Below are 55,604 nucleotides of genomic sequence, written 5' to 3'. Positions count from 1 at the left end.
GGTGAGCAGGGTGTCCGGATCATTCTCGACATAGAACAGGGTGCGGTTGTCATCGGCCCAGACCACGTTGGGCGAGACGTTCTCGATGCGATCCGGCAGCACCTCACCGGTACGCAGGTCCTTGAAACGGATCACGTACTGGCGGCGGCCGACATCGTCTTCGGCCCAGGCCAGCAGGTGGTTGTCCTGGCTGACATCGGCATCGCCCACGTTGAAGTAGCCCTTGCCCTCGGCCATCGTGTTGATGTCGAGCAGGATCTCTTCCGGCGCCTCCATGCTGCCCTTGCGGCGCGCCTGGATCGGGTAGTCCTTGCCGGTTTCGAAACGGGTGTAATACCAGTAGCCGCGGTCACGCGAGGGCACGCTGGCATCGTCCTGTTTGATGCGGGCGACGATCTCCTTGTACAGGGTGTCTTCCAGCGGCTTGAGCGGGGCCACCACCTGATCGGTATAGGCGTTCTCCGCATTCAGATAGGCCAGCATCTTCGCGTCTTCGCGCTTGTCGTCGCGCAGCCAGTAGTAATCGTCGCTGCGGGTCGCGCCAAAGGGGGCCTTCACCGTGTGCGGGTGCTTCTCGGCGTCGGGCGGGGTCAGCGCGGGGGCGGCGTGCACGTTGGAGGTCATGAGGCTGGCAACCAGTAAACAAAGGGCGGGTTTCACGAGATAAGGCTCCTGGCGGGGGAATGCAATGGCGTCCGTGTCCGTGCAGTCTGTGCTGGCGGGTAGGCCAGCAGCAAGCCTGTCGTTGGTCACTGCGCCTATCATCAGGCCATGGATACTTCCCGCACGCCCCCGACCGGCACCGGCTACAGCCGCCGCAGCCAGGACATCGAACCCTTCCACGTCATGTCGCTGCTGGCCCGCGCGCAGGCGCTGGAGCAGGCTGGTCACGATGTGATCCACCTGGAGATCGGCGAGCCGGACTTCACCACCGCCGCGCCGATCGTGCGCGCCGGCCAGGCCGCGCTCGCCGCCGGCCACACCCGCTACACCGCGGCCCGCGGCCTGCCCGCGCTGCGCGAGGCGATTGCGGGCTTCTACCAGGATCGCTACCAGGTACACATCGACCCCGAGCGGATCCTGGTCACGCCCGGTGGCTCGGGCGCGCTGTTGCTGGCCAGCAGTCTGCTGGTCGATCCCGGCAAGCACTGGTTGTTGGCCGATCCCGGCTACCCGTGCAACCGGCATTTCCTGCGGTTGGTGGAAGGGGCCGCACAGCTGGTGCCGGTCGGGCCGGAGACGGCCTACCAGCTGACGCCGGAGCTGGTGGCACGGCAGTGGAACGCGGACAGCGTCGGTGCGCTGGTCGCCTCCCCGGCCAATCCGACCGGCACCGTGCTCTCGGCGGCGCAGCTCGCGGCGCTGTCGCAGTCCCTGAAGGCACGCGGCGGGCATCTGGTGGTGGATGAGATCTACCACGGCCTCACCTACGGCATGGACGCTGCCAGCGTGCTGCAGGTCGATGATGAAGCGTTCGTCCTCAACAGTTTCTCGAAGTACTACGGGATGACCGGCTGGCGCCTGGGCTGGCTGGTGGCGCCGCCGCAGGCGGTGCGTGAGCTGGAGAAGCTCGCGCAGAATCTGTACATCAGCGCCTCGAGCATCGCCCAGCATGCGGCGCTGGCGTGTTTCGAGCCGGACGCGATCGCGATCTTCGAGCAGCGGCGCGCGGCGTTCCGCGAGCGTCGCGATTACCTGCTGCCGGCGCTGCGTGCGCTGGGCTTCCGCATCGAAGTGGAGCCGGAAGGCGCGTTCTATCTCTACGCCGACGTAAGCGCCTTCACCGATGATGCGCAGGCGTTCTGCGCGCATTTCCTGGAAACGGAGCATGTGGCGTTCACGCCGGGCCTGGACTTTGGCCACCACCGCGCCAACGCGCATGTGCGGCTGGCCTACACGCAGGACGTGCCGCGCCTGGAAGAGGCGGTGCGCCGGATCGCGCGCGGGCTGGAGACATGGGTGCGGTGAGCGGCCCATAAAAAAACGCCACGCATCGCTGCGTGGCGCTGAAAATGGGGTGGAGCCAACCTGACGCCCCACCACCCGGAGTCTACCCCAGGGGGCTACAACGTCCGCGGCAGGCTCACTCCCTGCCGGCTGCTCGACCGCCCCTGGCCGTCGAGCACCCCGAGCTTACTTGGAGAGTTGCTCCCACAGGAAGCTATAGGCCAACGCCGACATATGCGCGGCCTGCGCATTGTTCGCCGCACCGCCGTGACCGCCTTCGATGTTCTCGTAGTAAGTCACGTCCTTGCCGGCGTCGATCATCTTGGCCGCCATCTTGCGAGCATGCGCCGGATGCACACGGTCATCGCGGGTGGAGGTGGTGAACAGCACCGGCGGGTAGGTCTTGCTGGCATCGAACAGGTGGTACGGCGAGAAGGTCTTGATGAACGCCCAATCGGCCGTATCCGGATTGCCGTATTCGGCCATCCACGACGCGCCGGCCAGCAGGTGGCTGTAACGCTTCATGTCCAGCAGCGGCACCTGCACCACGACCGCACCGAACAGCTCCGGGTACTGGGTCAGCATATTGCCGGTGAGCAGGCCACCGTTGCTGCCACCCTGCACGCCCAGGTGCTTGGCCGAGGTGATCTTGCGGCTGACCAGATCGCGGGCGACCGCGGCCATGTCTTCATAGGCTTTGTGACGGTTCTGCTTGAGTGCCGCCTGGTGCCAGCGCGGACCATACTCGCCACCGCCGCGGATGTTGGCGACCACGTACACGCCGCCCTTCTCCAGCCACGCGCGACCCATGCCACCGGAGTAGGACGGGGTCAGCGAAATCTCGAAGCCACCGTAGCCGTACAGCAGCGTCGGGTTGGAGCCGTCCAGCTTCATGTCCTTGCGGTGCACCACGAAGTACGGCACGCGGGTGCCATCCTTGCTGGTGGCGAAGTGCTGCTCGATCACCTTGCCATCGGCATTGAAGAACGCCGGCATGGTCTTGAGCACTTCAGGCTGCTTGCCGATCTCGGCAATGGCCAGGGTGGTCGGGGTCAGGTAATCGGTGACGGTCATCCACACCGCATCGCTGTCATCGGCATCCACCGCGCCGACGGCCACGGTGCCGAACGACGGCGCGCCGGTGAAGGCCGTCGTCTTCCAGCCGCTGTCGCCCGGCGTCAGCACGCTCAGGCGGCTTTTGACGTCGTCCAGCACGTTCAGGACCAGGTGGTTCTTGGTCCAGCTGGTGCCGGCCAGCGAGGTGGTGTCGGTCGGCGCGAACAGCACGTCGAAGTCACGCTTGCCGGCAAGGTAATCGTCCAGCTTGGTAGCCAGCAGCGAGCCGGCGGCGTAGGTCTTGCCGCCCACGGTCCACGGCTCGCGCAGTTCCAGGGTCAGCCACTGCTTGCGCAGGCCCTTTTCGGCCGAGTTGGGCGCATCGATCTTGGTCAGCTTGCCGTCGTCGGCACGCAGGTAGAGCTCGTTGTTGTAGAAGGCCAGCGTGCGGCTGACCAGGTTGCGCTCGTAGCCGGGGGTATCGTCGTGCATGGCCGCGATGTACATGTCATCGGGCTTGCCCTCGTAGACCACCGAGGCCGAGGTCAGCGGGGTGCCGCGCTTCCACAGCTTGGCCACGCGCGGATAGCCGGACGTGGTCATCGTGCCGGTACCGAAATCGGTATAGACGAACACGGTGTCGCGGTCGATCCAGTTCAGGCCCCCCTTGGATTCAGGGCGGAAGAAGCCGTCCTTGATCCAGGTCTTGTTGGCCAGGTCGAACTCGCGGGTGACATCGGCATCGGCGCCGCCGCGCGACAGCGCGATCAGGCAGCGCGAATAGTCCGGGCGCAGGCAGTCGGCGCCGTGCCAGACCCAGTTCTCGCCCTCGACCTTGTTCAGTGCATCCAGGTCCAGCACGGTTTCCCACTGCGGCGAGGCCTTGCGGTACTCGGCCAGCGTGGTGCGGCGCCACAGGCCGCGCTCGTGCTGCTTGTCCTTCCAGAAGTTGTAGTAGTAGTCACCGATCTTCTGCACGCCGGGAATCTTGGCGTCGGAATCGAGCACCTCGCGGATGCTGGTCTCCATCTGCTTGAAGGCCGGCGTCGAGGCCAGACGGCCTTCGGACTTGGCGTTCTGTTCCTTGACCCACGCCAGCGGTTTGTCGCCGGTGACGTCTTCAAGCCAGGCGTACTTATCCGCGGGGGCGTCAGCGGCCATGGCGGTTCCTGCCGCACCGGCGGAGATCAGACCTGCCACGAGGCAGGCGGAAGCGAATCGTGACATTGCAGCTCCAGGCGTTCATAGCCTTGGGACGCTATCACACCGGCTGGCCGCGGCTCACGTGTCGAAGGTCAGGCCGCGCCGGGCGTGCCGGCGGGCGGCTGCGGCGCCGCGCCTGCGGCCCCCGGCGGCGGCGGGCGGTGCGGCTGAGCAGGCCGGCCAGCGGCAGGCGGAAGCGCAGAAGGCTCCACCAGGCCATCAGCGGCATGCCGACCAGCCACATCGGCAGCCAGCCAATCCACTCGCTGTGCCCTCGGGCGGCAGGCCACACCAGGGTCAGGGCCAGCCCGGCGAGGGCAGCCTGCCTGACGCAACGCAGCACGCGCGGATCGGGACGGTCGGACGAACGCGGGGAAGACGACAGGGTCATGACACAGCTCCGTGCGAAAGTGATGCGTCACCTTGCCGCGCCGCCATCTCAAGGGCTGCGACCTTGCACGGGACGGTGCAGGAACGACGCCAGGCGTCACGCTTGTGTGAATCGGTCACGCAACCGATGCGCCGCCATTGACGTTCTCCGCTGTCCCACCCACCATGCCTCTGCCAGCCACTGGAGCCACCCGCCGCATGTCCTCGAACCGCCCGCTTCGCGCTGTCCTGTTGGTCTCCTCGATGGCACTGCTGTCTGCCTGTGCGTTCCGCCATGAGACCAAGCCGGAACCCGCGCCGACCCCGGTCGCCGTCGACAGCGCCGGTGCGCCGATCGACCTGCAGCGTTTCATGGGCACCTGGTATGTGATCGGCCGCGTGCCGAATCCGATCGAGCGCGGCCACGTCGCCAGCGTCAACGAATTCCGCCTGCGTGGCGACCAGAAAGTGTCCATCACCTACCGCTACCGCAACGGCTTCTCCGAACCGCTGCAGGAGCTGACGGTGCGCGCTTCGGTGGACGAAAAGAGCGGCAACCACAACTGGCGCACCTGGTTCTACAAGGTCGTGCCGACCCACACCCGCGTGCTGGAAGTCGCGCCGGATTATTCGTGGGCGATGCTCGGCTACCCGGGCCGCGAGATGGCCTGGGTGTTCGCGCGCCAGCCGGACATGGACAAGGAGCTCTACAAGGAGCTCGCCACCCGGTTGCGGGACGATTACGGGGTCAACACCGACAAGCTCAAGCGCGTGCCGCAGCACCCCGAGCAGGTGGACCGGCTGGGCTTTGAAGTGCCGAACGTCCGCTAACGGCGGCGGTCAGGCCGCCTCGCGCGGCTGCACCCTGCGCTCGATTTCCTGCCGGGTCGGCAGCGTCTTCAGATCGTACTCGGCCTGGAGGGCCAGCCACGACGCGGCGTCGAGGATGGCGTACCGACCAACGGTCGGTACCGACCGGTTATTTCCGGCTGTAGTGCGAGACCAAACGGTCGCCGATCATCTGCAGGATCTGTACCAGCACCAGCAGCAGCACCACGGTGACCAGGGCCACGTCGGTATGCGAACGCTGATAGCCGTCGCGGAACGCCAGGTCGCCCAGGCCGCCCGAGCCGATCGCACCGCCCATCGCGGTGAAGCCGATCAGGGCGATCACGGTGACGGTGGCGCCAGCGATGAGGCCAGGCCGCGCTTCAGGCAGCAGCACCCGGGTGACCAGTTGCCAGGTGGTGGCGCCCATCGCCTGGGTGGCTTCAATCACGCCACGGTCCACTTCGCGCAGCGCGGTTTCGACCAGGCGCGCATAGAACGGCGCCGCACCGATCACCAGCGGAACGATCGCGCCGCGGACGCCCAGCGAGGTACCCATCATCCACAGCGTGAGCGGGATCAGCACGATCATCAGAATGATGAAGGGCACCGAACGCAGGAGGTTCACCAGCAGCGCAAGCGCGCCATACAGCACCGGCTTGCGGTGCAGCTGCGGCGAGCCGGTCAGGAACAGCAGCACGCCCAGCGGCAGCCCGATCAGCAGCGTCAGCGGCAGCGAGCCGCCGAGCATCAGCAGGGTATCCAGCGTGGCCTGGCCGATATCAGCCCATTTGCCGGCGTCAAGATGGCGGAAGAAACCGCCTGCAGTGGCCAGGATCATCGGCGCAGCTCCTCAAGGTGGACACCGGCGGCGACGAAGCCGGCCTGTGCGGCCTGCACGTCGCCCCCGACCAGCGACACGGTCAGCTGGCCATACGGGGTGTCCTTGATCCGGTCGATACGGCCGGACAGGATGTTGTAGTCCACGCCGGTCTCGCGCGCGATGCGCCCCAGCAGCGGTTCGTAGGTGTCGGCGCCGAGGAAGGTCAGGCGCACGATGCGCCCGGCGACGGCCTCGAAATCCTTGTGCAGCTCGCCCTCGTCCACCTGTTCGGACTCGCTCACGAAGCGGCGGGTGGTCGGGTGCTGCGGGTGCAGGAACACCTCGGTGACCGGGCCGGTCTCGACCAGGTGGCCGGCATCGAGTACCGCAACGCGGTCGCAGACCCGGCGGATCACGTCCATCTCGTGGGTGATCAGCACGATGGTCAGGCCCAGCTCGCGGTTGATCTTGCCGAGCAGTTTGAGCACCGAGGCGGTGGTCTGCGGGTCCAGTGCGCTGGTAGCCTCATCGCACAGCAGGATCTGCGGGCGGGTAGCCAGGGCGCGGGCGATGCCGACTCGCTGCTTCTGGCCACCGGACAGCTGCGCCGGATACTTGTTGGCGTGTGCTTCCAGGCCGACGGTATGCAGCAGTTCGTTGACGCGCGCATCGATCTCCGCCCGCGGCGTCCCGGCCAGCTCCAGCGGGAAGGCGACATTGGAGGCCACCGTGCGCGATGAGAGCAGGTTGAAGTGCTGGAAGATCATGCCGATCTTCCGGCGCAGCACGCGCAGGCCCTCGGCATCGAGCGCGGTGACATCCTCGCCGTTGATCAGCAGGCGGCCGCCGGTGGGCTCCTCCAGCCGGTTGATCAGCCGGATCAGGGTCGATTTGCCCGCGCCGGAATGGCCGATGATGCCGAACACTTCGCCGGCCTCGATGGTCAGGTCCAGCGGCTGCAGCGCGGCAATCGCGCGGCCGCCGACGGCATAGGATTTGTGCAGGCGCTGGAACTCGATCACTTCGCGGTCAACCGGGGCATCGACGGGAGGGGGCGTGCAGCCTACCAGCGCGGGACGGCCCTGGCCCGCGCGGCAGGATCGAATCATATTCCGTTTGATTATAAGGCGGCGTCATGGCCCACCCGGGCCGGCTCAGGGGTGGTCCAGGGGCCTGGGCGGCTGCACCTGGCGGACCCGCTCCCGGTGCAGCAGATACAGGCCGGAGGCCACGATGATCGCCGCGCCCAGCCAGGTAACCGAGTCGGGCAGCGCGCCCCAGAACAGCAGATCCCAGCCGATCACCCAGACCAGCCCGGTGTACTCGAGGGGGGCGATCATGGAGGCTTCGCCCAGCTGGAAGGCGCGGGTCAGGGCAACCTGCCCCCCTGCCCCGGCCAGGCCCATGCCGGCGATCAGCGCGGCATGGCCCATCTGCAGTGGCCGCCAGTCGGGGATCGCCAGCAGACCCGCGCCGACGGCCATGATCACCAGGAACCACACCACCATCGACTGGGGGGTATCGGTGCGGGTCAGCATGCTGACCGTGATCGCGGCCAGTGCGTAGGCGGTCGCAGCCAGCAGGACCATCAGCCCGGGCAGCGAGATGAAGCCGCCGACGCCAGGCCGCAGCACGACCAGCACGCCGACGAGGCCGATGCCGATGGCGATCCAGCGGCGCGGGCCGACCTTCTCCCCGAGCAGGGGCACCGACAGCGCGGCGATCAGCAACGGGGCAACGAAATAGATGGTGTAGGCCGTGGACAGCGGCAGGCTGCGCAGGGCAAACACGAAGCAGCCGATCATCGCCATGCCGAGCACGCCGCGCAGCAGGTGCAGGACCCAGCGCTTGGGCACCAGCGAACGCGGGCCGGCGGTGGCCAGTACCCAGACCAGCACGAACGGCAGCGAGGCCGCGCCGCGCAGGAAGGTGACCTGCAGGGTGGGATAGCTGCTGGCCAGCTGCTTCATGCCGGCATCCATCAGCGAGAAGCAGGCCACGGCCATCAGCATCCAGGCGACGGCGCGGGAGGGGGAGCGTTGGGTGTTCATGGCCCATTATCGCCGCCGGGGACGGGCCGTCCATGGCGGGTTGGTTAGAATGGGGCATTCACCCGTTGGAGTTCTCCCCATGCCCTCTTTTGACGTCGTTTCCGAAGTCGACACCCACGAGCTGACCAATGCGGTCGACCAGGCCAACCGCGAGCTGTCCACGCGCTTCGATTTCAAGGGGGTGGACGCCAAGTACGTGCTGGAAGACAGCGTGATCAGTCAGTCCGCGCCGAGCGATTTCCAGTTGCAGCAGATGACGGACATCCTGCGTCAGCGCCTGACGGCACGGAAGATCGATGCGGCGTGCCTGGAGTTTGGTGATATCGAATCGAATCTGGCCGGTGCGCGGCAGAAGATCACGGTCAAGCAGGGGATCGAGCAGAAGGTGGCCAAGAAGATCGCGGCGAAGATCAAGGAGGCCAAGTTGAAGGTGGACAGTCAGATCAATGGCGACAAGCTGCGGGTGACGGGCAAGAAGCGCGATGATCTGCAGGATGCGATGGCGCTGTTGCGGAAGGAGACGTTCGAGGTGCCGCTGCAGTTTGATAATTTCCGCGATTGATCTTGGCCGGACGGCTGTAGCGAGGAGCGCCAGCGAAGGGCGCCGGTGTTTGTTGCTGATGGGCTTTCGTTGTCTTTGGCGCTGGCAGCTCATCGCTAAAGGCTGGCGATTCACTGGCGAGGGCTGCGTCGGGTAGGGCCAGGCCTTGCCCGGCCCCGCCGTGAACCCATCCATGGGGGCTCATGTCGCGGCATCCATGCCGCTCATGGTCCGGGCAAGGCCTGGCCCTACCCGCCGCCCCGACGCTTTCTCGGCGGACGGGCGAGCAAAGCGGTAGTGCCGGCCGGTGGCCGGCAACCTCGTTGCGCAGATCGAAAAGATGCGGCTTCCGGCGTGTGTACCGCCGGGCGCTGGCCGCTACGCGCGAATCAGCTTGTACAGGGTGGTGCGTGAGATGCCGAGCTGACGTGCGGCGGCGCTGACGTTGCCCTGGTGGGCAGCCACGGTCTCGCGGACGTGCTGTGTGTTCTGCGCGCGCAGTGATGCGTTCGTGGCGTTGGCGTGCTGCACATCGAGCTTCACGCTGGCATGCGGTGCGAGTGGTCCGCGCAGGTAGTGGACGTGCACGGCGGTGTCGTCATCCAGGCGGACGCGGTGGGCGGGGCCGGTCTGCAGCAGGCGGCGGCGCTGGTGGATGCTGGCGCCGGCGAACAGGCCGCCCAGGGTGAGGACGGGCAAGGGGCCGCGTCGCGGCAGTCCGAACAGGCGCCGGGCCACACGGTTGGCGGCGCGCACGCGTCCGTCTTCTTCGATGGCCAGCAGGCCCTGCAGCGGTGAGTGCAGCCAGCGGGTGTCGTGTTGTACGGCCAGCAGGTGGCAGGGGCGGTGATCCTGCATGAGGCGGTTCTCGGCCGACAGCGCGGCCTGGCGGAAGTAGCCATGCAACAGCTCTGCGTCGCGCTCGCCGGTGCCGGTGATGTCCAATGCGCCCAGTACTTCGCCATCCAGCCCATGCAGCGGGACGCTCAGGCAGAACACCGAGGCGAAGCGGTCCAGGTAGTGCTCGTTGCCGCGCACCAGGGCAGGCGCGTCTTCGGCCAGGCTGCAGGCCGGTGCGGTGGTGCCGATGTCGATTTCGCGCAGGCGGCGGCCGATCTGGATCGGGCGCAGCACCGGCACGTCGGCCAGGCCATGTTCGCGCTGGGCGACGACCAGGCCGTCGGCGTTGACGCAGAACAGGGTCCATTGGCGGCCACCGAAGGCGGCCCAGAGGTGGTCCATGTCCTCGCGCACACAGCGTGCGAGGCGGCGGTCGGCAGGGTCGTCGAGGCGCGTGGCAGCCGCGGGAAGGGGCGCATAGTACGGCTCCTGCCGCGGCTGCACGCCGGCTTGGCGCGAACGCTCCCAGGAGCGCTGCACCGGCGGGCTGACCACGCTGTCCATCAACGCGCCGCCCTCGGCAAAACGCTGACGGGCGGCGGCCAATACCTGCTGCTGTTCCAGAACCATCGCGGCCATCGGTCGATCTCCACCTCGGACCGACAGCCTACTCCCGCAAAGCTGACTGGTACGTCGTCGCAGGCATGCATGCCTGCGACGGACCGTTTCACCCGCCGATGGTCAGGATGGGCTTGAGGGTGACACCGCGGGTGCTGTCCTCGGCGGCCTGGTTGATCTGGTCCAGTGGGTAGAACTTGACCAGCTTGTCGAACGGGAAGCGGCCCTGCTGATACAGCTGCACCAGCTGCGGAATGAACACCTTGGGCACGCTGTCGCCTTCGACGATGCCACGGATGCTGCGTCCGCCGAGCAGCAGGTTGTTGACGTCGAACTCGGCCTTGGTGCCCAGCTTCGGCGCGCCGACCACGCCAATCACCCCCAACCCGCCGAGTGCCTCGATGCCCTGCGCGAGCACCTCCGGACGACCGGTGGATTCCAGGGCGAAGTTCGCGCCGCCGCCGGTGATCGCGCGCACTGCTTCAACCACATCGACCTCGCGGCTGTTGATCACGTGCGTGGCGCCCAGCTCCTTGGCCAGCGCCAGGCGCGAAGGCACCACATCGATGGCGATGATGGTCGTCGCACCGGCCACGCGTGCGGCCATTACCGCGCTCAGCCCGACCGCGCCGGCACCGAAGCTGGCGAAGCTGCTGCCGGCGGTCACCTTGAGCGAGTTGATCACCGCACCGGCACCGGTCTGGATGCCGCAGCCAAGCGGGCCAAGCAGCTCGATCGGCGCATCATCGGGCACCCTGATCGCGTTGTTTTCGCGGCTCAGTGCGTAGGTGGCGAAGGAGGACTGCGCGAAGAAGTGATCGTGCAGCGGGTGGCCGTCCGGATCCTGGATCGCGGTGGAGCCGTCCAGCGCACCGCCACCGAAGTTCAGGCCGAAGAAATCCTTGCAGTAGGCACCGTGGCCGCCGCTGCAGGGGTTGCAGTGGCCGCAGGCGCCGTAGGTCAGCACGACATGGTCGCCAACCTTGAGGTCCTTCACGCCCGGGCCGAGTGCTTCGACGATGCCCGCGCCTTCATGGCCGAGCACCGCCGGCAGCGGCACGGGGTAGTACTGGTCACGCACGATCAGATCGGTATGGCACAGGCCGGTGGCGACCACGCGAACCAGCACTTCATCGTCCTGCGGGCCACGGATGCGCGCCTTCTCGATCGTGAAGGGCTGTTCTTTTTCGCGCACCACGGCCACGGTGATGTCGCGCAGTTCTGCTGTTGCGGTCATGAGAATCTCCTGGATCAGATCGGGTACGCGGGCGCTTCGCCCTTGACGGTCATCCACTGCCACTGCGTGAACTCGTCGATGTTGGACGGGCCACCGATGCTGGTGCCGTTGCCGGAGGCGCCGACGCCACCGAAGGGATTGATCACCTCATCGTTCACGGTCTGGTCGTTGATATGCAGCAGGCCGGTGCGCAGCCGTTCGCCCAGCTTCAGCGCGCGGCCCACGTTGCTGGACACGATCGCCATCGACAGGCCGTACTCGCTGTCGTTGGCCAGCTCCACCGCCTCGTCATCGGTATCGAACGGCACCACGACCGCGACCGGCGCGAAGATTTCTTCGTGGAAGGCCGGGTTGTCGCGGCTCACATCGCTGAGCACGGTCGGCTCGAAGTACAGATCCTTGTAGCCACCACCGGTGGCCAGGGTGGCACCGGCGGCCTGCGCCTCGGCGACGATGCGCGCGGCGTGGTCGCGCTGCTGGGCATTGATCAACGGCCCGATCGCCACCGCGCCGTCGGCCGGATTGCCGACCTTGAGCGATTTGGCTTTGGCCACCAGCTTTTCCAGGAAGCGCGCATGGATGCTGCGCTGGACCAGCACGCGTCCGGTGGCCATGCAGATCTGGCCCTGGTGCAGGTAGACGCCCCACGCCGTGTTGGCGATGGCCAGATCCATGTCCGCATCGTCGAGCACGATCAGCGAGTTCTTGCCGCCCAGTTCCAGCGACACTTTCTTCAGGTGTCTGCCCGCCGCTTCACCCACCTTGCGCCCGGCACCGGTGGACCCGGTGAACTGGATCATCGCGATGTTCGGGTCACTGGTCAGCGCCGCACCGGCCGCACCATCGCCCGGCAACACATGGAGCAGGCCAGCAGGCAGACCAGCCAGTTCGAACAGGCGTGCGATCACGAACCCACCGCACACGGCGGTACGCGGATCGGGCTTGAGCACCACCGCATTGCCCAGCGCCAGTGCCGGGGCCACCGCACGCATGGCCAGATACAGCGGGAAATTGAACGGCGCAATCACACCGACCACGCCGAGCGGGCGGCGGCGCGCCAGATTCAGACGGCCCGGTTCGGACGGCAGCACTTCGCCGATGCTGCGCGAGGGCAGTGCCGCCGCTTCATGCAGCGCTTTGGTGTTCACCTTGGCCTCGAAGCCGGCCTTGAGCTGGGTGGAGCCACTTTCGCGGACCAGCCACTGCACGATCTCGTCGTTGTGCTCTTCGGCCAGCTGCGCGGCACGGCGCAGGACCTGCGCGCGGGTGTCATACGGGGCACTGGCCCAGTCGCGCTGTGCGTTGGCGGCAGTGGCGGCCGCGCGTGCGATCTGCGCGGGGTCGGCCATCGCGATCTCACCGAGCCGCTCGCCGGTGGCGGGTTCGACCACGTCCTGGGTGCCTGCACCCGGGCTCCACTGACCCTCGAACAGCTTGCCGGACCACGTGGCCGTCGGCAGGAATGCATGTATTGCCATCACGGAAAACTCCTTGCGTCGTGTACCCGGCCATTGGATACCTGCGGCGGGCCACTGCCTATTGGCCGTTGGCTCGATCACTGCAAGTGATTGCCGGATAAGGATTTATCAGGATGACGGGTGTCCAGTTAATGGACAGTGGAGCCGATCACCCGCCCGCTTCACCGCCGCGCCGTACAATCAACAGCCCCAGCCAGCGACACCGCCCGCCATGAACGATGCGTCCCTCACTGCCACCCACGATCCCATCGCCGAGACCCGGAAATGGCTGGAGCAGATCGTCATCGGCCTGAACCTGTGCCCGTTCGCCAAAGCGGTGTACGTGAAGGACCAGGTGCGCTTCGTGCTCAGCGATGCGACCACCCCGGAAGCGCTGGTGGAGGAACTGGCCGAAGAGCTGATCCTGCTGCGCGATACGCCGGCCGAACAGATCGACACCACGTTGATCGTGCATCCGGACGTGCTGACCGATTTCCTGGATTACAACGATTTCCTCGACAACGCCGATGCGGCGATCGAAGCACTGGATCTGCAGGGCATCCTGCAGGTGGCCAGCTTCCATCCGCAGTATCAGTTCGCCGGCGCGGCGCCGGATGACGTGAGCAACTACACCAACCGCGCGCCCTACCCGACCCTGCACCTGCTGCGCGAAGACAGCGTCGAGCGTGCGGTCGCCGCGTTCCCGGATCCGGACGTGATCGTGGAGCGCAACATCGACACGCTGGACAAGCTCGGCATCGAAGGCTGGACGCGCCTGCTGGGCCGCAACGACATGCCGCCGTGCCACTGACCCCGGCCATTCTCGACTGGCCGGCACAGCCGCTGCGCGATCGCGTGGTGGTCATCACCGGCGGTGCGCAGGGGGTGGGCCGCGGCATCGCGCAGTCGGTGCTGGGCGCTGGCGGAAGCGTGATGATCGCCGACCTGGATGCCGATGCCGGCAAGGCCTGTTTGACCGAATGGGCGCTACCGGAGCGCGCGGCGTTCCAGCGCGCGGACGTGGCCAGCGAGCGCAGTGTGCAGGCGCTGATGAAGGCGACGCTGAAGCGCTTTGGCCGCATGGATGGCCTGGTCAACAATGCCGGCATCGCCAGTGCCCATGGCACGCCGTTGGCGGAGATGCCGCTGGCTGAGTGGCAACGCCGCCTTTCCAGCCTGCATGGCGCCTTCCTGTGCAGCCAACACGCCCTGCCCGCATTGCGCGAGCACGCCGGGGCCATCGTCAACATCGCCTCGACGCGTGCATGGCAGTCCGAACCGGACAGTGAAGCCTATGCCGCAGCCAAGGGCGGGCTGGTCGCCTTCACCCATGCACTCGCGTTGAGCGAAGGGTCGGCGGTGCGGGTCAACAGCATCAGCCCCGGCTGGATCACCACCGATGCCTGGCAGGCACCCTCACGCCGGCGCACGCCCAAGCTCTCGCGCCGCGATCAGGCGCAGCATCCGGTCGGCCGGGTTGGCCAGCCGCCGGACATCGGTGCGCTGGCGGTGTTCCTGCTCTCGGACCTGGCCGGGTTCATCACCGGCCAGGACCACATCGTCGACGGCGGCATGACCCGCAAGATGATCTACGCCGAATGAGCCACGTCCAGTCCGATCACGCTGCGGGGTAGTGTCGGGTCACACCATCCCGTTGTGGCGCAGCAGCGCGTCCACGGTCGGCGCGCGCCCACGGAACGCAGCGAAGTTCTCTGCCGCACTCCGGCTGCCGCCCCGCGAGAGCACTTCATCGCGGAACCGCTGACCGGTCTCGGTCACCTTGTCCGGGGCTTCCTCGAACGCGGCATAGGCATCGGCGCTGAGCACTTCGGCCCACTTGTAGCTGTAGTAGCCCGCCGCATAGCCACCGGCAAAAATGTGACTGAACTGATTGGGGAAGCGATTCCAGGCCGGCGGCCGGTTGACCGCCACCTCATCGCGCACGCGCTCCAGCAGGGCCTGCACGCTGTCCTGGGTCGGGTCGAAATCACTGTGCAGCTGCATGTCGAACAGGGCGAACTCGAGCTGGCGCACGGTGAACATGCCGCTCTGGAAATTGCGTGCGGCCAGCATGCGGTCAAACAGCGCGCGCGGCAGCGGCTCGCCGGTGCTCACGTGCGCGGTCATGGCCTGCACACGGTCCCATTCCCAACAGAAGTTCTCCATGAACTGGCTCGGCAGTTCCACCGCGTCCCACTCCACACCGTTGATCCCGGCCACGCCGAGCTCGCCGATGCGGGTCAGCAACTGATGCAGGCCATGCCCCATTTCATGGAACAGGGTGGTCACATCGCTGTGGCTGAAGGTCGCCGGTTGCCCCGCGGCCCCCTTGCCGAAGTTGCAGACCAGGTACACCAGCGGCGTCTGCACACCGGCAGCGGTCTCGCGGCGGTTGCGGCAATCGTCCATCCACGCGCCACCGCGCTTGCCTTCGCGCGCGTACAGGTCGAGATAGAACTGACCCACCAGCGCGCCCTGCGCATCGACCACCCGGAAGAAGCGCACATCCGGATGCCACACCGGCGCGCTGTCCGGCTGCACCTCCAGCCCGTAGAGGCTGCGGATCACACTGAACAGGCCGTCCAACACCTTCGGCTCGGTGAAGTACTGCTTCACGTCCTGCTCGGAATAGCTGTAGCGCGCCTGCTTCAGCTTCTCCGCCGCGAAGGCCAGATCCCATGCCTCCAGCGCGGCCAGACCCAGTTCGTCGCGCGCGAAGGCCTCCAGCTCGGCACGGTCGCGCTGTGCATACGGTTTGGCACGCGCCGCCAGATCGCGCAGGAAACCCAGCACCTGCGGTGCATCTTCGGCCATCTTGGTGGCGATCGAATACTCGGCGTAGTTGGCAAAGCCCAGCAGCGCGGCCAGCTCCGCACGCAGCGCCAGCACGCGATCGATGTTGCCGCTGTTGTCCAGCGCGGCATCGCCGAATTCGGAGGCGCGGACCGCGTTGGCGCGGTACAGCGCCTCACGCAACGGGCGATCTTCGGCGTACGTCTGCACCGGGATATAGCACGGCATCTGCAGGGTCAGCTTCCAGCCGGGCAGGCCATCCTTCTCTGCGGCAGCGCGGGCAGCGGCGATCACATCGTCCGGCAGGCCAGCCAGTTCGGCGCGGTCTTCCACGTGCAGCGACCAGGCATCGGTCGCATCGAGCACATTCTGCGAGAACGTCGCCGAGAGCGCGGACAGTTCCTCGCGGATCGCGCTGTAGCGCGCCTTGCCGGCGTCATCGAGTTCAGCACCGCCCAGGCGGAAATCACGCAGGGCGTTCTCCAGCACCTTGCGGCGTGCCGGATCGTACTGCGCCGCTTCCGGCGCAGCGGCCAGGGCGCGGTACTGCTGGTAGAGCGCCAGGTTCTGGCCCAGTGCGCTGCCGAAGCGCGTCACCTTGGGCAGGTTGGCGTTGTAGGCCTCGCGCAGCGCCGGGGTATTCACCACAGCCTGCAGGTGGCCCACCTGCCCCCACGCACGCCACAGGCGCTCAGTGGCATCGTCCAGCGGATCGGCGAAGGTCGCCCAGGTCACCGGGGTGACGGTCTCGGCGGTCGTTACCGCCGCCTCGGCCTCGGCCAGCAGGGCGTCGATCGCCGGGGCGATGTGCTGAGGCTGGATCGCATCGAAACGCGGCAGGCCGGAAAAATCGAGCAGGGGGTTGGTGGGGGTCACAGGCATCTCCAGACAACGGGGCCGCTGCAGCGGCATCACCCCACGATATGGCATTGCCCCCTGCCCCGCACAAGGCCCCGGCGTGCACCGATGGGCCAGGTTCACGCCACGCCCGGTGTCCCGCTCAGTACAACGCTTCCAGCGAAACGCAGGGCAGCACCGGCAGGCCCTGCCCCGCCACCGCCGCGGCGAGCTGGGCATCGGCGCCCTCCACGTCGATGCCCTGCTTCGGGTACCACTCGGGGTTGTAGTAGCTGTGCGCGTAGCGCTCGCCGCTGTCGCACAGGATGGTGACGATCGAGCCGCTGCGTCCGGCATCGCGCATCAGGTGCGCGGCCTGCAGCACGCCGATGAAATTGGTGCCGGTGGAACCGCCGACGCGACGGCCCAGCTGGCGGCTGACATGGCGCATCGCGGCCAGGCTCAGCGCATCGGGCACCTTGACCATCGCATCGACGCTGGTCGGAATGAAGCTGGATTCCACCCGCGGCCGGCCGATGCCTTCCACGCGCGAGCCGCCACTGCAGGTCAACTCGCGCCAGGGCTGCCCGGCCAGCGCGGCGCAGTAGCCGTCGTAGAACACCGACACTTCCGGGTCCGCACACAGGATGCGCGTGTCATGCCGGCGGTAGCTCACGTAGCGACCCAGCGTGGCCGCGGTGCCGCCGGTGCCCGGGCTGCACACGATCCACTCGGGCACCGGGTGCGGCTCCTCGGCCATCTGCTTGAAGATCGATTCGGCGATGTTGTTGTTCGCGCGCCAGTCGGTGGCGCGCTCGGCGTAGGTGAACTGGTCCATGAAGTGCCCACCGGTTTCGCGGGCCAACGCTTCGGAATCGCAGTTGAGGTCGCAGGCGCGCTCCACCAGATGGCAGCGGCCGCCGTGGAACTCGATCGCCGCGATTTTCTCGGGGGACGTGGTGGCCGGCATCACGGCGATGAACGGCAGGCCCAGCAGCCGTGCGAAATACGCCTCGGATACGGCCGTGGAGCCGCTGGACGCTTCGATCACCGGGCGCCCTTCACGCAGCCAGCCGTTGGTCAGCGCGTACAGGAACAGCGACCGGGCCAGGCGATGCTTCAGGCTGCCGGTGGGATGGCTGGATTCGTCCTTGAAATACAGGTCGATGCCATCGAACCCCGGCAGGTCCATCGGGATCAGGTGGGTATCGGCCGAACGGTTGAAATCGGCTTCGATCTTGCGGATGGCGGACGCCACCCATTCACGCTGAGACATGATGAACGCTGGTCAGGGAGACACACCATTCTACCCGCCACCCCGCCCGGCCGGGACCGGTAACATGACGTATCCGCCGCGCCGATGCGGCCCTGCCCCCAGGATCCCCATGTCCCTTGCCGCTTTCCAGACCCAGCCGGGTGTCGCCGCCCAGCCGCCGGCCGAAACCACCGGTTTCGTGTTCAACCACACCATGCTCCGCGTGAAGGATGCTGCCGCCTCGCTGGCGTTCTACACCGGCGTGCTCGGCTTCCGCCTGATCGATCTGCGCCACTTCCCCGACGCCGACTTCAGCCTGTACTTCCTGGCCCTGCTGCCGGCCGGCACGCAGATCCCCGAGGGCGACGACGCCCGCCGCGTCTGGATGGCCGGGATTCCGGGCGTGCTGGAGCTGACCCACAACCACGGCACCGAAACCCAGGCCGGCGCGGTGTATCACGACGGCAACAGCGACCCGCGCGGCTTCGGCCATATCTGCGTGTCCGTGCCGGACATCCAGGCCGCCTGCAAGCGCTTCGACGCGTTGCAGGTGCCCTACCAGAAGCGCCTGGAAGATGGCCGCATGAAGCACCTGGCCTTCATCAAGGACCCGGACGGCTACTGGGTGGAGATCATCTCCAACACCCCGATCGCCTGATCCCGGCCGCTCCGCGATGCGCCGGCAGGTACCGGCGCGTCGTGGGCGTCATGGCTGGACCTGGAACTCGAAGGCCGCATGGAACGGCGCCTTCGGTGGTACGAACAGGGTTTTCCCGGCAAACCCCGCATCGACACAGCGTGCGACCGCTTCATCGCCTTCGCGCCACGTCCGCACCACCTTGCCCTGCGCATCCAGCTGCAGCACCACGGTGAACGGTGCCAGCGTCTCCGGCGCGGGGGTCGGCATGCAGCGCGTGAAACTCGCGCCGCCCACCCGGCTCATGCTGTCCAGCATTTCCGTGTACGCCGCCGGTGCCAAGCTGGCTTCATCACGCTGCGCCAGTGCGCGTACCTGTTCATAGCCGGCGTCGCCTGCGACCGCCTGGGCCATCATCACCATCCACAGCATCGTTCCCTCCTCCGTCTGCGCGTTCATGACGTCAGCGCGCAGCGTAGGTCAGCGCGTGGGCTGGCGAAAGGGCCGCGGCCGACAGGTCCCCGCGCGTGGTCAGCAAGGTCGAGACGGCGACACTGTGTCCAACCGCGTCCAGTGGTATACCTGCGGACCGTCCACCCACCCAACGGAGTCGGTATGGAAACGATGGAACTGCACCGCGGCCGCCTGATCGATCACCTGCAGCTGGTGGTCAAGAATCTCGCCGCCAGCCGCCGCTTCTACCAGGCCGTGTTGGACACGATCGGCATCCCGATTGCCGGTGAAGGCGACACCTATTTCTGGGCCGATGAGCTGTTCATTTCCACGGCGGACAGTGACGCCGCGCTGGGCCAACTCACCGGCCGCCATCATCTCGCCTTCCAGGCCCGCGACCGCGCGACCGTGGACGCCTTCCACCAGGCTGCATTGGCCAACGGCGGCAAGGACAATGGTGCGCCGGGCGAACGCCCTTACCATCCCGGTTACTACGCGGCATTCGCGCTGGATCCGGATGGCAACAACATCGAGGTGGTGTTCCATGGGCCGGCGACGTACAGCGCGGAATCAGTGAAGGTGAGCTTCGACGGCTGAGCTGAAATCTGAATTCTTCAGGCGCGGGCTGGCCCGTCTCAATGGATGAGACCGCGCCCCGGTACGGTCGCTCCATGGAGACGATCCGCAAACTGGCCATCCTTGCCGATGCCGCGAAGTACGATGCGTCCTGCGCCTCCAGCGGCGCGGGCAAGCGTGATTCGCGCGCGTCCGGTGGCATCGGCAGCACCGAGGGCATGGGCATCTGCCACAGCTACACGCCGGACGGCCGGTGTGTGTCGCTGCTGAAAATCCTGCTGACCAACTTCTGCATCTACGACTGCGCGTACTGCGTCAACCGCGTGTCGAGCAACGTGCAGCGGGCCCGCTTCAGCGTGGACGAAGTGGTCGCGCTGACGATGGATTTCTACAAGCGCAACTACATCGAAGGCCTGTTCCTCTCCAGTGGGATCATCCGCAACGCCGACTACACCATGGAGCGGATGGTGGAAGTGGCGCGGGTGCTGCGCGAGGAACACCGGTTCGCCGGGTACATCCACCTCAAGACCATTCCCGAAGCATCACCGGAGCTGCTCGCCGCCGCCGGACGCCATGCCGATCGGTTGTCGATCAACATCGAGCTGCCCACCGAAGCCGGGCTGGCCAGTTTCGCACCGGAGAAGTCACTGCCGTCGATCCGGGGCGCCATGGGTGAGCTGCGCTGGCAGATCGAGGAAGCCAAAGAGGCGCGCAAGTCCGATCCTCCAGGCGGCAATGCGGTCGCTGCACCGTCACCGGCCCCGCGCGGGCGGCGCGCGCGGGCGCCCCGCTTCGCCCCTGCCGGGCAGAGCACCCAGATGATCGTCGGTGCGGACGGTGCCAGCGACAATCAGATCCTCAGCGCGGCCGATAATCTGTACGGTAATTATCGGATGCGCCGCGTCTACTACTCCGCCTTCAGCCCTATTCCCGATGCCAGCAAGGCCCTGCCCCTGCAGGCGCCACCGCTGGCACGCGAGCATCGCCTCTACCAGGCCGACTGGCTGCTGCGCTTCTACGGGTACGGTGTGGAGGAAATCACCGATACCACCCAGGGCGGCATGCTGGACCTGGACATCGACCCTAAGATGGCCTGGGCGATCCGCCACCCCGAGCGCTTCCCGGTCGATCTCAATATCGCGCCCAAGGAGCTGCTGCTGCGCGTACCCGGGCTTGGCGTGCGCAACGTCAAGCGGGTGCTGATGGCGCGGCGACATGGACGCCTGCGCGTGGCCGATGTGGCCCGCCTGCGTGCACCGATGAGCAAGCTGCTGCCGTTCGTGCAGTTGGCCGACCATCATCCGCGGCGTGCACTGGATGACCCGGCGGCGCTGCGGGCGCGGCTGGCGCCACCGCCGCGACAGGGCGCATTGTTCCCCGACGCTGCTGCCCACTGACATGTCACGCTGGAGTGTGCGTGTCGAACCGGCGTGGTCGTTGGATGCATGGCGCGCGGCCGCGCGCCTGGCCTTGCGCCACGCGGTGCCACCGGATCAGCTGGACTGGCTGCAGGATCAGGGGGCGTCATTGCTCGATGCGCCGTCGCTGACCGCGCTGGACAACGGCAGCGCAGCACGCGACGAGCCGCAGAGGTATGTCTCCAAAGCGTTTGTCGAGCTGGCTGCCATCTGCCTGTGCCATCGCGATCCGCAACGGATGTCGCTGCTCTACCGCATGCTCTGGCGCATCACGCATGGCGAACGCAGCCTGCTGTCCAACCCCGCCGATCCCGACGTGCTGCGCGCCATGGCCCTGAGCCAGGCAGTCCGCCGCGACACGCATAAAATGAAAGCGTTCGTCCGCTTCCGCGAAGTGCCCGGCGAGCAGGATGCCTTCATTGCCTGGTTCGAACCGGATCACCCTATCGTGGATCGCGTGGCGCCATTTTTCGCGCGTCGCTTCGCCGGCATGCGCTGGGCGATCCTGACACCGTACCGCAGCGTGCACTGGGATGGGCAGGCGCTGTCGTTCGGTCCGGGTGGCCACCAGAGCGATGCGCCCGTTGAGGATGCGCGCGAAGAACTGTGGCGCACCTACTACGCCAACATCTTCAATCCGGCACGGCTCAACACGCGGATGATGCAGCAGGAGATGCCGGCCAGATACTGGAAACACCTGCCCGAGGCGTCGTTGCTGCCGCAGCTGGTCCGCGATGCCGGTGACCGGGTGCAGGAGATGCACGACCGTGAGGCACAGGCCCCGCGACGGCGTATCCCCGAGGCCATCGCCTCACCCACGCCGGTAGCGGATGCCCCACCTGCCACACTCGATGCCCTGCGCGATGCGGCCGCCGCGTGCCGACGCTGCCCACTCTGGGAGCCGGCCACGCAGACCGTGTTCGGCGAAGGCCCACAGGACGCACGGATCATGCTGGTGGGCGAGCAGCCCGGCGACAGCGAGGACCTCAGCGGGCACCCGTTCGTCGGTCCCGCAGGACAGCTGCTGGATCGCGCCCTGCGCGAGCTTGGCATTGATCGCCGCGCGCTCTATCTGACCAACGCGGTCAAACACTTCCGCTTTGAACGGCGCGGTAAGCGTCGCATTCACAGCAAGCCGCAGATCACCCACATCAACGCCTGCCGGCCGTGGCTGATGGGCGAAATCGAGAACGTGCGACCGCAGGTGATCGTCTGCCTGGGGGCGAGTGCAGCCAGCGCGGTGTTCGGCGCCGGGTTCAACCTGATGGCGAACCACGGACGCTGGCACTCACTGGAGGACGGCACCCGCGCATTCGCGACGGTGCATCCGTCGTGGGTGTTGCGGCAGCCGGCAGGTGAGCCACAGCAGGCAGCCTATCGGCTGCTGCTGTCGGACCTTCAGCAGCTGACCGGCCTTGAAGGCCGGCGTTGATTCTCCAGCGTGGGGTTGCCGGCCGGCGGCCGGCGTTACCCGTCAGCAGGACACGGGCAGTGTCAGTGCGCCGCCATGTAGATGTCCTGCAGCACCGCTTTTTCCAGCTCCAGCTCGCTGAGCAGATTCTTCACGATATCGCCCAGGCTCAGGATGCCGACCAGCTTGGCATCTTCGGTCACCATCAGATGGCGGTGACGCGAGTAGGTCATCAGCGCCATCGCCTGCTTGAGCGTCGCGTCCGGCCCGATGCCTTCCAACCCTGCCGACGGGAGCGTGGAAATCACCCGGCGCCCGGCCTGCGGGCCGTCGTCGGCCAGCGTGCGCACGATGTCTTTCTCGGAAATGATACGCACCGGGGCATCGTCTTTCATGACCACAAGGGCAGCGATCTTGTGCGCGCTCATTTTGTGGGCCGCTGCACCGATGGTGTCTTCCACATCAATGGTGACGATCGTTTCTTTCTTGGATTGCAGGAGTTCGCGGACGTTCATTCTTGTTTCCTGGTGCAGGGTACTGAAGTCGAGAGATGCGCCTGATTGCAGCGAGGTCGGTGGCGATGCACCTGCCTCGGTCACTCGATTCTACGACCGCACCCGGGGCCAGGAGTTTGCAAATCTGGGACGGTTCGTCGTGGAACGCGGTGCACGACCCTGAGAATGGCACCGTGACTAAAACCGTCGCTGAATGCCTCAGCAGACTGAGACTAAAGTTCCGGTGCCGACGGCCGTGTAGAGCCACCCCATGGGGTGGCTCTACAACGGGGTGATCGCACAAAAAAGGGTGGCCCCGCAGGGCCACCCTAGATACGTGTCAGCGCCTCGGCGGCGGACACATCACTCCACCGTCACGCTCTTGGCCAGGTTGCGCGGCTTGTCCACATCTGTCCCGCGGGCCAGTGCGGTGTGGTACGCCAGCAGCTGCACCGGGATGGTGTGCACGACCGCGCTCAGCACGCCCACATGGCGCGGCGTGCGGATCACGTGCACGCCGTCGGACTCCACGAAGTTGCTGTCCTGGTCGGCGAACACGAACAGCTCACCGCCACGGGCGCGCACTTCCTGCATGTTGGATTTGACCTTCTCCAGCAGGCTGTCGTTGGGGGCGATCACCACCACCGGCATGTCCTCATCCACCAGCGCCAGCGGGCCGTGCTTGAGCTCACCGGCCGGGTACGCCTCGGCGTGGATATAGGTGATCTCCTTGAGCTTGAGCGCGCCTTCCAGCGCGATCGGGTAATGCAGGCCACGCCCCAGGAACAGTGCACTGCTCTTGCGCGCGAAGCGCTCGGCCCAGGCGGCGATCTGCGGCTCCATGTTCAGCGCGTGCTGCACGCTGCCCGGCAGGAAGCGCAGCTGCTCCAGGTAGTCCGCTTCCTGCGCGGCATCGATGCGGCCGTGCAGTTTGCCCAGCACCACGGTGAGCTGGAACAGCGCGGCCAGCTGGGTGGTGAAGGCCTTGGTCGAGGCGACACCGATCTCGGCACCGGCGCGGGTGTAGCAGACCAGTTCGCTGGCGCGCGGAATCGCGCTCTCGGGCACGTTGCAGATCGACAGCGTATGCAGATGGCCGAGCGACTTGGCGTACTTGAGCGCTTCCATCGTATCCAGCGTTTCGCCGGACTGGGAGAGGGTGACGATCAGGTGCTTCGGGTTTGCGTAGGCGGCGCGGTAACGGTACTCGCTGGCGATCTCCACGCTGCACGGCAGGCCGGCGATGGATTCGATCCAGTAACGCGCGGTCAGGCCGGCGTAGTAGCTGGTGCCGCACGCGAGAATCTGCACGCCTTCGATGCCCGACAGCACCGCCTCGGCGTTCTTGCCGAACAGCGTGGCCGGGAAGCCACCGGCGTCGATCGCCGCTTCGATGGTGTCGCCGAGCGCGCGCGGCTGCTCGTGGATTTCCTTCTGCATGAAGTGGCGGTACGGGCCCAGCTCCAGCGACGCGAGCGAGACATCGGACAGGTGCACCTCCCGCACGATCGGCTGGTTGTGCTCGTCGTACACCTGCACGCCGTCGCGGCGGATGTCGGCAGTATCGCCCTCTTCCAGGAAGATCACCGTGCGGGTGGCCTGGATGATCGCCGAGACATCGGAGGCGACGAAGTTCTCGCCCTCGCCCAGGCCGACCAGGAGTGGGCAGCCCATGCGCGCGCAGACGAAGTGGTCCGGCTCGGCACGGCTCATCACCGCCAGCGCGTACGCACCGGTCAACTCCTTGACCGTGCGCTGCAGCGCCGAGAGCAGGCTGTCGCCTTCCTTGAGGTGATGGTGCATCAGGTGCGCGATCACTTCGGTGTCGGTCTGCGATTCGAAGGTGTAGCCCAGCGCGCGCAGCTTCTCGCGCTGCTCTTCATGGTTTTCGATGATGCCGTTGTGCACCAGCGCCACGCCGTGGCTGATGTGCGGGTGGGCGTTGGCTTCGGTCACGCCACCGTGGGTGGCCCACCGCGTGTGGCCGATCCCGAGCAGCGACTGGAAGCCTTCGCTCGCAGCGGCCTTCTCCATCTCGGCAACACGGCCGGTACGGCGCACGCGACGGACATCGGGCTCGGCCGCGGAGGCGTCGATCACGGCAATGCCTGAGGAATCGTAGCCCCGGTATTCGAGTCGCTTCAATCCTTCGATGAGTACCGGTACCACGTCGCGATGCGCGATCGCTCCCACAATGCCGCACATAGATTCAGATCCCTGCTGGTTAGCCTCGCATTCTAGCGTGGCGACCCGGACGGCTTGGGCGCTGTCCGCTTAACGAAAGTGTCCGGTCCGGTGTCCGCGGACACCCGGACACACCGCATGATTCGCAAGCCCTTGTTTTCAAAGGGTGAAAAGTTGGCACGAAGTCTGCTTTGGTATTTCACAACCCAACCGCGAACGAGCCCGATGATCCGCGACACTTCCGCCCAGGACCAGACCCTTTCCTCGCACGCCGCGCCCGCCCCGTGGAAGCGCTGGCTGTGGCCGGCGGTCGCCGCCCTGGTCGTGCTGCTGGCGATCGGCTTCGCCGCCCGCGCGTGGCTCGGCGCCAGCCGCTCCTTTGACAGCGCCCGTGTCCGCGTCGCAGAGGTCACCCGGGGTGACATGGTCCGCGATATCGCTGCTGACGGCCGCGTGATCGCCGCCAACAACCCGGTTCTCTACGCCATCTCCGCCGGCACCGTGACCCTGAAGGTGGTCGCCGGTGACGTGGTCAAGCAGGGCCAGGAGCTGGCCGTGATCGACAGCCCGGAACTGCGCAGCAAACTGGCCCAGGAACAGGCCACGCTGGCCGGCCTGCAGGCCGAGGCCAGCCGCGCCACCCTGGATGCCACCCTCGCCCGCGCCACTGCCCAGAAAGACACCGACCAGGCCGTGATCGAACGCCAGGCCGCAGTGCGCGATCTGGAGCGTTACAAGCGCGGTTTCGATGGCGGCGCGGTGCCGCAGGTCGACGTCGCCAAGGCCGAAGACACGGTCAAGAAGAGCGACATCCAGCTGGAACACGCCCGCAAGGATGCGATGCTCAAGGCTCAGGGCGCCGATCTGGACGCGCGCAACAAACGCCTGCTGGCTGATCGCCAGCGCGCGGTGGTCACCGAGGTCGAGCGTCAGGTCGACGCGCTCACCCTGCGCGCCCCGTTCGATGGCCAGGTTGGCCAGGTGCAGGCCACCCAGCACACCAACGTGGTCGCCAATGCGCCGATCCTGGGCGTGGTCGATCTGTCCCGCTTCGAGATCGAGATCAAGGTGCCGGAGAGCTTCGCCCGCGAGCTGTCGATCGGCATGCCCGCCCAGCTCACCGGCGGCAGCGGCCAGTTCGCCGGTGAGATCTCCGCCGTGTCCCCGGAAGTGGTCGCCGGCGAGGTCAACGCCCGCATCCGCTTCTCCGACAAGCAACCGCAGGGCCTGCGCCAGAGCCAGCGGATGCAGGCGCGTGTGCTGCTTGATACCCGCCGTAACGCACTGAAGATCGAACGTGGCCCGTTCGTTGAGCAGGGCAACGGCTACGCCTACGTCATGGACGGCAGCAGTGCCGTCCGCCGCCCGGTCAAGCTCGGTGTGAGCAGCCTGGGTGAAGTTGAAATTCTCTCTGGCCTGCAACCCGGCGATCGTGTCGTGGTGTCCGGCAGCGATCTGTTCGGCGATGCCGAGCGCGTGTCCATCAACTGATTCACCCCTTTCGATCTTCCCGACATTCAAAGGAACACAGCCATGCTTGAAATGCGCTCGGTCGCCAAAGTCTTCCGCACCGAACAGGTGGAAACCCATGCCCTGCGGTCGCTGGATCTGCACGTGCGCGAAGGGGAATTCGTCGCCGTGACCGGTCCGTCCGGTTCGGGCAAGACCACCTTCCTCAACATCGCCGGCCTGCTGGAGACCTTCACCAGCGGCACCTACCTGCTCGATGGCCAGGACGTCAGCCAGCTCGGCGATGACGCGCGCAGCCGGCTGCGCAACCAGAAGATCGGCTTCATCTTCCAGGGCTTCAATCTGATCTCCGATCTGAACCTGTTCGACAACGTCGATGTGCCGCTGCGCTACCGCGGCATGCCGGCGGCAGAGCGCAAGCAGCGCATCGAACATGCGCTGGCCCAGGTGGGCCTGGGCTCGCGCATGAAGCACTACCCGGCCGAACTGTCGGGCGGTCAGCAGCAGCGCGCCGCGATCGCGCGTGCGCTGGCGGGCAGCCCCCGCCTGCTGCTGGCCGATGAACCGACCGGCAACCTGGACAGCCAGATGGCGCGTGGCGTGATGGAGCTGCTGGAAGAGATCAACGCCAAGGGCACCACCATCGTGATGGTCACCCATGACCCGGAGCTGGCCGCGCGCGCCAAGCGCAATGTGCACATCGTCGATGGCCAGGTCACCGACCTGCTGCGCGATCCGGTACTCGCCACGCCGCGCCCGTCCGTCGCCGCCGCCATCGCCAACGACTGAGGCCCGCCATGCTCGCCTACTACTTCCGACTGGCCCTGCGCAGCTTCCGGCGCAACAAGGTGCTGACCGCGCTGATGGTGGTCGCCATCGCGCTGGGCATCGGCGCCTCGATGACCACGCTGACCGTGTTCCATGTGTTGTCCGGTGATCCGATCCCGCAGAAGAGCGATCGCCTGTTCGCCGTGCAGGTCGATCCGCGCCCGATGCTGGGCTACCAGCCTGGCGAGGAACCGGAGGAGCAGCTGACCCGCTTCGATGGCGAGGCACTGCTGCGTGAGAAGCATGCCAAACACCAGGCCCTGATGACCGGTGGTGGCGTGACCATCGAGCCGGACAAGGCCTCGCTGCGTCCGTTCGATACCGATGCACGCTACACGTCCACCGATTTCTTCCCGATGTTCGATACGCCGTTCCAGTACGGTCGTGCCTGGCCGGTGGCCGACGACGACGGGCGCGGCCGCGTGGTGGTCATTTCGCAGGCGCTCAACCAGAAGCTGTTCGATGGCGCCAACAGCGTCGGCAAACCGCTGCGCATGGACGGCCACACCTTCACGGTGGTGGGCGTGCTGGACGAGTGGAATCCGAACCCACACTTCTATGATCTGGAGACCGGCAGATACGGTGGCAGCGAGGACATCTACTTACCTCTCTCCACAGCGCTGGAGCTCAAGCTGGGCCGCAACGGGAACATGAACTGCTGGGACAACTCCGGTGGCGATGAAACGGCGGTCAATGCACCGTGCACCTGGATGCAGTACTGGGTGGAACTGGCCTCGCCGGCCGATGCCGCCGACTACCGCGCCTACCTGGAGAACTACTCGGCCCAGCAGAAGTCCGCAGGCCGCTTCGAGCGCGCACCGAATGTGCGCCTGCGCAGCGTCATGGACTGGCTGGACCACAAGCAGGTCGTGCCGGGCGATGTGCGCCTGCAGCTGTGGCTGGCGATGGGCTTCCTGCTGGTGTGCCTGATCAACACCGTCGGCCTGCTGCTGGCCAAGTTCCTGCGCCGCAGCGGTGAGATCGGCGTGCGGCGCGCGCTCGGTGCCAGCCGTGGGCAGATCTTCCTGCAATCGCTGGTGGAAGCCGGCACGGTGGGCCTGGCCGGTGGCCTGCTCGGCCTGCTGCTGGCCCTGCTCGGCCTGTACGCAGTGCGTCAGCAACCGGTGGACTACGCCAAGCTGGCCACGCTGGATGGGCAGATGCTGCTGATGACCTTCGCGCTCACCCTGGTCGCCAGCCTGCTGGCCGGCTTCCTGCCGGCATTGCGCGCGATGCAGGTCACGCCCGCCATCCAACTCAAATCGCAGTAAGGATCCGGAGCACATCATGGATATCCGTCCCATTCTTTCCACCCTGCGCCGGCACAAGACCGCCGCAGCGCTGATCGTGCTGGAGATCGCACTGACCTGCGCGATCGTCTGCAATGCGCTGTTCCTGATCGGCCAGCGCATCGAGAAGATCAACCAGCCCAGCGGCATCGCCGAAACAGAGCTGATGGAAATCCGCCTGCGCGGTGTCGGCAAGCAGGTGAACGTGGAAGCGCGCACCCGTGAGGACCTGGCCGCACTGCGCAGCGTGCCCGGCGTCAAGAGCGCGGTGACCATCAACCAGCTGCCGTTCCGCCGCAACTCGTGGAACTCCAGCCTGTCCCGGGTGCCCGACCAGGAGCGCCCGACCCTGAGTGCATCGCAGTACTTCGCCCGCGAGGGCACGTTGGATACGCTGGGCCTGAAATTGGTGGCCGGCAGTGATTTCCAGCCCGGCGAGTACCGTGAGTACAGCGAGGTGGTCGCCGACGAGACAGCCGATTCCAAGGGCAGTTCCGTCATCCTGACCCGTTCGGCCGCCGAAAAGCTGTACCCGGGGGGCGATGCACTGGGCAAGACGGTCTACAGCGGCCGCATGCCATTGCGCGTGACCGGCGTGGTCGAAGCGCTCGCGCGCCCGGGCAACGTCGAGGGCGACACGCATCACTCGATGCTGCTGCCGATCCGGATGAGCTATGACATGGGGTTCTACCTGATCCGTGTCACCGATCCCGCCCGCCGCGATGAGGTCCTCAAAGCGGCAGTGGCTGCACTGGAGCGGGTGGATTCCAGCCGCATGGTGGGCGCCAAGCTCACCTACGAGCAGGTCCGCCACAAAACGTTCGCCAATGACCGGGCCATGGTCGGCCTGCTGATCACCGTGTGTGTCGCCCTGCTGGTAGTGACCGCGCTGGGCATCGTCGGCCTGGCCAGTTTCTGGGTGCAGCAGCGCACCAAGCAGATCGGCATCCGCCGGGCGCTGGGCGCGACGCGCAGCCAGATCCTGCGGTACTTCCAGACCGAGAACTTCCTGTTGGCCACGGTCGGCATCGTGCTGGGCATGTTGATGGCCTACACGATCAATCTGTGGCTGATGAACAACTACGAGCTGCCGCGCATGCCCATCAGTTACCTGCCGATCGGCGCGGTGCTGTTGTGGCTGCTGGGCCAGGTCGCTGTCTTCGGCCCGGCGCGTCGCGCCGCCGCCGTTCCACCCGCTGTTGCCACCCGGAGTGCCTGAAATGCGCCAGACCCAGACCAAGATCACGACCCTGCTGTTGTCCCTCCTGCTGGCCGGTGCCCCCGCGCTGGCGGCCGCCCAGACCGACACCTCACGCCTGGAATGGCGTGATGCCGGCCACCACCTGGTGGTCGATGCGCAGGATGGCATCGTGCGGGTCACCACCACCGAGCCGAGCACCTACTTTGGCCTGCGCAGCGGTGACCGGATCATCCGCGTGGGCGACCAGCAGGTGCGCAGGATCGCCGACCTGACCCACACCCTCGGCGGCAACAAGGGCTCCCGTGTGCCCGTCACGGTGCTGCGCAAGGGCAACCAGAAGACCGTCTACGTCGACAGCGCCGCCTGGAGCGAAGCGCTGGCGGTGGAAACCCCGGCCATTCCGCAGGCCCCCCGCGCCGGCGGCTGAGGGCAGCCACGCCGGGCCATCTGCCTCTTGGCCCGGCGCTCCGGTACTCTTGATCCCACTTCCGGTCCTACGCTGCCGCATGCCCTCGATCCTGATCATTGACGACAACGCCAGCGTCGGCACCGCACTGAACGTGCTGTTCTCGCTGCACGACATCGACACCCTGCACGCGCTCTCGCCCGAGCAGGGCCTGGCCCTGCTGGAACAGCAGCCGGTAGACCTGGTGATCCAGGACATGAATTTCACCGAAGACACGACCTCCGGCGAAGAAGGCGAAGCACTGTTCCTGCAGATCCGTGCACGTCACCCGGACCTGCCGGTGATCCTGTTGACCGCCTGGACCCATCTGAGCAGCGCGGTCGATCTGGTCAAGGCCGGCGCCGCCGATTACCTGGCCAAGCCATGGGACGACCGTAAGCTGCTGATCACGGTCAACAACCTGCTGGAACTGTCTGAAACCCGCCGGGAACTTGATCGCCGCCGCGACCGTGAGCAACGCAACCGTTCGGCGCTGGAAGCCCGCTACGATCTGCGCGGCGCCGTTGTCGCCGATGCGGCCAGTGAGCGCGTGGTGAGCCTGGCCTGCCAGGTCGCACGCTCGGCGCTGCCGGTGCTGATCACCGGCCCGAATGGCGCGGGCAAGGAGAAGATCGCCGAGATCATCCAGGCCAATTCGCTGGTCGCCAAGGGCCCGTTCGTTGCGCTCAACTGCGGTGCGATTCCCTCCGAGCTGATCGAAGCCGAGCTGTTCGGTGCCGAAGCCGGTGCCTACACCGGCGCCAACAAGGCGCGCGAAGGCAAGTTCGAGGCCGCCGATGGCGGCACGCTGTTCCTGGACGAGATCGGCAATCTCTCCCCCAGCGGACAGATGAAACTGCTGCGTGTGCTCGAAACCGGTCGTTTCGAACGCTTGGGTTCCAACCGCGAGCGGCAGGTCAAAGTACGCGTCATCAGCGCTACCAATGCAGACCTGCCGGGCATGATCCGCGACGGCCAGTTCCGCGAGGATCTGTACTACCGCCTCAATACCGTCGAGCTGGCGTTGCCACCGCTGGCCGAGCGCCCCGGCGACATCCTGCCGCTGGCCGAGCGCTTCCTGGACAGTGGCAAGCCGCTGTCCACGGCCGCGGCCACCGCGCTGCAGCGCCATCCGTGGCCGGGCAATGTGCGCGAACTGCGCAATGTGCTGCAACGCGCCGAACTGCTGTCCAACGGCCCGCGCATCGAGGTGGGTGATCTCAACCTGCCGCGCAGCGCCGCCCCACGTTCCGCCAGCCCGGCAGTGGATCCGGACCGCAGCCGGATCGAGAACGCGCTGGCCCACAACCACGGCATCATCGCGCAGACCGCCGCCGAACTCGGGCTCAGCCGCCAGGCGCTGTACCGGCGCATGGACCGTTACGGCATCCCGCGCGAATGAAGCGGCGTTCGTTCACCTTCCGGTTGTTCCTGCGCCTGCTGCCGGTGCTGGCACTGGCGGCGGCAGTCCCGTGGTACCTCGCATTCTGGCTGGACCACGGCTGGGGCGTCACCGTGATCTCGGTGATCGTGCTGTTGTCGCTGATGTGGTGGAGCCTGCGCCGTGCCACCGCACCGATCCGCTCACTGCTGCGCGCCCTGTCCGGCACGACCAGCAGCTACCGCGATGGCGAGTACAACTTCGGCATCTATTGGCCCTCCAACGACGAGCTGGGCGATCTGGTCCAGGCCCATCGCGAGTTGGGTGATGTGCTGCGTGCGCAGCGTCAGGAGCTGGTCCAGCGCGAACTGCTGCTCGATACCATGGTGCAGAACACGCCCGTGTCGATGCTGCTGCTGGCCCACGGTGGCGATGGTGTGCAGCGGGTGGTGTTTTCCAACCTGGCCGCGCGCAAGCTGCTGCACAACGGCTGGAAGCTGGAAGGCCAGCGCATGCACGATGTCATGGAGACCATGCCGGTCGAACTACGCGATGCCATCGCCCGCGGTGGCGACAGCCTGTTCGCGGTGCGCGAAGAAGACGGCGATGAGGACGACGAACAGGTCTACCACCTGTCACGGCGCAACTTCCACCTCAATGGTCGCCCGCATGACTTGTTGTTGATCCGCCTGCTCACCGCGGAACTGCGCCGCCAGGAAGTACAGACCTGGAAGAAGGTGATCCGGGTGATCAGCCACGAGCTCAACAACTCGCTGGCCCCGATCGCGTCGCTGGCGCACTCCGGCGGCGAGCTGGTCCGGCGTGGCAAGGTCGAACGCCTGGAGGAGGTCTTTGCCACCATCGAAGACCGCGCACGCCACCTGGAAGGCTTCATCCGCGGCTATGCGCGGTTCGCCAAACTGCCGCAGCCGCAGCTGCAGACCGTGCAGTGGACTATGTTCCTCACCGGGCTGCAGCACCAGATTCCGTTCCGGATGGCGGAGATTCCAGACGACCTGCACAGCCGGGTGGACATCGCCCAGCTGGGCCAGGCACTGCTGAACCTGCTCAAGAACGCACACGAGGCGTGTGCCGACGCCGAACCGCCCACCGATGACGTGGAGGTGCGCCTGACCCGCCTGCCGCAGTGGTTGCGGTTGGAGGTGCTCGATCGCGGCAAGGGCATGAATGAGGCCGTGCTGCAGAATGCGCTGATGCCGTTCTATTCCACCAAGCGCAACGGGACCGGATTGGGCCTGGCGCTGACCCGGGAGATCGTGGAAGCCCATGGTGGCCGGATCTCGCTGCAGAACCGCCGCGAAGGCGGCCTGTGCGTGGCGATCTTCCTGCCCGCGGGTTGAGGCAGCGCACACAGTCGTACCGGCCGCTGGCCGGCACCGTCGTGAACCCGGGATTGCCTGGTTGCCGGCCGGCGGCCGGCACTACTTCTTCGTGGGGCGCTTCCAGCCATCGATGGTTTCCTGGCGGGCACGTGCGACGGTCAGTTTGTCCGCCGCTGCGCTGCGGGTAATCACCGAACCAGCCGCCACGGTAGCGCCTTCACCGATGACGACCGGCGCCACCAGCGAACTGTTGGAGCCGATGAAGGCGCGGTCGCCGATGGTGGTCTGTGACTTGTTCACGCCGTCGTAGTTGCAGGTGATGGTGCCGGCGCCGATGTTGACCTTGCGGCCGATCACCGCATCGCCCAGATAGGTAAGGTGGTTGGCCTTGCTGCCCGCACCCAGCACGACCTTCTTGGTCTCCACGAAGTTGCCGACATGCGAACCTTCTGCCAGCACGGTGCCGGGGCGCAGGCGGGCGAACGGACCAATCTCGGCCGCGCCTTCGCTGATCACACCGTCCAGATCGCAGTGCGGCTTGACCACGGTGCCCGCCGCCAGGGTGACGTCCTTGAGCCGGGTGAATGCCCCGATGCTGACACCGTCGCCCAGCACCACGCGCCCTTCCAGGATCACGTTGACGTCGATCTGCACGTCGCTGCCGACGGTGACCGTGCCGCGGATATCCAGTCGTGATGGATCGAGCACCCGTGCGCCCTGCGCGCACAGCGCACGCACTTCACGCAGCTGCCAGGCGCGTTCGAGCTGCGCCAGCTGCCACGGATCGTTGGCGCCTTCGGCGTCCTGCGGATCCTGCACGAAGGCCATCTCGGCCGGGGTGTAATCGCCCGCCGCCGCCGCAAAGATGTCGGTCAGGTAATACTCGCCCTGCGCGTTCGCATTGGAGAGCTGGGACAACCAACGGCGCAATGCCGTGGATTCGGCGGTGATGATGCCGGTATTGATGGTGCGGATGCTGCGCTGTTCATCGGTGGCGTCTTTCTGCTCGACGATCGCGCCGACCTTGCCCTCGGCATTGCGCACGATGCGGCCATAGCCGGTCGGATCGGCGACCTCGGCCACCAGCACGGCCAAGCGGCCCGGCTGCGACAGCAGGTGGCGCAGCGTTTCCCCGCGGATCAGCGGCACGTCGCCGTACAGCACCAGCACGGTCGCCGCATCCGGCACCTCCGGCATGGCCTGCAGCACCGCATGGCCCGTGCCCAGCTGCTGGCTCTGCTCGGCCCAGCGCAGGTCAGGCTGGTCAGCGAACGCCTGCCGCACCGCTTCGCCACCATGGCCGTACACCACGTGGATCGCCTCGGGCTGCAACTGGCGCGCGGTCTCGATGACGTGGGCGAGCATCGGGCGGCCGGCAATGGGCTGCAGCACCTTGGGCAGGGCCGACTTCATGCGCTTGCCGGCACCGGCGGCCAGGATGATCACGTGCAGGGGCTGGGTCATGGGCAGATCGGGTTCCGGGAATCGTTGAGGGGAATTCTAGTGCGCCGCTCGTTAACATGTGGGATTGTCCGCCGCGAATCCTCCGTGAGCCTCCTCCGCCAAGGCAGCAGCTACCTCGTGATCGGTCTTGTCCAGCTTGTGCTGGATTGGGCGGTGTTCGTCGGCGCGACCGCACTGGGCATGCCGATCGTGCCAGGCAATCTGCTGGGGCGGGTGGCAGGCATGGTGCTGGGGTTCTGGCTCAACGGTCGCTACACGTTCGCGCGCGACGGTGCACATCGGCTGGGCTGGGCGCGGTTTGCGCGCTTCCTGCTGCTGTGGGCCGTGCTGACGACCATCAGCACCCTGTTGGTGACGCTGGCCGCCGAGCATCTGGGCCTGCGCTATGCGTGGCTGGCCAAACCGCTGGTGGAGGGCGGCCTGGCCGCGGTGTCGTTCCTGCTGATGCGGACCTTGATCTTCCGCTGACGCGGCCGCCGCCTGCAGGCCAAAAAAAAACGCCGGCAAGCCGGCGTCTTTCCCTTCGTGGATGGCGCCGTCGCGCCGCTCCACTCAGTGCTTGAGCGTCTTGCGCAGGCGTTCGAGCGCCTGCAGCTGGACCACGGCTTCGGCCAGCTTCTGCTGGGCTTCGGCCACTTCCATCGCTTCGCCACGATTGGCCAGGATGCGTTCGGCTTCTTCCTTGGCCTTGCGGACCGAGGCTTCATCGATGTCCTGGGCACGGATCGCGGTGTCGGCCAGCACGGTCACGACCTGCGGCTGCACCTCGAGGATGCCGCCAGAGATGGCGAAATCGAGCTGTTCGCCGTTCGGCGTGGTCACTACCACCTTGCCCGGCTTCAGGCGGGTGATCAGCGGAGCATGCTTGGGCGCGATGCCCAGCTCGCCCAGCTCGCCGGTGGCCACGACCAGGGTCGCTTCACCACGGAAGATTTCCTGCTCGGCGCTGACGATGTCGCAACGAATGGTGCTCATGTAACTCTCTTCGCTAGGGGGCGGGTTGAACCCACCGCAGGTGTTCCGCAGCGGTGGGCAGACGCCCACCCCGTGTCACGGTCGGGACGGACCGGAGCCCGTCCCTGCCGCATCAGGCCTTCTCGGCCATCTTCTTGGCCTTCTCGACCGCTTCTTCGATGCTGCCGACCATGTAGAACGCCTGTTCCGGCAGGTGGTCGTATTCGCCATCGACGATGGCCTTGAAGCCACGGATGGTGTCCTTCAGCGACACGTACTTGCCCGGCGAACCGGTGAACACTTCGGCCACGTGGAACGGCTGGCTGAAGAAGCGCTCGATCTTGCGGGCGCGGGTCACGGCCTGCTTGTCTTCCTCGGACAGTTCGTCCATGCCCAGGATGGCGATGATGTCCTTCAGTTCCTTGTACTTCTGCAAGGTCTGCTGGACGCGCTGGGCGGTGTCGTAATGCTCGTGGCCGATGACCAGCGGATCCATCTGGCGGCTGGTCGAGTCGAGCGGATCCACGGCCGGGTAGATACCCAGCGAGGCGATCGAACGCGACAGGGTCACGGTCGAATCCAAGTGGGCGAACGTGGTGGCCGGCGACGGATCGGTCAAGTCATCGGCGGGCACGTAGACGGCCTGGATCGAGGTGATCGAGCCATTCTTGGTCGAGGTGATGCGCTCCTGCAGGACGCCCATTTCCTCGGCCAGGGTCGGCTGGTAACCCACGGCCGACGGCATACGGCCCAGCAGTGCCGACACTTCGGTACCGGCCAGGGTGTAGCGGTAGATGTTGTCGACGAACAGCAGCACGTCCTTGCCCTTGCCGTTTTCGTCCTTCTCATCGCGGAAGTACTCGGCCATGGTCAGGCCGGTCAGCGCAACGCGCAGACGGTTGCCCGGCGGCTCGTTCATCTGGCCGTACACCATCGCGACCTTGTCCAGGACGTTGGAGTCCTTCATCTCGTGGTAGAAGTCGTTGCCCTCACGGGTACGCTCACCCACGCCGGCGAACACGGACAGACCGCTGTGCGCCTTGGCGATGTTGTTGATCAGTTCCATCATGTTGACGGTCTTGCCGACGCCGGCGCCGCCGAACAGGCCGACCTTGCCGCCCTTGGCGAACGGGCACATCAGGTCGATGACCTTGATGCCGGTTTCCAGCAGCTCGGTGGCCGGGGACTGGTCTTCGTACGACGGCGCGGCACGATGGATTTCCCACGTGTCGCTGGCGGTGACCGGACCGGCTTCGTCGATCGGGCGACCCAGCACGTCCATGATGCGGCCCAGCGTACCCGCGCCGACCGGCACCGAGATGGCGCGTTCGGTGTTGGTGGCGACCAGGTTGCGCTTCAGGCCGTCGGTGGAGCCCAGCGCGATGCAGCGGACCACGCCGTCACCCAGCTGCTGCTGCACTTCCAGCGTGATTTCGGTGTTGTCCACCTTCAGCGCGTGGTACACCTTCGGCACCGACTCGCGGGGGAATTCGACGTCGACGACGGCGCCGATGATCTGAACGATCTTGCCCTGACTCATTGCTGCAATCCTCTAATGTGTGCTTTGACTGTGCGCGTCAGACTGCTGCCGCGCCGCCGACGATTTCGGAGATTTCCTGGGTGATCGCTGCCTGGCGGGCCTTGTTGTAGACCAGCTGCAGGGTTCCGATCAGCTTGTTCGCGTTGTCACTGGCCGACTTCATCGCCACCATGCGTGCCGCGTGCTCGGAGGCCACGTTTTCCAGCACGGCCTGGTACACCAACGACTCGACGTAACGCGTCATCACGTGCTCGAGCACGGTCGCGGCGTCGGGTTCGTACAGGTAGTCCCAGTCGTGATGCGCGACCTGCTTCTCAGCGGCCGGCAACGGCAGCAGCTGATCGAAGCTGGCCTTCTGCGTCATCGTGTTGATGAAGCGGTTGTAGACCAGGTACACGCGGTCGACCTTGCCCTCGGTGAAGGCATCGAGCATCACCTTGATCACGCCGATCAGCTGTTCCAGGTGCGGCACATCGCCCATGTGGGTGACGCTGCCGACCATGTTGACCTTGACCCGGCGGAAGAAGGTCGAGGCCTTCTGGCCGACGGTGACCACATCGATCTCGGCGCCCTTTTCCTGGTACTGGCGGACTTCGCCCAGCATCTTGCGGAACAGGTTGTTGTTCAGGCCACCGGCCAGGCCGCGGTCGGAGGAGATCACGATGTAACCGACCCGCTTGACCTCGTCACGCTGGACCAGGAACGGATGCTGGTAATCGGTGCTGGCCTGGGCCAGGTGACCGATCACCTGCTTCATCGCCTGCGCATACGGACGCGACGTCTTCATCCGCTCCTGCGCCTTGCGGATTTTGGAGGCCGAGACCATTTCGAGCGCGCGCGTCACCTTGCGGGTGTTCTGCACGCTCTTGATCTTGGTTTTGATTTCGCGTCCGCTTGCCATCTCTTATTCCCGTAGAGCGGAGGGGTGCCCCGCTTTGTCACAGTGAAGCGGGGCTGAGCCCCGCTCTACATGCGGCTTACCAGCTGCCGGTGGTCTTGAACTCGGTGATGCCCTTCTTGAAGGCAGCCTCGATATCGTTGTCCCAACCGCCGGTGGCGTTGACCTTTTCGATCAGCTCGCCCTGGGTGTTGGCGAAGTGGGCATGCAGGCCTTCTTCCAGCGCCAGCAGCTTGCTGACCGGCACGTCGTCGAGGTAACCCTCGTTGACGGCGTAGATGGTCAGCGCCTGATTGGCGATGGACATCGGCGCGTACTGCTTCTGCTTCATCAGCTCGGTGACGCGCTGACCGCGCTCGAGCTGCTTGCGGGTGGCTTCGTCCAGATCCGAGGCGAACTGCGCGAAGGCAGCCAGCTCGCGGTACTGGGCCAGCGAGATACGGATGCCGCCGGACAGCTTCTTGATGATCTTGGTCTGGGCCGCACCACCGACGCGCGACACCGAGATACCGGCGTTCACGGCCGGGCGGATGCCGGAGTTGAACAGATCGGTTTCCAGGAAGATCTGGCCATCGGTGATCGAGATCACGTTGGTCGGCACGAACGCCGAGACGTCACCGGCCTGGGTTTCGATGATCGGCAGCGCGGTGAGCGAGCCGGTCTTGCCCTTGACGGCGCCGTTGGTGAACTTCTCCACATACTCTTCGGACACGCGGGCAGCGCGCTCGAGCAGGCGGGAGTGCAGGTAGAACACGTCACCCGGGTAGGCTTCACGGCCCGGCGGACGCTTCAGCAGCAGCGAGATCTGGCGGTAGGCAACGGCCTGCTTGGACAGATCGTCGTACACGATCAGCGCGTCTTCGCCGCGGTCCATGAAGTACTCACCCATGGTGCAGCCCGAGTAGGCGCTGATGTACTGCATCGCGGCCGATTCGGACGCGGTCGCAGCGACCACCACGGTGTGCGCCAGGGCGCCGTTCTCTTCCAGCTTGCGCACGATGTTGGCGACGGTCGAGGCCTTCTGGCCGATCGCGACGTACACGCACTTGATGCCGGTTGCCTTCTGGTTGATCACCGCATCGATGGCCAGGGCGGTCTTGCCGGTCTGGCGGTCACCGATGACCAGCTCGCGCTGGCCACGGCCGATCGGGATCATGGAGTCGACCGACTTGTAACCGGTCTGCACCGGCTGGTCGACGGACTTGCGCCAGATCACGCCCGGGGCCACACGCTCCACCGGGGCGGACAGCTTGGCCGCGATCGGGCCCTTGCCGTCGATCGGCTCACCGAGCGCGTTGACCACGCGACCCAGCATTTCCGGACCCACCGGCACTTCCAGGATGCGACCGGTGGTCTTGGCCACGTCGCCTTCGCGCAGGTTCTGGTAATCACCCAGGACCACGGCGCCGACCGAGTCGCGCTCCAGGTTCAGGGCCAAGGCGAAGGTGTTGTTCGGCAGTTCGATCATTTCGCCCTGCATCACGTCGGCCAGACCGAAGATGCGCACGATGCCGTCGGACACGCTGGTCACGGTGCCTTCGTTGCGCGATTCCGCGGCCAGCTTGACCTTCTCGATGCGGTTCTTGATCAGTTCGCTGATTTCGGAGGGGTTGAGCGTGGTTGCCATCGTCAAGTCCTAGTGCCGGCGGTCACGCCGGACGTTAAATGAATTCAGTTAGCGAGCGCGGTCTGCAGGCGCGACAGCTTGCCCTTGAGCGAGCCATCGATGACCACATCGCCGGCGTCGATCACGGCACCGCCGATCAGCGACGCATCGACCGCGGTCGTCACGTCCACCTCGCGGCCGAAGCGCTTGCGCAGCGCGGCCTTGATGGCGTCCAGTTCGGCGCCGGACAGTGCCGAGGCCGAGGTCACGGTGGCCTTGACCACGTGTTCGGCTTCAGCGCGCAGCTGGTCGTACATGCCGGCGATTTCCGGCAGCAGCGGCAGACGGTGCGCGTCGGCCAGCACGGCCAGGAAGCGACCGAAGGTCTCGCTGGACGATTCCGGCACCAGCAGCGCGACGGCGGCGTCGCGCTCCAGCTCCGGGTTCGACAGCAGGGCCGCCACGCGCGGGTCGGCAGCTACGTGGGCGGAGAACGCAAGCGCGTCCGACCACGGCGCGAACGTGCCTTCGTCGCGCGCGGTCGCGAACGCGGCGCGGGCATACGGGCGTGCAAGCGTGAGGGCCTGGCTCATCGATCAGATCTCCGATGCCAGCTCGTCGAGCAGCGCCTTGTGGGCGTTGGCGTCGATTTCGCGCTTGAGCAGCTTTTCGGCACCGCTCACGGCCAGCGCGGACACCTGCTTGCGCAGATCTTCACGGGCACGGTTGGCGGCAGCTTCGATCTCGGCGTAGGCCAGATCTTTCTGGCGGGTGGCTTCGACGATGGCTTCGTTCTTGGCAGCATCAACGATCTGGTTGGCGCGGGCGTGGGCCTGATCGATGATCTCGTTGGCCTTGGTGCGCGCATCCTTCAGGGCATCGTTGACCTTTTCCTGCGCCTGGGCCAGATCCTTCTGGCTGCGGTCAGCAGCGGCGAGGCCTTCAGCGATCTTCTGCTGACGCTCTTCGATGGCGTTCATCAACGGCGGCCAGATCTTGGTCGCGATGATCCAGATCAGACCGGCAAATGCCAGTCCCTGGGCAACGAGGGTAAAACCGATATCCATGGGGTTCGCTCAATCGGGGGTGACGGGGTGGATGGGCCGCCGTGGCGGCGCATCCGATCCTTCATCCGCGATCAGGCGCACAAGGCGCCTGATCGTTTCGCTGTTGCTGGATTAACCAGCAACCTGCGGCAGGCGTGCAACGAACTCGCCGATCATCGGGTTGGCGAAGGCCAGCAGCAGGCCGACGGCGACCGAGATGATGAACGCGGCGTCGATCAGGCCGGCGGTGATGAACATGCGGACCTGCAGAACCGGAATCAGTTCCGGCTGACGGGCAGCCGATTCCAGGAACTTACCGGCCATGATGGCCAGACCGAGACCGGCACCCAGCGCGGCCAGGCCGATCATGATGCCGACGGCGAGGACGGTGGAGCTCTGGACTTGGGCGAGGTTGGTCAGGACGGCGAAGTACATGGTTTTCTCCTGGAACTTTGAATAGCTAAGGGTTTAGAAACAAACGGATGAAGGGTGAAGCGAAAACTCAGTGAGCGTCTTCCGACAGGCTCAGGTACACGATGGACAACATCATGAAGATGAACGCCTGCAGCGGAATCACCAGCAGGTGGAACAGCATCCAGCCCAGGCCGAATGCACCGCCTGCGATGGCACCGGCGATACCCGCACCGCCCAGCACCCAGATCAGCAGGAAGACGATCTCGCCGCCGAACATGTTGCCGAACAGTCGCATCGCCAGCGAAATCGGCTTGCTCAGCCATTCGACGATGTTGAGGATCAGGTTGAACGGCATCATCCACTTGCCGAACGGCGCGGTCAGGAATTCCTTGGTGAAGCCACCCAGGCCCTTGGAACGCAGCGCGAAGAACAGCATCAGGAAGAACACGCTGATCGACATGCCCAGAGTGGCATTGACGTCGGCGGTGGGAACCGGCTTCCAGTAAGGCACGCCCATCAGCTCAAGCGGCTTGGCGATGAAGTCGGCCGGGATCATCTTGATGAGATTCATCATGAGGATCCAGAAGAACAGCGTGATCGCGATCGGGGTCACCAGCTTGCTGGTGCCGTGGTAGGTGTCCTTGGCCTGACGGTCAACGAACTCCAGGCAGATCTCGACGAACGCCTGCCACTTGCCCGGAACGCCGGCAGTCGCCTTGCGGGTTGCCATCCAGAAGCCAAACACCATCAACAAACCCATCAGGACCGAAGTCACAATGGTGTCGACGTGAATCGCCCAGAAACCACCTTCCTGCATATGGAACGTCAGGTTGTGCAGGTGATGTTGGATGTAGGAGGTGGGTGTCAGCGCCTCGCCTGCCATGTGTCCGGAACCTTGAGTTAAATAAATTGGATCAGCGCCTGGCCAGAGCCAGGACCTGGAACATCAACCCGACGGCGATACCGGCCAGCAGCGCCAATGCAGGCAGCTTGAAGACCAGGAACCCCACCATCAGGACGCCGAATACGAGCACCCACTTTGCCACCACCGCCAGAATCAGGCGGGTCATCGCCGATCCTGCCGCCTGCACACCGCCACCGAGCGCCATGCGCGCAGCAACCCAACCGGCTGCCGAGACTGCCACACCAGAGAGCAGCGCCCCCAGGGCGGCCTTCGGGCCTCCCCAGAACAGCAGGCCAAGAGCCAGGACAGCCACTGCAGCCAGCGGGTAAACCGCTGCGCGCAGCATCAGTCGCCGACCCGCGTCAACGGAGTTCAGCACGTGAATGTCCTGCATGGTTGTGAGTAGGAAAGGCCGAGGCTGCAAGCAAACGCCTCGTCGAGCCGCCAAATTATAGCAATGGGACAATTTGAGAGACAACCGCTGCCTGTTCATCCCGGATGTGGCCCCGCCGTTGGGGCCTCCTGCCCGCCTGTGCCACCTGCGGTCCAATCGGTTTGCGCAGGAGCGGGCCGATGTGGCAGTGCAGCACGTTGAACTTTGGCCACGCCCCCCGGTCTCATCCATGAGCCTGCCGTTGAATCCTCGTCGGCGTCCCGCGAGCGGGCTGGTACAGGGTGGCCCCGAAGCCCTCTCCGGGGCCACCCTCTTTTTTTCGGCGCTGGGCGGCGTGACCACGAACCCCGTGAAGCGGGCCCGCCCTGAACGGCGGCTCGAGCCGAAAACGGCCAGTGCGCGGACCTGCGGTTGTTCGGTGCGCATGAACGGTACACACAGCCTCCACCATACCTTCACGAATGGTGGACGTCGCAGTGGGCAATGTGACGCCACATCACTAGAACCACCGCAAGGACCCCCGATGCGCCCGATGCTCTCCCTGCTTGCCGTGCCAGTTGCTCTGGCCGCACTTTCCTATGCCGCTCCGTCCCACGCTGCCGAAGGCGATGACCGCTTCGCGCTGCGTCTGGGTGCGATGCAGATCGATTCGGACAACACGATCCGCGGCAACACCAACATCGCGGGCCAGGACGTTGGCTTCTCCGAAGATTTCGGCCTCGGTGGCAAGGAATGGGAGCCGCGCATTGACGGCATGTTCCGCATCAGCAACCGCCAGCGCCTGCTGTTCAACTACTTCAAGTACGACAAGGATCGCCGCGAGACGCTGGATGAGGGCGTGAGCTTCGGTGATACCAACGTGCCGGCCGGCAGCTTCATCAAGGGTGAGCTGAAGTATCAGGTCGCCAGCCTGGTGTACGACTACTCCGTCGTGGACACCGAGAAGTTCGACCTCGGCCTGCAGCTCGGTGCCGAGTACGCCAAGGTCAGCACCAAGGCGTACGCCGACGTGGGCGACCTGTATCAGGGCGAGTTCCTGGACGAGAAGGCCGACGGCGTGGCGCCGGTGGTCGGTGCCCGCCTGAGCTTCAATCCGTCCGAGAAGTGGATGATCACGCTGCAGGGTCAGTACCTGAACACCAAGTGGGGCAACTTCGACGATTACGACGGCGATCTGAGCCGTGCCAATGCGATCGTCGATTACCGCTTCACCAAGAACTTCGGCGTGTTCGCCGGCTATGACTGGTTCAAGCTGGACGTGGACCAGAGCGGCAGCGATGGCACGATTGGTCTGAAGCAGGAGTTCAAGGGTCCGGTGGCAGGCGTCAGCTTCGTCTTCTAAGCCCTTCGCAACACCGCTCTCTCCAAGCGCGGCCTCCGGTGTATCGGGGGCCGCGTTTTTTGTGCGCTTAGGGTTTAAGGGCGGCTTGGTCGAGTGGCGGGCACGGATACCCTGTCGGACGAATGTCCCCCGGCGACGGCCTGTGGCCGTCACCTCCTCCTTGATTTCGCCCCACAGGGTATCCATGCCCGCCCGGCGAAAATTACGCTGGCCGCTCGCAGCAGAGCATCAGGCGCTCGCTGCGCAGGCCGGGGCCCGCCGCGGCCGGTAGGCCGTTGGGCAAAATCAAGGAGGAGGCAGCCGCCGTGAGGCGGATGCCGGAGGACATTTGGCGAACGGCCTGTCGGCCGCGGCGGGCCCCGGCCTGTGCAGCGAAGCGGCGCCAAGAGATGCTGCTTCGCCAGCCTCAGCTTCAGCGACAAAAAACCCCGGCTTTCACCGGGGTTTTCGTTGAACCGGAGCCACCACCCAGGGCGGTGATCGACCAATTACTTCTTCTTCGGCATGTACAGATCGGTGATCGTACCGTCGTAGATTTCCGCGGCCATCGCCACCGATTCGCTCAGCGTCGGATGGGCGTGGATGGTGTGGCCGATGTCTTCGGCCTCCGCACCCATCTCGATCGCCAGACCGATCTCGGCCAGCAGGTCACCGGCATGCACGCCGACGATCGCACCACCGACGATGCGGTGGGTCTCTTCGTCGAAGATCAGCTTGGTGAAGCCTTCGGTGCGACCGATGCCGATCGCGCGGCCGCTGGCGGCCCACGGGAACTTGGCCACGCCGACCTTCAGGCCCTTGGCCTTGGCTTCGGTTTCGGTCACGCCGACCCACGCGATTTCCGGATTGGTGTAAGCCACCGACGGAATCACGCGCGCCACCCACTCCTTCTTTTCGCCGGCGGCCACTTCCGCGGCCAGCTTGCCCTCGTGCGTGGCCTTGTGGGCCAGCATCGGGTTGCCGACGATGTCGCCGATCGCAAAGATGTGCGGCACATTGGTGCGCATCTGGCGGTCGGCCGGGATGAAGCCACGGTCGGTGACCTGCACGCCAGCCTTCTCGGCATCGATCTTCTTGCCGTTCGGCGAGCGGCCCACCGCGACCAGCACGCGGTCGAAGGTGCTGGCGTCCAGACCCGGCTTTTCGCCTTCCACGGCCGCTTCGAAGGACACGGTGATGCCGGCCTTGTCGGCCTTGACGTCGGTCGCCTTGGTCTTCAGGTGGACCTCGACGCCCTGCTTCTTCAGGCGGTCCGCCAGCGGCTTGACCAGGTCCTTGTCGGCGCCCGGCATCAGCTGGTCCATGAACTCGACCACGGTCACTTTGCTGCCCAGCGCCGCATACACCGTCGCCATTTCCAGGCCGATGATGCCGCCACCGACCACCAGCAGCGAACCCGGCACGTCGGCCAGTTCCAGCGCATCGGTGGAGTCCATGACGCGCTTGTCGTCCCACGGGAAGTTCGGCAGCTTCACCGCCTGCGAACCGGCGGCGATGATGCACTGCTCAAAGCGCAGCAGCTGGGTCTTGCCGTCGTCGCCGACGATCTCCAGCTCGTTGGCCGAGACGAACCTGGCCAGGCCCTGCACGGTGCGCACCTTGCGCTGCTTGGCCATGCCGGCCAGGCCCTTGGTCAGCTGGGTGACCACTTTTTCCTTGTAGCCGCGCAGCTTGTCCAGGGTGATGGTCGGCTTGCCGAACTCCACGCCGAACTCACCGGCGTGGGCGACTTCATCGATCACCGCGGCGGCGTGCAGCAGCGCCTTGGACGGGATGCAGCCCACGTTGAGGCAGACGCCGCCAAGGCTGGCGTAACGCTCGATCAGCACGGTATCCACGCCCAGGTCGGCCGAGCGGAAGGCGGCGGTGTAACCGCCCGGGCCTGCGCCCAGCACCACCATCTTGCACTCGATATCGGCCGGCTTGCCCGACGACAGCGCCGGCTGCGGCGCGGCCGGTTCGGCCGGGGCGCGGTGCGACGGGGTTACCGGCGGCTTGCTGGCCGGCGGGGCAGCCTCGGCCTTCGGCGCCTCCGCCTTGGCCGGCGCGGCAGGCGCGGCGGCCTCGCCTTCGGCGTCCAGCAGCAGCACGACGTCGCCTTCGGAGAGGTTGTCGCCGAGCTTGACCTTGATTTCCTTGACCACACCGGCGGCCGAGGACGGCACTTCCAGCGTTGCCTTGTCCGATTCCAGCGTGACCAGACCCTGGTCCTTCTTCACCGTGTCACCCACGGCGACCAGCAGTTCGATCACCGGGACACCGCTGTAATCGCCGATGTCGGGAACCTTGATTTCAATTGCGGCCATTCGTGTTCTCCTGGTGCTCAGCCGGCCTTGCCGCCGAGCAGTTGCTGCAGTTCGTCGAGCGACTCGTCCAGATCTTTCCAGCGACGGTCGAGCTTCTTTTCCTTGGTGTCGCTGGCTTCGATCAGCAGCGCCACCTGTTTCATCATCAGCCGGCCCGCGCCGCACTCCGGCCGGGTGCCGCTGTAACGCTGGCCATCCACGGTGAAGGACAGCACGTCACCGTCCAGCACCGGCGCCTTGCGGTCGCCCGGCACCTGCGCGGCCAGCGCGGCCTGCCAGCTGTGCAGCAACCGCTGCGCCAACGGCGCCGGGATGCTGACCTGGTACTGGTCCGGCACCTGATCCACACGCAGTTCCACGCCGCCCTGGCGGGCGCCGCTGTTCCAGGTGTAGACGCGCTTGTCGGCCCGGCTGTAGCGCAGGGTCCACTCCTGGTCCTGGGTACCGGGCAGCAACGCCACGCCGGTCTCCACGCCACTCTTGGGCAGGCTGACCAGTGACAGCGCCGGCTGCGCCTTGCCGTCGAACAGGGTTTCCACTGCCTGGCCATAGTTGCCGACCGCCGGTGGCCAGCCATGACCCAGGTCGGACGCGCATTCGCGCGCGCCCGCCTGCGCCATCGGCAGCGCCATCAGCAGCCCGGCCAGGACCAGGCCCTGCTTCACAGCAGGACGCGCCGCATGTCGGCCAACACCTGCGAGAGGTAGGTGGTGAAGCGGGCGGCCAGTGCGCCGTCGATGACGCGGTGGTCATAGCTCAGCGACAGCGGCAGCATCAGCTTCGGGGCAAATTCCTTGCCGTTCCAGACCGGCTGGATCGACGACTTGGACACGCCCAGGATGGCCACTTCCGGTGCATTGACGATCGGGGTGAACGCGGTGCCACCGATGCCGCCCAGCGAGCTGATCGAGAAGCAGCCACCGCTCATGTCGGCCGGGCCGAGCTTGCCGTCGCGGGCCTTCTTGGCCAGTTCGCCGGATTCCTGCGCGATCTGCACCACACCCTTCTTGTCGACGTCGCGGATCACCGGCACGACCAGGCCGCTCGGCGTATCGGCCGCGAAACCGATGTTGAAGTACTTCTTCAGGGTCAGGTTCTCGCCGCTGGCATCCAGCGAGGCGTTGAACTCCGGGAACTTCTTCAGCGCCGCAGCACTGGCCTTGACCAGGAAGGCGAGCATGGTCAGCTTGATGCCGGCCTTCTCGTTTTCCTTGTTCAGCGCCACGCGCAGGGCTTCCAGCTCGGTGATGTCGGCCTGCTCGAACTGGGTGACATGCGGAATCATCGCCCAGTTGCGGGCCAGGTTCGCGCCGGAGATCTTCTTGATCCGCGACAGCGGCTGGACCTCGACCTCACCGAACTTGCTGAAGTCGACCTTCGGCCACGGCAGCAGGTTCAGACCGCCACCGGCCGCCACGGTACCGCCGGTGGCAGCGCCGCCGCCGGCCAGGGCCGACTTCACGAACTTCTGCACGTCGGACTTGGTGATGCGGCCACCCTTCTCGGTGCCGCTCAGCTGGTTCAGGTCCACGCCCAGCTCGCGGGCGAACACGCGCACGGCCGGCGAAGCGTAGGGGACCTTCTGCGGCAGCACGCTGTCGGCGTTGAAGGCCACCGGCGGGCTGGTCGGCGAGCCACCCGACGGGGCAGCGGCGGCCGGGGCCGGCTGGGGCGGCTTGGCGGCGGACTGTTCGATATCACGGGCGGCCAGCTTGTCCGGCTCGGCCGGGGCAGCGACCGGCTCGACCTTGGTCCCGGTCTCGGCGGCTTCGGCCTTGGCAGCGGGGGCCGGGGCAGCAGCAGCGGCCGGCGCGGCGGCGGCTTCGCTGACTTCGATCAGGGCCACGAGCTTGCCCTCGGAGAGGTTGTCGCCGATCTTGACCTTGATTTCCTTGACGATACCGGCCACCGAGGACGGCACTTCCATCGTGGCCTTGTCCGATTCCAGCGTCACCAGACCCTGGTCTTTCTTGACGGTATCTCCAACGGCGACCAGCACCTCGATTACCGGGATATCGCTGTAGTCACCGATATCGGGGACAAGTGCTTCCTTGATTTCGGCCATGGGGAAAACTCCGGCAATCTGGTGTAGGGAATCGCCTATTGTGGGGGCTTCGCGCGCCAGCGCCAACCAGCTTGGCGAATTTTCAGCGCCGCTGTCCCGGGACAGGCTGTTGCAGTCATCTGCTTTGGCCGGATTGGGCTTGGCACAGTGCAAAGCGGAATTTTCCAGTCGGTACCGTATTGTCCGCCGCTGTCCCCGCCTCAGCGCCGGATGGCATCGGCCAGCGGTTGCCACGCCTCCACCAGCCGGGTCAACGGCCAGGCCGCGTTGGCCGGGCTGGTGGAAGGCAGCGACCAGACCGTCACCTCGCGCGCCGCGCCGACCCGCGTGGGCAGGATGAAACGCTGGAACGCGCGGTAGGCGGTGCCCCCATTGCAGGCGATCGCGCGCAGCGCAGGCAGTCCGTCGATCAGTACCCCAAGCGCATTGGGCACTTCACTGCCGCGCACGATCGACGCATCCAGGCTGCCGCGTCGCTCGCACTGCCCGATCACATCCCACACGCCCACACCGCGCGCGTTCAACGCGCGCACGCGATCCGGATAAGGAAGCGCCGCGTCGATCCCGCACAGCACGCCCATCAGCGGCCAGAAACGATTGCGCGGATGGGCGTAGTACTGCGCCGCCTGCAGCGATGCGACACCCGGCATCGAGCCGAGTACCAGCACGCGGCAGTCGACGTTCAGCTGCGCAGGGAAGCCGATGCACGTTGTGGTTTCCATCACACCATCACCAGATGAATGAATGTCAGGCATCGCATCATCGCCCGTAAATGCAGCGGTTTCGCACTGATCGCTGAATGGAAACAACTAAATTTTAACGTGCGTCGGATGCGATTCATATTGCGGGGACTACGGTTGCCTCGCCCCACAACACCGGGGCCCAGAACAAAAACATCCTGAGGAGATTCCCCCATGCGCTCCATCCGTACCCTGACCCTGGCTACCCTGACTGCTCTTGCTTTTGCGCCGGCTGCTTTCGCGCAGGACAGCACTGTTGATACCGCTTCTGGCAAGCACTTCGCCGTCGTCGGCGGCGTCTCGCTGCTGCAGCCGAAGAACGATCCGCTCGATGGCGTGCGCAAGGTGGACGGCGGCCCGGCCCCGACCCTGAGCTTCAGCTACTACATCAACGACAACTGGGCCGTGGAACTGTGGGGCGCAGCCGACAAGTTCGATCACCGCGTGCGCGGCACCGATGGCGCCCGCCTGGGCACGGTCGAGCAGCAGCCGATCGCGCTGAGCGGCCAGTACCACTTCGGCCAGGCCGACAACGTGTTCCGTCCGTTCGTGGGCGCCGGTTACTACGAGTCCAACTTCAGCAATGAAGACCTCGCCAGCGACATCGGCCACATCGGCGTGAAGACCGCCAAGGGCGCGATCGGCACCGTCGGCGTGGACATGAACATCAACAGCACCTGGTTCGCCCGTGCCGATGCCCGCTACATGCATTCGCGCCCGGAGCTGACCGTCAACGGTGAAGGCACCGGCGACAAGGCCAAGCTGGATCCGTGGACCGTGGGCTTCGGCATCGGCGCGCGCTTCTAAGCACGCCGCTGCGCTTCCACGCAGTACGCACAACGGGCCCCTCGCGGGCCCGTTGTCGTTGTGGGGACCGCCACTTTCATCGGGCGTTGCCGGCCGGTCGCCGACACTGGGGTGACGATGGACCCGACCGGTCCGCCCCGGGGAGCCGATGAGCGAATCCTTCGACGTGCTGGTGGTGGGCGGGGGCATCAACGGCGCTGGCATCACCCGCGACGCAGCAGGACGCGGCCTGTCGGTCTGCCTGTGCGAGCAGGATGACCTGGCCGCGCACACTTCCAGCGCCAGCACCAAGCTGATCCATGGCGGCCTGCGCTACCTGCAGCAGGGCGAGTTCGCGCTGGTACGCAAGGCGCTCAACGAGCGCGAAACGCTGCGCCAGCTTGCACCGCATCTGATCGCCCCGACCCGCTTCGTGCTGCCGCATGCGCGCCATCTGCGCCCGGCGTGGATGCTGCGCACGGGCCTGTGGCTCTACGACCACCTTGGCCATGCCAATCCCCATTTTCCGCGCTCGCAGCGCATCGACCTGCAGCGCGATCCGAGCGGCGCTGGATTGCAGCCCGCCTACCGGACCGGCTTCACCTACGCCGATGCACGCGTCAACGATGCCCGGCTGGTGGTGCTCAACGCGCTCGATGCGCATGAGCGCGGCGCCGACATCCGCACACGCACCCGCTGCGAACAATTGATCCGCCACCACGATCACTGGTGGGCCGTACTGCGCACCGCCAACGGCGACGTGCAGCGCATCCGCGCCCGCTGCGTGGTCAATGCCAGTGGGCCGTGGGCCGGTGCCGTGCTGGAACGGGCCGGACTCGATGCTCCGTTGGGAGTGCGACTGGTGCAGGGCAGCCACCTGGTGGTGCCGCGCCTGTTCGCCCATGACAGTGCGTACCTGTTCCAGCAACCCGACCAGCGGGTGGTGTTCGCGATTCCGTTCGAACAGGACTTCACCCTGATCGGCACCACCGATACCGACTACGACGGCGACCCGGCGCAGGTGCAGCCCCGCGCCGACGAACAGACCTATCTGCTCGAGGCGGTGAACCGGTTTGTGCGCGTTCCGGTACGCGCCGAGGACATCGTCTGGCGCTACAGCGGGGTGCGCCCCTTGTTGGCCGATCATCACCGCGATGCATCGCGGGTCACGCGCGACTACCGGCTGGAACTGGATACGGCCGGCGCGCCGCTGCTGAGCGTGCTGGGCGGCAAGCTCACCACCTACCGCGCACTGGCCGAAGAAGCGCTGGGGCGGCTCTCCCCCTCACTGCCGGAGATGGGCGCGGCGTGGACCGCCGGTGGACCGCCGTTGCCGGGGGGCGATGGCGGCACGGCCGCTGAAGTGGCCGGGGCGCTGCAGCGTGACCACCCTCGCCTGCCCCCTGTCCTGCTGCAGCGCCTGGCCAGCAGCTATGGCACCCGTGCGGTCGGACTGCTCGCCGGCGCACAGACACTCGACGCATTGGGCCAGGACCACGGCGGCGGCCTCTACGACCGCGAGCTGGACTACCTCATCGCGCACGAATGGGCCCGCACCGCTGACGACGTGCTGTGGCGCCGCAGCCACCTGGGCTTGCGCGTGGACGCGGCACAGCGAGAGGCATTGGCCGCCACCCTGCAGGCGCGTGTTTCGATGCCGTAGGCTGTACGCCTGTTACGCCTCACGGCATCGATTTCCACGGAGCAGACCATGGACAAGCACTACGTGCTCGCCATCGACCAGGGCACGACCAGTTCGCGCGCCATCCTGTTTGATCGTGCCGGGCGCATCGCCGGCAGCGCGCAACGCGAGTTCACCCAGATCTTCCCGCAGCCGGGCTGGGTCGAGCATGACCCGCGCGAGATCCTGACCAGCGTCTACACCACGATCACCGAGCTGTTGAACCGCTACCAGGTGGACCCGCGCACGATCGCCGGCATCGGCATCACCAACCAGCGCGAGACCACGGTGGTCTGGGACAAGGCCACCGGCCAGCCGATCCACAACGCCGTGGTGTGGCAGTCGCGGCAGAGCCATGCGATCTGCGAACAGCTCAAGGCCGATGGCCACGAGCCGCTGATCCGGCGCAAGACCGGGCTGTTGATCGATGCCTATTTTTCGGCGACGAAGATCCGCTGGATCCTCGATCACGTGGAGGGTGCGCAGGCACGCGCCGAGCGCGGCGAGCTTCTGTTCGGCACCATCGACAGTTGGTTGATCTGGAACCTCAGTGGCGGCCAGGCGCACGTCACCGATGTCACCAATGCCGCCCGCACGCTGCTGTTCGATATCCATGCATTGCAGTGGGACGATGAACTGCTGGCCCTGTTCAACATCCCGCGTGCGATGCTGCCGCAGGTGCGCAGTTCCAGCGAGGTGTATGCCACCACCCAGGCGCAGTTCTTCTTCGATCAGCACCTGCCCATTGCCGGCATCGCCGGCGACCAGCAGGCCGCGCTGTTCGGTCAGGCCTGCTTCGAACCGGGCATGGCCAAGAACACCTACGGCACCGGCTGTTTCATGCTGATGAACACCGGCGAGAAGGCAGTGAGCTCCGACAACGGCCTGCTGACCACCATCGCGTGGGGCATTGATGGACGTGTGGAGTACGCACTGGAGGGCTCGATCTTCGTCGCCGGCTCGGTGGTGCAATGGCTGCGCGACGGGCTGCGCATGTTCGGCAAGTCCAGCGATTGCCAAGCCTACGCCGAGCGTGCCGCGGACAATGGCGGCGTGTACCTGGTGCCCGCGTTCGTGGGGCTTGGGGCGCCGTACTGGCGCAGCGATGTGCGCGGCGCGATGTTCGGGCTGACCCGCGGCACCACCAAGGAGCACTTCATCCGCGCGGCGGTGGAATCGATGGCGTACCAGACCCGCGACGTACTGGCGGCGATGCAGGCCGACGCGGGGATCGAACTGAGGGAGCTGCGCGCCGATGGTGGCGCGATCGCCAACGACTTCATGGCGCAGTTCCAGAGCGACATCCTGGGCGTGCCGGTGCTGCGCCCGCAGGTGGCCGAAACCACCGCGCTGGGCGCGGCCTATCTGGCCGGGCTGGCCACCGGTTTCTGGCGCAGCCGGGCGGAGATCGCCGAGCAATGGGCGGTGGACCGCCGCTTCACCCCGCAGATGCCGGTGGATCAACGCGAGGCGCTGTACGCCGGCTGGCAGCAGGCGGTGGAGGCGACGATGGGGTTCCGCGTGGGGTGACGCCCGCGTCGGCGATCATTGCCGCGCGGGCGCGGCCAGCCACGCATGGCGTGGCTCTACCGTGGGTGCCGGTCAGAATGCCGGGAGGACCGCGCCCTTGTACTTCTCGGCGATGAAGGCTTTCACTTCCGGACCGGTCAGGGCCTTGGCCAGCTGCTGCACGCGGGCATCGTCCTTGTTGTCCGGGCGCGCGACGAGGAAGTTCACGTACGGTGAATCCTTGCTTTCGATCGCCAGTGCATCCTGGGTCGGGTTGAGCCCGGCATCCAGCGCGTAATTGGTGTTGATCAGGGCCAGATCCACCTGGTCCAGCACGCGCGGCAGCATCGCCGAATCCAGCTCGCGGAACTTGAGCTGCTTCGGGTTGGCGATGATGTCGCGCTGGGTCGCCAACGCATTGGTCGGGTCCTTGAGCGTGATCACGCCGGCCTTGTGCAGCAGGATCAGCGCGCGACTGTTGTTGCTCGGGTCGTTGGGGATCACCACGTCGGCACCGTTGGGCAGCGCATCCAGTGATTTGAAACGCCGCGAGTACGCACCGAAGGGCTCGATATGCACGCCGATCACCTTGACCAGGTCGGTCTTGCGGTCACGGTTGTAGGCGTCCAGATAGGGCTCGGTCTGGAAGTAGTTCACGTCGACCTGCTTCTGGACCAGCTGGTCGTTGGGCTGCACGTAGTCGTTGAACACGCGCACGTCCAGGGTCAGGCCTTCCTTTTCCAGGATCGGCTTGACCACGGCGAGGATCTCGGCGTGCGGCACCGCGGTGGCGGCGACCACCAGCTTCTTGGAATCATTGGCCGGCTTGCCGCAGGCGGCCAGAGCCAGCGAAGCGGCAAGCAACGGGAGCAGCAGGTACTTTTTCATGGGGGCAGCGGGATCCATAAGGGCAGCAACGCCCCACGATACCGCACGCCCCGGCCCTTGCGGAATCCGGGGCATATGACCCCACGGCATGAGCCGATGCCGGCCCGGCCGGCTTACTCGTAACTGGTCAGCGCCAGCGCCAGCAGCGCCTTGGCCTGTTCGCGCAGCATCACCGGCTCCACGATTTCCGCGTCCGAGCCGTAGTGCAGCACGTCCATCAGCAGTTCGCGCGAGACGCTGTAAGGCAGTTTCAACTCATAGCGGCCATCGGGCAGGAAGCGGCCCTGCTGCTTGGAATGCCAGTGCTCATCGGCCACCCAGCGCGCAGCCTTGGCACTGAACACGATGGTGGCCCAGCCCTTGGGCGGCCCGGAGAAGATGCCGTAGCTGGCGCCCAGCTGTTCGTCCAGCTCGGTCTCATCCACATCGCGCGCGGTGGTATCGATCACGCGTGCCTTGTAGATGCGGTCCACCGCGAAACTGCGCAGGCCTTCGCGACCGTGATCCCACGCATCCAGGTACCAGTTGTCGCGGTAGTGGGTCATGCGCTGCGGCGACACGGTGCGCTGGGTGGCCTCATCGGTGGAGCGGGCCCGGTACTCGAAGGCCAGCTGCTTGCGCTCCAGTACCGCCGAGGCGACGGCGCGGAAGCTGGCTTCATCGAACTTGCGGCCGCGGTGCGGAATCACCCGCACCCGATCAACTGGCCAGGTCGAGACGCCGGCCTGTGCGGCCAGCAGGCCTTCGATGCGCTGCTGCAGCGGGGCCAGCACCGAGGACAGCACGCCGCCCCCCGTGCGCGAGAGCAGGTGCTGGGAGGCCAGCAGCGCGTGCAGTTCTTCCGAGCTGAGCCACAGGCCCGGCAGCTCGAAGCGGTCGCTCTCGTCGGCCTGGTAGCGGAAGCCCGCCTCGCCGTCGCCTTCCACCGGCGCCATCAGCGCATCGCGCAGGAAGGCCAGGTCGCGGTAGACAGTCGCGCGGGAACACTCCAGTTTTTCCTGCAGGGCCGCCACCGTTACCGGGTAACGGGCGGACTTGAGCAGGCGATGCAGGGCGTTGATGCGTTCATATCGGTCCATGACCCGATTATGTCCGAGTCGCCGTCGTTGTGGCGGCTTCGGCTGCATCTTCGGCTATCGTGGGGCCCCCATCGCCTGCTGCCGCCCGTCATGCGCCTGTTGCCCGCCCTTGCCCTGTCCGCCGCCGCCCTGCTGATGGGGGGCTGTGGGCGCACTGAAACGCCGGCGGCCGCCGTGCCTGCCGCAACGACACCGGCCGCCGATCCGGTGGCCACCGTGCTGGCGGCCAGCCAGCGCTTCGGCCAGCTGCGCAGCTTCCACGCGGTGATGAAGATGCAGGGCCCGCGCGCGCTGGAGGCGCAGATGGACTACGTGGCTCCGGACCGCTATCGGCTGATCACCGACGATGGCCCGCAGACGATCATCGGCGGCACCTTCTTCCTGCAGCGTGCTGGCGAAGTGCGCCAGATTCCGGTTCCCGAAGGCATGCTGGCGCAGTGGCGCAGCCCGCTGCCGGACGATCTTGAGCCAGCGCAGCTGACGGTGCGCGACCTTGGCGAGGACCGCGCCGGTGGCCAGCGCGCGCATAAATACGAGGTGCGCCACGCCACTGCGGCCCCCGACGGCCTGCTGTACTGGGTCAATGCGCAGGGCCTGCCGGTGCAGATCGAGCGCAAGGGCGAGACGAACGGTCAGCCGTTCCGCATCACCGTCACCTACTCGCGCTTCGACGACGCCTCACTGCGTATCGATGTTCCCTGAACAGGGATCAAGGCCGAACGGGCCCTAAAGCCGGGGCCCGCCGCCGAATGTGACGCAGAACGCATCAAGTATCATCCCCCCCTTGTTGTCCCTCCCCCTTGTCCGATCACGGAGAACCGTTGATGTCCCTGCGCGTTTCGTTGCTTGTTCCCCTGCTGCTCTGCGCCCCGGCGGTTTATGCACAGGACGCTGCCGAACTGGCAGCGATGACCTCCCCCTGGAGCGGCAGTGGCGGTGAACTGGGCTTTGCCTCGGCCCGTGGCAACAGCAATACCGAGAGCTTCAACGGTCGTCTGCGCCT

The 55,604-nt window shown here is 66.2% G+C and carries 53 protein-coding genes (2 of these 53 only partly in view); 23 read left to right on the top strand and 30 right to left on the bottom strand.

From position 1 onward, the window contains the following. Window positions 1-660, bottom strand: partial view of a S9 family peptidase gene (locus ACWV8V_RS14250; RefSeq protein ID WP_346469029.1) — the start only. It extends 1,458 nt beyond the left edge of the window; the window shows 660 of its 2,118 coding nt (coding positions 1-660); its start codon is at window positions 658-660; its stop codon lies off the left edge, out of view. Between the two features lie 111 nt (window positions 661-771). Between ACWV8V_RS14250 and ACWV8V_RS14245 the strand changes: the two genes are divergently transcribed. Next, window positions 772-1,968, top strand: a complete 1,197-nt coding sequence (locus ACWV8V_RS14245) for a pyridoxal phosphate-dependent aminotransferase (protein ID WP_455900033.1) — start codon at window positions 772-774, stop codon at window positions 1,966-1,968. 165 nt (window positions 1,969-2,133) lie between these two features. Here ACWV8V_RS14245 and ACWV8V_RS14240 read toward each other — a convergent pair whose 3' ends face one another. After that, a complete protein-coding gene (locus ACWV8V_RS14240) occupies window positions 2,134-4,230 on the bottom strand; it encodes a prolyl oligopeptidase family serine peptidase (RefSeq protein ID WP_455900032.1) in 2,097 nt (698 codons plus the stop codon). Between the two features lie 34 nt (window positions 4,231-4,264). After that, entirely contained in the window at window positions 4,265-4,591 is a 327-nt protein-coding gene (locus tag ACWV8V_RS14235; protein ID WP_455900127.1) for a hypothetical protein, read from the bottom strand. Window positions 4,592-4,794: 203 nt separating this feature from the next. On the opposite strand from ACWV8V_RS14235, the gene ACWV8V_RS14230 reads away from it, so the two are divergent. Continuing rightward, window positions 4,795-5,406, top strand: coding sequence for a lipocalin family protein (locus ACWV8V_RS14230; RefSeq protein ID WP_123730137.1), 612 nt, complete (start codon window positions 4,795-4,797; stop codon window positions 5,404-5,406). Between the two features lie 148 nt (window positions 5,407-5,554). Here the strand turns inward: ACWV8V_RS14230 and ACWV8V_RS14225 are convergent, their stop codons facing one another. The 3 genes from ACWV8V_RS14225 to ACWV8V_RS14215 form a co-directional block, all read right to left on the bottom strand. Continuing rightward, on the bottom strand, window positions 5,555-6,244 hold the full coding sequence (locus tag ACWV8V_RS14225; RefSeq protein ID WP_121039992.1) for a methionine ABC transporter permease: 690 nt from the start codon (window positions 6,242-6,244) through the stop codon (window positions 5,555-5,557). Then, entirely contained in the window at window positions 6,241-7,248 is a 1,008-nt protein-coding gene (locus ACWV8V_RS14220; RefSeq protein WP_123730135.1) for a methionine ABC transporter ATP-binding protein, read from the bottom strand. The genes ACWV8V_RS14225 and ACWV8V_RS14220 overlap by 4 nt, the downstream gene beginning before the upstream one ends. 132 nt (window positions 7,249-7,380) lie before the next feature. Continuing rightward, window positions 7,381-8,277 (bottom strand): DMT family transporter, encoded by an 897-nt coding sequence (locus tag ACWV8V_RS14215; protein ID WP_259259044.1) that lies wholly within the window; start codon window positions 8,275-8,277, stop codon window positions 7,381-7,383. A 79-nt stretch (window positions 8,278-8,356) separates the two neighbouring features. Here ACWV8V_RS14215 and ACWV8V_RS14210 point away from each other — a divergent pair, with 79 nt between their 5' ends. Further along, window positions 8,357-8,839 (top strand): YajQ family cyclic di-GMP-binding protein, encoded by a 483-nt coding sequence (locus ACWV8V_RS14210; protein ID WP_123730133.1) that lies wholly within the window; start codon window positions 8,357-8,359, stop codon window positions 8,837-8,839. A 357-nt stretch (window positions 8,840-9,196) separates the two neighbouring features. On the opposite strand, the gene ACWV8V_RS14205 is transcribed toward ACWV8V_RS14210, so the two are convergent. From ACWV8V_RS14205 to ACWV8V_RS14195, 3 genes are all read right to left on the bottom strand, one after another. Next, window positions 9,197-10,297: a helix-turn-helix domain-containing protein gene (locus ACWV8V_RS14205; protein WP_455900031.1), complete on the bottom strand. Its 1,101-nt coding sequence runs from the start codon at window positions 10,295-10,297 to the stop codon at window positions 9,197-9,199. Between the two features lie 88 nt (window positions 10,298-10,385). Beyond that, entirely contained in the window at window positions 10,386-11,513 is a 1,128-nt protein-coding gene (locus ACWV8V_RS14200) for an NAD(P)-dependent alcohol dehydrogenase (protein WP_455900030.1), read from the bottom strand. Between the two features lie 14 nt (window positions 11,514-11,527). Then, window positions 11,528-12,991 carry a benzaldehyde dehydrogenase gene (locus tag ACWV8V_RS14195; protein WP_455900029.1) on the bottom strand — a complete coding sequence of 488 codons (1,464 nt, stop codon included), beginning with the start codon at window positions 12,989-12,991 and terminating at the stop codon, window positions 11,528-11,530. 211 nt (window positions 12,992-13,202) lie between these two features. Here ACWV8V_RS14195 and ACWV8V_RS14190 point away from each other — a divergent pair, with 211 nt between their 5' ends. Next, window positions 13,203-13,781 carry a DUF1415 domain-containing protein gene (locus ACWV8V_RS14190; protein ID WP_259259040.1) on the top strand — a complete coding sequence of 193 codons (579 nt, stop codon included), beginning with the start codon at window positions 13,203-13,205 and terminating at the stop codon, window positions 13,779-13,781. Beyond that, complete coding sequence (locus ACWV8V_RS14185) at window positions 13,772-14,572, top strand: SDR family oxidoreductase (protein ID WP_455900028.1); 801 nt, start codon at window positions 13,772-13,774, stop codon at window positions 14,570-14,572. The genes ACWV8V_RS14190 and ACWV8V_RS14185 overlap by 10 nt, the downstream gene beginning before the upstream one ends. 39 nt (window positions 14,573-14,611) lie before the next feature. Here ACWV8V_RS14185 and ACWV8V_RS14180 read toward each other — a convergent pair whose 3' ends face one another. Both ACWV8V_RS14180 and ACWV8V_RS14175 read right to left on the bottom strand, forming a co-directional pair. Further along, window positions 14,612-16,645: a M3 family metallopeptidase gene (locus ACWV8V_RS14180; RefSeq protein WP_455900027.1), complete on the bottom strand. Its 2,034-nt coding sequence runs from the start codon at window positions 16,643-16,645 to the stop codon at window positions 14,612-14,614. Window positions 16,646-16,763: 118 nt separating this feature from the next. Then, a complete protein-coding gene (locus tag ACWV8V_RS14175; RefSeq protein ID WP_455900026.1) occupies window positions 16,764-17,876 on the bottom strand; it encodes a PLP-dependent cysteine synthase family protein in 1,113 nt (370 codons plus the stop codon). Window positions 17,877-17,985: 109 nt separating this feature from the next. On the opposite strand from ACWV8V_RS14175, the gene gloA reads away from it, so the two are divergent. Then, complete coding sequence (gloA, locus tag ACWV8V_RS14170) at window positions 17,986-18,513, top strand: lactoylglutathione lyase (protein WP_259259034.1); 528 nt, start codon at window positions 17,986-17,988, stop codon at window positions 18,511-18,513. Between the two features lie 48 nt (window positions 18,514-18,561). Here the strand turns inward: gloA and ACWV8V_RS14165 are convergent, their stop codons facing one another. Further along, window positions 18,562-18,951 carry a hypothetical protein gene (locus ACWV8V_RS14165; RefSeq protein ID WP_455900025.1) on the bottom strand — a complete coding sequence of 130 codons (390 nt, stop codon included), beginning with the start codon at window positions 18,949-18,951 and terminating at the stop codon, window positions 18,562-18,564. 156 nt (window positions 18,952-19,107) lie between these two features. Between ACWV8V_RS14165 and ACWV8V_RS14160 the strand changes: the two genes are divergently transcribed. From ACWV8V_RS14160 to ACWV8V_RS14150, 3 genes are all read left to right on the top strand, one after another. After that, window positions 19,108-19,542: a VOC family protein gene (locus ACWV8V_RS14160; RefSeq protein ID WP_455900024.1), complete on the top strand. Its 435-nt coding sequence runs from the start codon at window positions 19,108-19,110 to the stop codon at window positions 19,540-19,542. A 74-nt stretch (window positions 19,543-19,616) separates the two neighbouring features. Then, window positions 19,617-20,918, top strand: a complete 1,302-nt coding sequence (locus tag ACWV8V_RS14155; RefSeq protein ID WP_259259030.1) for a putative DNA modification/repair radical SAM protein — start codon at window positions 19,617-19,619, stop codon at window positions 20,916-20,918. A 1-nt stretch (window position 20,919) separates the two neighbouring features. Continuing rightward, a complete protein-coding gene (locus ACWV8V_RS14150) occupies window positions 20,920-22,371 on the top strand; it encodes a UdgX family uracil-DNA binding protein (protein WP_455900023.1) in 1,452 nt (483 codons plus the stop codon). A gap of 62 nt (window positions 22,372-22,433) precedes the next feature. Here ACWV8V_RS14150 and ACWV8V_RS14145 read toward each other — a convergent pair whose 3' ends face one another. Together ACWV8V_RS14145 and glmS are read right to left on the bottom strand one after the other, a co-directional pair. Next, on the bottom strand, window positions 22,434-22,865 hold the full coding sequence (locus ACWV8V_RS14145) for a CBS domain-containing protein (protein WP_123730120.1): 432 nt from the start codon (window positions 22,863-22,865) through the stop codon (window positions 22,434-22,436). Window positions 22,866-23,207: 342 nt separating this feature from the next. Beyond that, window positions 23,208-25,049, bottom strand: coding sequence for a glutamine--fructose-6-phosphate transaminase (isomerizing) (gene glmS / locus ACWV8V_RS14140; RefSeq protein WP_259259026.1), 1,842 nt, complete (start codon window positions 25,047-25,049; stop codon window positions 23,208-23,210). A 204-nt stretch (window positions 25,050-25,253) separates the two neighbouring features. Between glmS and ACWV8V_RS14135 the strand changes: the two genes are divergently transcribed. The 7 genes from ACWV8V_RS14135 (at window position 25,254) to ACWV8V_RS14105 (ending at window position 33,003) form a co-directional block, all read left to right on the top strand. Beyond that, a complete protein-coding gene (locus ACWV8V_RS14135; protein ID WP_123730118.1) occupies window positions 25,254-26,519 on the top strand; it encodes an efflux RND transporter periplasmic adaptor subunit in 1,266 nt (421 codons plus the stop codon). 42 nt (window positions 26,520-26,561) lie between these two features. Then, window positions 26,562-27,287, top strand: coding sequence for an ABC transporter ATP-binding protein (locus ACWV8V_RS14130; RefSeq protein ID WP_123730117.1), 726 nt, complete (start codon window positions 26,562-26,564; stop codon window positions 27,285-27,287). Window positions 27,288-27,295: 8 nt separating this feature from the next. Beyond that, the gene (locus ACWV8V_RS14125; RefSeq protein ID WP_259259022.1) at window positions 27,296-28,597 is read left to right on the top strand and encodes an ABC transporter permease; all 1,302 of its coding nucleotides are present in this window, start codon (window positions 27,296-27,298) and stop codon (window positions 28,595-28,597) included. A 16-nt stretch (window positions 28,598-28,613) separates the two neighbouring features. Then, window positions 28,614-29,834 (top strand): ABC transporter permease, encoded by a 1,221-nt coding sequence (locus tag ACWV8V_RS14120; protein WP_259259020.1) that lies wholly within the window; start codon window positions 28,614-28,616, stop codon window positions 29,832-29,834. 1 nt (window position 29,835) lies between these two features. Then, window positions 29,836-30,243 (top strand): PDZ domain-containing protein, encoded by a 408-nt coding sequence (locus ACWV8V_RS14115; RefSeq protein ID WP_259259018.1) that lies wholly within the window; start codon window positions 29,836-29,838, stop codon window positions 30,241-30,243. 79 nt (window positions 30,244-30,322) lie between these two features. After that, a complete protein-coding gene (locus ACWV8V_RS14110; RefSeq protein ID WP_455900022.1) occupies window positions 30,323-31,663 on the top strand; it encodes a sigma-54-dependent transcriptional regulator in 1,341 nt (446 codons plus the stop codon). Beyond that, window positions 31,660-33,003 carry a sensor histidine kinase gene (locus ACWV8V_RS14105; RefSeq protein WP_455900021.1) on the top strand — a complete coding sequence of 448 codons (1,344 nt, stop codon included), beginning with the start codon at window positions 31,660-31,662 and terminating at the stop codon, window positions 33,001-33,003. Before ACWV8V_RS14110 ends, ACWV8V_RS14105 begins: the two co-directional genes overlap by 4 nt. 81 nt (window positions 33,004-33,084) lie before the next feature. Here ACWV8V_RS14105 and glmU read toward each other — a convergent pair whose 3' ends face one another. Further along, entirely contained in the window at window positions 33,085-34,449 is a 1,365-nt protein-coding gene (glmU, locus tag ACWV8V_RS14100; RefSeq protein WP_455900020.1) for a bifunctional UDP-N-acetylglucosamine diphosphorylase/glucosamine-1-phosphate N-acetyltransferase GlmU, read from the bottom strand. 84 nt (window positions 34,450-34,533) lie between these two features. Between glmU and ACWV8V_RS14095 the strand changes: the two genes are divergently transcribed. Beyond that, a complete protein-coding gene (locus ACWV8V_RS14095) occupies window positions 34,534-34,917 on the top strand; it encodes a GtrA family protein (protein WP_259259010.1) in 384 nt (127 codons plus the stop codon). Between the two features lie 84 nt (window positions 34,918-35,001). Here ACWV8V_RS14095 and ACWV8V_RS14090 read toward each other — a convergent pair whose 3' ends face one another. The 9 genes from ACWV8V_RS14090 to ACWV8V_RS14050 form a co-directional block, all read right to left on the bottom strand. Next, window positions 35,002-35,424, bottom strand: coding sequence for a F0F1 ATP synthase subunit epsilon (locus ACWV8V_RS14090; protein WP_005411127.1), 423 nt, complete (start codon window positions 35,422-35,424; stop codon window positions 35,002-35,004). Window positions 35,425-35,536: 112 nt separating this feature from the next. Further along, entirely contained in the window at window positions 35,537-36,943 is a 1,407-nt protein-coding gene (gene atpD / locus ACWV8V_RS14085) for a F0F1 ATP synthase subunit beta (protein WP_121040078.1), read from the bottom strand. Between the two features lie 37 nt (window positions 36,944-36,980). After that, entirely contained in the window at window positions 36,981-37,844 is an 864-nt protein-coding gene (gene atpG, locus ACWV8V_RS14080) for a F0F1 ATP synthase subunit gamma (RefSeq protein WP_123730109.1), read from the bottom strand. A 76-nt stretch (window positions 37,845-37,920) separates the two neighbouring features. Then, entirely contained in the window at window positions 37,921-39,468 is a 1,548-nt protein-coding gene (gene atpA, locus ACWV8V_RS14075; RefSeq protein WP_123730108.1) for a F0F1 ATP synthase subunit alpha, read from the bottom strand. Between the two features lie 44 nt (window positions 39,469-39,512). After that, entirely contained in the window at window positions 39,513-40,040 is a 528-nt protein-coding gene (locus ACWV8V_RS14070; RefSeq protein ID WP_259259006.1) for a F0F1 ATP synthase subunit delta, read from the bottom strand. Window positions 40,041-40,043: 3 nt separating this feature from the next. Then, window positions 40,044-40,514, bottom strand: a complete 471-nt coding sequence (locus tag ACWV8V_RS14065; protein ID WP_123730106.1) for a F0F1 ATP synthase subunit B — start codon at window positions 40,512-40,514, stop codon at window positions 40,044-40,046. A 111-nt stretch (window positions 40,515-40,625) separates the two neighbouring features. Continuing rightward, a complete protein-coding gene (gene atpE / locus ACWV8V_RS14060; RefSeq protein ID WP_017354883.1) occupies window positions 40,626-40,928 on the bottom strand; it encodes a F0F1 ATP synthase subunit C in 303 nt (100 codons plus the stop codon). A gap of 67 nt (window positions 40,929-40,995) precedes the next feature. Then, complete coding sequence (gene atpB / locus ACWV8V_RS14055; protein WP_123730105.1) at window positions 40,996-41,790, bottom strand: F0F1 ATP synthase subunit A; 795 nt, start codon at window positions 41,788-41,790, stop codon at window positions 40,996-40,998. 31 nt (window positions 41,791-41,821) lie between these two features. Continuing rightward, entirely contained in the window at window positions 41,822-42,190 is a 369-nt protein-coding gene (locus ACWV8V_RS14050; RefSeq protein ID WP_184997288.1) for a hypothetical protein, read from the bottom strand. A 538-nt stretch (window positions 42,191-42,728) separates the two neighbouring features. Here ACWV8V_RS14050 and ACWV8V_RS14045 point away from each other — a divergent pair. Next, a complete protein-coding gene (locus ACWV8V_RS14045; protein ID WP_259259005.1) occupies window positions 42,729-43,547 on the top strand; it encodes a porin family protein in 819 nt (272 codons plus the stop codon). Between the two features lie 488 nt (window positions 43,548-44,035). Here the strand turns inward: ACWV8V_RS14045 and lpdA are convergent, their stop codons facing one another. The 4 genes from lpdA to ACWV8V_RS14025 form a co-directional block, all read right to left on the bottom strand. Then, entirely contained in the window at window positions 44,036-45,853 is a 1,818-nt protein-coding gene (gene lpdA, locus ACWV8V_RS14040) for a dihydrolipoyl dehydrogenase (protein WP_455900019.1), read from the bottom strand. Window positions 45,854-45,870: 17 nt separating this feature from the next. Then, entirely contained in the window at window positions 45,871-46,518 is a 648-nt protein-coding gene (locus tag ACWV8V_RS14035) for a hypothetical protein (protein ID WP_429000474.1), read from the bottom strand. Beyond that, window positions 46,515-47,918, bottom strand: coding sequence for a dihydrolipoyllysine-residue acetyltransferase (gene aceF, locus ACWV8V_RS14030; protein WP_455900018.1), 1,404 nt, complete (start codon window positions 47,916-47,918; stop codon window positions 46,515-46,517). Before aceF ends, ACWV8V_RS14035 begins: the two co-directional genes overlap by 4 nt. A 200-nt stretch (window positions 47,919-48,118) precedes the next feature. Beyond that, window positions 48,119-48,640 (bottom strand): DNA-deoxyinosine glycosylase, encoded by a 522-nt coding sequence (locus ACWV8V_RS14025; protein WP_346467800.1) that lies wholly within the window; start codon window positions 48,638-48,640, stop codon window positions 48,119-48,121. A 192-nt stretch (window positions 48,641-48,832) separates the two neighbouring features. Here ACWV8V_RS14025 and ACWV8V_RS14020 point away from each other — a divergent pair, with 192 nt between their 5' ends. The 3 genes from ACWV8V_RS14020 to glpK all read left to right on the top strand — a co-directional run bounded on the left by ACWV8V_RS14020 (window position 48,833) and on the right by glpK (window position 52,655). Further along, a complete protein-coding gene (locus tag ACWV8V_RS14020) occupies window positions 48,833-49,465 on the top strand; it encodes an OmpW/AlkL family protein (RefSeq protein ID WP_019183623.1) in 633 nt (210 codons plus the stop codon). A 148-nt stretch (window positions 49,466-49,613) separates the two neighbouring features. After that, window positions 49,614-51,107 carry a glycerol-3-phosphate dehydrogenase gene (glpD, locus tag ACWV8V_RS14015; protein ID WP_259259000.1) on the top strand — a complete coding sequence of 498 codons (1,494 nt, stop codon included), beginning with the start codon at window positions 49,614-49,616 and terminating at the stop codon, window positions 51,105-51,107. A 48-nt stretch (window positions 51,108-51,155) separates the two neighbouring features. Further along, entirely contained in the window at window positions 51,156-52,655 is a 1,500-nt protein-coding gene (gene glpK / locus ACWV8V_RS14010) for a glycerol kinase GlpK (RefSeq protein WP_455900017.1), read from the top strand. Window positions 52,656-52,727: 72 nt separating this feature from the next. On the opposite strand, the gene ACWV8V_RS14005 is transcribed toward glpK, so the two are convergent. Together ACWV8V_RS14005 and ACWV8V_RS14000 are read right to left on the bottom strand one after the other, a co-directional pair. After that, entirely contained in the window at window positions 52,728-53,522 is a 795-nt protein-coding gene (locus tag ACWV8V_RS14005) for a MetQ/NlpA family ABC transporter substrate-binding protein (RefSeq protein ID WP_121040102.1), read from the bottom strand. Window positions 53,523-53,635: 113 nt separating this feature from the next. Beyond that, complete coding sequence (locus tag ACWV8V_RS14000) at window positions 53,636-54,601, bottom strand: helix-turn-helix transcriptional regulator (RefSeq protein ID WP_121040104.1); 966 nt, start codon at window positions 54,599-54,601, stop codon at window positions 53,636-53,638. Between the two features lie 90 nt (window positions 54,602-54,691). Between ACWV8V_RS14000 and ACWV8V_RS13995 the strand changes: the two genes are divergently transcribed. Further along, a complete protein-coding gene (locus tag ACWV8V_RS13995) occupies window positions 54,692-55,303 on the top strand; it encodes a hypothetical protein (RefSeq protein WP_346467796.1) in 612 nt (203 codons plus the stop codon). A 122-nt stretch (window positions 55,304-55,425) separates the two neighbouring features. Beyond that, window positions 55,426-55,604: the beginning of a DUF481 domain-containing protein gene (locus tag ACWV8V_RS13990; RefSeq protein ID WP_123730094.1), read on the top strand. 598 nt of this gene lie beyond the right edge of the window; only the first 179 of its 777 coding nucleotides appear in the window; the start codon lies at window positions 55,426-55,428; the stop codon falls past the right edge of the window.

It is taken from the genome of Stenotrophomonas sp. Ker107b, from assembly GCF_053847245.1.
The sequence above is the reverse complement of the archived record's forward strand: the minus strand, read 5'-3'. Positions and strand labels throughout refer to the sequence as shown.

What these genes read in the sequence shown, in the direction of transcription:
- glpD (WP_259259000.1), top strand. Translation starts at nt 49,614, where the DNA reads ATGAGCGAATCCTTCGACGTGCTGGTGGTGGGCGGGGGCATCAACGGC.
- ACWV8V_RS14245 (WP_455900033.1), top strand. Translation starts at nt 772, where the DNA reads ATGGATACTTCCCGCACGCCCCCGACCGGCACCGGCTACAGCCGCCGC.
- atpA (WP_123730108.1), bottom strand. Translation starts at nt 39,468, where the DNA reads ATGGCAACCACGCTCAACCCCTCCGAAATCAGCGAACTGATCAAGAAC.
- ACWV8V_RS14175 (WP_455900026.1), bottom strand. Translation starts at nt 17,876, where the DNA reads ATGTCTCAGCGTGAATGGGTGGCGTCCGCCATCCGCAAGATCGAAGCC.
- ACWV8V_RS14005 (WP_121040102.1), bottom strand. Translation starts at nt 53,522, where the DNA reads ATGAAAAAGTACCTGCTGCTCCCGTTGCTTGCCGCTTCGCTGGCTCTG.
- ACWV8V_RS14230 (WP_123730137.1), top strand. Translation starts at nt 4,795, where the DNA reads ATGTCCTCGAACCGCCCGCTTCGCGCTGTCCTGTTGGTCTCCTCGATG.
- ACWV8V_RS14115 (WP_259259018.1), top strand. Translation starts at nt 29,836, where the DNA reads ATGCGCCAGACCCAGACCAAGATCACGACCCTGCTGTTGTCCCTCCTG.
- ACWV8V_RS14215 (WP_259259044.1), bottom strand. Translation starts at nt 8,277, where the DNA reads ATGAACACCCAACGCTCCCCCTCCCGCGCCGTCGCCTGGATGCTGATG.
- ACWV8V_RS14200 (WP_455900030.1), bottom strand. Translation starts at nt 11,513, where the DNA reads ATGACCGCAACAGCAGAACTGCGCGACATCACCGTGGCCGTGGTGCGC.
- atpE (WP_017354883.1), bottom strand. Translation starts at nt 40,928, where the DNA reads ATGTACTTCGCCGTCCTGACCAACCTCGCCCAAGTCCAGAGCTCCACC.
- ACWV8V_RS14020 (WP_019183623.1), top strand. Translation starts at nt 48,833, where the DNA reads ATGCGCTCCATCCGTACCCTGACCCTGGCTACCCTGACTGCTCTTGCT.
- ACWV8V_RS14205 (WP_455900031.1), bottom strand. Translation starts at nt 10,297, where the DNA reads ATGGCCGCGATGGTTCTGGAACAGCAGCAGGTATTGGCCGCCGCCCGT.
- aceF (WP_455900018.1), bottom strand. Translation starts at nt 47,918, where the DNA reads ATGGCCGAAATCAAGGAAGCACTTGTCCCCGATATCGGTGACTACAGC.
- glmU (WP_455900020.1), bottom strand. Translation starts at nt 34,449, where the DNA reads ATGACCCAGCCCCTGCACGTGATCATCCTGGCCGCCGGTGCCGGCAAG.
- glpK (WP_455900017.1), top strand. Translation starts at nt 51,156, where the DNA reads ATGGACAAGCACTACGTGCTCGCCATCGACCAGGGCACGACCAGTTCG.
- ACWV8V_RS13995 (WP_346467796.1), top strand. Translation starts at nt 54,692, where the DNA reads ATGCGCCTGTTGCCCGCCCTTGCCCTGTCCGCCGCCGCCCTGCTGATG.
- ACWV8V_RS14070 (WP_259259006.1), bottom strand. Translation starts at nt 40,040, where the DNA reads ATGAGCCAGGCCCTCACGCTTGCACGCCCGTATGCCCGCGCCGCGTTC.
- ACWV8V_RS14105 (WP_455900021.1), top strand. Translation starts at nt 31,660, where the DNA reads ATGAAGCGGCGTTCGTTCACCTTCCGGTTGTTCCTGCGCCTGCTGCCG.
- ACWV8V_RS14145 (WP_123730120.1), bottom strand. Translation starts at nt 22,865, where the DNA reads ATGAACGTCCGCGAACTCCTGCAATCCAAGAAAGAAACGATCGTCACC.
- gloA (WP_259259034.1), top strand. Translation starts at nt 17,986, where the DNA reads ATGTCCCTTGCCGCTTTCCAGACCCAGCCGGGTGTCGCCGCCCAGCCG.
- ACWV8V_RS14160 (WP_455900024.1), top strand. Translation starts at nt 19,108, where the DNA reads ATGGAAACGATGGAACTGCACCGCGGCCGCCTGATCGATCACCTGCAG.
- ACWV8V_RS14155 (WP_259259030.1), top strand. Translation starts at nt 19,617, where the DNA reads ATGGAGACGATCCGCAAACTGGCCATCCTTGCCGATGCCGCGAAGTAC.
- ACWV8V_RS14130 (WP_123730117.1), top strand. Translation starts at nt 26,562, where the DNA reads ATGCTTGAAATGCGCTCGGTCGCCAAAGTCTTCCGCACCGAACAGGTG.
- ACWV8V_RS14000 (WP_121040104.1), bottom strand. Translation starts at nt 54,601, where the DNA reads ATGGACCGATATGAACGCATCAACGCCCTGCATCGCCTGCTCAAGTCC.
- ACWV8V_RS14150 (WP_455900023.1), top strand. Translation starts at nt 20,920, where the DNA reads ATGTCACGCTGGAGTGTGCGTGTCGAACCGGCGTGGTCGTTGGATGCA.
- atpB (WP_123730105.1), bottom strand. Translation starts at nt 41,790, where the DNA reads ATGGCAGGCGAGGCGCTGACACCCACCTCCTACATCCAACATCACCTG.
- ACWV8V_RS14110 (WP_455900022.1), top strand. Translation starts at nt 30,323, where the DNA reads ATGCCCTCGATCCTGATCATTGACGACAACGCCAGCGTCGGCACCGCA.
- ACWV8V_RS14165 (WP_455900025.1), bottom strand. Translation starts at nt 18,951, where the DNA reads ATGAACGCGCAGACGGAGGAGGGAACGATGCTGTGGATGGTGATGATG.
- ACWV8V_RS14090 (WP_005411127.1), bottom strand. Translation starts at nt 35,424, where the DNA reads ATGAGCACCATTCGTTGCGACATCGTCAGCGCCGAGCAGGAAATCTTC.
- ACWV8V_RS14225 (WP_121039992.1), bottom strand. Translation starts at nt 6,244, where the DNA reads ATGATCCTGGCCACTGCAGGCGGTTTCTTCCGCCATCTTGACGCCGGC.
- ACWV8V_RS14065 (WP_123730106.1), bottom strand. Translation starts at nt 40,514, where the DNA reads ATGGATATCGGTTTTACCCTCGTTGCCCAGGGACTGGCATTTGCCGGT.
- atpG (WP_123730109.1), bottom strand. Translation starts at nt 37,844, where the DNA reads ATGGCAAGCGGACGCGAAATCAAAACCAAGATCAAGAGCGTGCAGAAC.
- ACWV8V_RS14045 (WP_259259005.1), top strand. Translation starts at nt 42,729, where the DNA reads ATGCGCCCGATGCTCTCCCTGCTTGCCGTGCCAGTTGCTCTGGCCGCA.
- ACWV8V_RS14180 (WP_455900027.1), bottom strand. Translation starts at nt 16,645, where the DNA reads ATGCCTGTGACCCCCACCAACCCCCTGCTCGATTTTTCCGGCCTGCCG.
- glmS (WP_259259026.1), bottom strand. Translation starts at nt 25,049, where the DNA reads ATGTGCGGCATTGTGGGAGCGATCGCGCATCGCGACGTGGTACCGGTA.
- ACWV8V_RS14195 (WP_455900029.1), bottom strand. Translation starts at nt 12,991, where the DNA reads ATGGCAATACATGCATTCCTGCCGACGGCCACGTGGTCCGGCAAGCTG.
- atpD (WP_121040078.1), bottom strand. Translation starts at nt 36,943, where the DNA reads ATGAGTCAGGGCAAGATCGTTCAGATCATCGGCGCCGTCGTCGACGTC.
- ACWV8V_RS14125 (WP_259259022.1), top strand. Translation starts at nt 27,296, where the DNA reads ATGCTCGCCTACTACTTCCGACTGGCCCTGCGCAGCTTCCGGCGCAAC.
- ACWV8V_RS14120 (WP_259259020.1), top strand. Translation starts at nt 28,614, where the DNA reads ATGGATATCCGTCCCATTCTTTCCACCCTGCGCCGGCACAAGACCGCC.
- ACWV8V_RS14135 (WP_123730118.1), top strand. Translation starts at nt 25,254, where the DNA reads ATGATCCGCGACACTTCCGCCCAGGACCAGACCCTTTCCTCGCACGCC.
- ACWV8V_RS14190 (WP_259259040.1), top strand. Translation starts at nt 13,203, where the DNA reads ATGAACGATGCGTCCCTCACTGCCACCCACGATCCCATCGCCGAGACC.
- ACWV8V_RS14025 (WP_346467800.1), bottom strand. Translation starts at nt 48,640, where the DNA reads ATGGAAACCACAACGTGCATCGGCTTCCCTGCGCAGCTGAACGTCGAC.
- ACWV8V_RS14240 (WP_455900032.1), bottom strand. Translation starts at nt 4,230, where the DNA reads ATGTCACGATTCGCTTCCGCCTGCCTCGTGGCAGGTCTGATCTCCGCC.
- lpdA (WP_455900019.1), bottom strand. Translation starts at nt 45,853, where the DNA reads ATGGCCGCAATTGAAATCAAGGTTCCCGACATCGGCGATTACAGCGGT.
- ACWV8V_RS14210 (WP_123730133.1), top strand. Translation starts at nt 8,357, where the DNA reads ATGCCCTCTTTTGACGTCGTTTCCGAAGTCGACACCCACGAGCTGACC.